This is a genomic window from Streptomyces sp. NPDC017676 (assembly GCF_044329325.1).
In the GTDB taxonomy this organism is placed as follows: domain Bacteria; phylum Actinomycetota; class Actinomycetes; order Streptomycetales; family Streptomycetaceae; genus Streptomyces.
The window spans coordinates 127,594-184,583 of record NZ_JBIRJA010000004.1; the positions used below are offsets into that span (position 1 = coordinate 127,594).

Genomic DNA, 56,990 nt, shown 5'->3' on the forward strand with positions numbered 1-56,990 from the left:
GGGCCGCCCGCCCACCCCCCCCCCGCCCGCCCCCGGGGCCCCCGGGCCCCCCCCCCCCCCCCCCCCCCCCCGGGGGGGGGCCCGCCCCCCCCCCCCCCCCCGCCCCCCCCCCCCCCCCCCGCTCCCCCGGTGCCGGACAGTGGCTCAGTGTCGTCCGTGTGCCGTCACCAGCACATCACCGCCGTCTCTCCCGAACCCCACGTGGAGTACAGGCGGACCCGGACGACATAGCGGCGGCCCTTGACGAGCCGGACCCGGACGGCGGCGTTGTCCGGCGTGCCGCCGTCGTCGTGACCCGCGAGGAAGCGCGGCACCCCGTCGCGCTCCTCGAAGACCACCAGCACGGTGTCGGCGTCGCCGAAGGTGCCCACGGTGTACTCGCGGGTCTCCGGCGGCTCGACGGCGAAGTCGGCCTGCTCTCCCGGCCCCAGTCCGAGCGGCGCGGACCGGAACGGCACCAGCGCGGCCGGACCGCCCGGAGCGGCGGGCGGGTACCAGCGCAGCACGAACTCCTTGTCGGCCGGGGAGGGAGCGCCGGGCGGACGCAGCCCCCCGCGGTACTGCTCCGGCTCCAGCACCAGCCCCGGCCCGAACGGCAGCGTCATCACCGACTGCGGATCCCACACCGAGCCGCCCGCCTCGCAGGCGTCCAGCGGGCGCAGCACGTTCGTGTACGTCGTCTCCCGGCTCCAGAAGTTCGGCGGCCCCGCCAGTTCGGCGTACACCGCCTCGTCGTCCCAGTGCAGCCCGGCGAACGGACTCTGGTGCTCGTGCACCATGCCGAGCGCGTGCCCGATCTGGTGCAGGACGGTCCCGCGCTCCCCGGGCGCGGTCACGTCCCAGCCGAGGTTCATGGTGCGCCCGCCCCGGCCCACCGACAACGCGTCCCGGCCGACCGCCGACCAGGACCCGGCACCGGCCTGGAACCCGATCCGCAGCTCCGCCTCGTGCCGGTCGCCGACCTCGGCGAACGTGACGCCGATGCCGAGGTCCTGCCACTCGGCGAAGCACCCGCGGACCACGTCCCGCTGCTCCTCGCCGCCCGCCCACGGCACCCGGCGCAGCTCCCCGGTCCCGGGGACCGGGACGACCGAGGCGTCCGTGCGGGCGTCCAGGAAGCAGTAGTGCAGGACGGTGCCGTTGACCCACATCCGCCGCCCGGCGAGCAGCGCGCCCAGCCGCTCGGCGGTCAGCCCCGGTGCGAACGACGGGGCCGGCTGCCGCGGAAGCGAGCAGAGGCGTCGGGTCATGCGGTCAGCGTGCCCGCCGCCCCGGCCGCACACCTGAGTCGGGGGCTACTCAAGTCGCCCTGTATCAAACCTGAGTACGCGCGCTCAGGATGATGTGAGGACTTACGAACAGGACGCGAAGACCCTGGAACTGCCCTGGCCGTTCACCGGACGGGCCGACGAACTGGAGCTGGTGCGCGGCGCGCTGACCGCCGGCCGGCCCGGCATCGTGGTCACGGGACCGGCGGGCCGCGGCAAGACCCGGCTGATCACGGAGGCGGTCCGGGGCACGGACCACGCCCGGGTGACCGGCACGCCCGAGGCCCGGGACCTGCCCCTCGCGGCGTTCGCGCACCTGCTCCCCGACACCGTCTCGCTGCACCGCGCGGTCCGCGCGCTGTCCGGCGTACGGCTCCTGGTCGTCGACGACGCCCAGCTGCTGGACGAGACCTCCGCCGCCCTGGTCCACCAGCTCGCCGTGCAGGGCCGCACCCGCCTGGTCGTGGCCGCGGCGGACAGCCCGCCCGCGCCCGGCGCCGTGTCCCGGCTGTGGACCGGGGAACTGCTGCCCCGGCTGGCCCTCGACCCGCTGTCCCCCGAGGACACCGCCCAACTGCTCGCGGGCGCCGGGCTGGAACCGCTCACCGTGCGCCGGCTGCACCAGGCGTGCCGGGGGGATCTGCGGCTGCTGCGGGACCTGGTGACCGCGCTCACCGGGTCCGGCCGGCTGACGCCCGTCCCGGACACCGGTGAGCGGGCCTGGCGCGGCCCGCTGCCGGTCACCCCGGCCGTCCGCGAGCGGCTCGCCCCCGCCCTTGAGCGGTCCGGTCCCGGCGAACGCGACGCCCTGGAACGCCTCGCGTTCGCCGAACCCCTGCCGCTGTCCGTGGACGAGCTGGACCTGGACGTCCTCGAACGCCTGGAGGCGGACGGCCTGATCGACGTCGACGACCAGGGTGCCGTCACCCTCGCCCACCCCCTGCACGGCACCGCGCTGCGCGCCACGGCCGGCCGGCTGCGGGCCCGCCGGCTGGCCCGCGCGCCCTACGCGCACGGTCCCGCGCTCGACGCCGAACAGCGCGCCCTGGTCCGGCGGATGGACCGGCTCGACGTCCGGCCGGTGCCGACGCCGGTGGGGGAGTGGCTGGTCGCACAGGGCGGTCCGCTGCCGGCCGGGTACGCCAGGGTCCGCGCCCGGTTCGCGCGCCTGCGGGGTGAGCTGCGGGAGGCGGCGGCGTGGGCCCGGGAGGGGCTGCGGGAGACCCCGTCGGACGGCGGATGCCTGACGGAACTCGCGCTGGCCGAGGGCGCCTTGGGTGAGGTGACCGACCCGGACGGCGTCCACGCGCGCTACGACGCCGTACGCCTCGGCGAGCCCGGGCGGGCGGTCGGACGGCTGCCGGCCGGCAGCGTGTTCGCCCGGCACGCGGACGCGCTGGCGCGCGGGGACGGGGCCGCGCTGGACCGGGCGGCGGAGGCGCTGGCCGAGCGCGGCTTCCTGCTGTACGCGGCGGAGGCGCACGCGCAGGCGGTACGGGTCCACCGGGACCCCCGGGCCGCCCGGCTGTCCCGCACCCGGGCCGTCGCGCTGGCCCGCCGCTGCCAGGGGGCGCGCACGCCCGCGCTGGCCGGGCTGGTCCTCGGTGAACTCACCGCCCGGCAGCGGCAGATCGTCACGCTGGCCGCGGCCGGGCTGAGCAACCGGGAGATCGCCGAACGGCTGACCCTGTCGGTGCGGACGGTCGGCAACCACCTGTACAGCGCGTACACGCGACTGGGCACCGGGGACCGGGGGGCCCTGCCCTGGCTGGTGGACGTGCCGGAGAGCGAGACGGCCTAGGTGTGCCGTCCGGACAGGTTGGTGACGCGGCCGGCTGCTACCTTCCGGAGCCATGACCGACAACGTGTACGTGGGCAATGCCGGCAGGGACGCGGCACTGGACCGGGGGTGGCTGCTGGGGCATTTCAAGGACGCCTCCGATCCTCGTCACAGCGAGGACGTCGAGATCAAATGGGGCGTCCATCCGCAGGGTGATGAGCGGGCTCAGTGGGTGACCGGCGAGGAGCGCACCGCCCTGTTGGTCCTCATCAGCGGGCGCTTCCGAGTACAGCTGCCCGGGCGCAGTGTTCTCCTGGCCGAGCAGGGGGACTACGTCGTGTGGGGCCAGGGCGTGGACCACTCCTGGGTCGCGGAGGAAGAGTCCGTGGTCCTGACGGTCCGCTGGCCCTCTGTACCGGGCTACAAGGTGACCGATGACGAGGACGGCGCCGCTGCCGGTCACAGCCCTTCGTGCAGGACCGCGACCCGCACGGTGGCCTTGTAGCCGACGGGCCACTCGTCATAGCGGGTCGTCCCCGCACGGTGACGCTTGAGGCGACGCGGCGTCCCGCTCACGCGGCGTCCCGCTCACGCGGCGTCCCGCTCACGCCGCGCCGCGCTCACGCCGCCCCGAACGCCGCGAACGCCCAGCCCGTCGCCTGGTGCAGCGCGTCGCCCGGCAGGGTCGTACGGGCGTCTCTCAGCGCTTCGGCCAGGGAGAGGCCCGCGCCGAGGCCCTTGTGCAGGGCCAGCATCAGCGGGACGACCGCCGCGTCGTTGACCGGGGCGCTGCTCGCCACCACCCCGGCCGTGCCAAGCGGCAGCAACGCCGTGACCAGGCCGAGGAGTTCGTCGGCGCCGACCGAGGCGAGGCGGGCGGTGTCGCAGCTCGACAGGATGATCCGGTAGGGACTGCGGGCCAGACGCTCGAAGTCGTGGACGATCAGCGGGCCGTCGGCCATGCGGAGGGCGGAGAACAAGGGGCTGTCGGCGCGGAACGTGCCGTGCGCGGCGAGATGGGCGAGGCCCGCGCCGTCGAGTTCCGCCAGCACCCGGGGCACCTGGGCGTCGTCACCCTCCAGGACCGTCGCCGTACCGTACCGGTCCGCCAGTTCGGGCACCTCCGCGCCGCCCGTCGCGAGGCCGGGGCCACGCACCAGCACGGGCCGCCCGTCCGGCGGCGGCGCCGTCTCCCGGGCGCGCAGCCAGCTGTTCGCCGACGGCGACACGCTGAGCACCCGCTCCCGCAGCGCGGGCAGCAGCGCCCAGGGCACCCGGTGCAGCGCGCCCGGCGGGACGATCACCACGGGGCCGGGGCCGAGGTGCCGTACCGCCCCGGCCAGCAAGAGTTCTTCCAGCCGCCGGCCGGCGGCCTCCACGACGGGGAGCCGGGCCTCGGCCCCCGGGTGCGCGAGCCGCCGCAGCCCGGCCTGCACGTGCTCGGCCTCGGCCACCGCCTCCGCCAGCGAGCCGCCGGCGAACCGCCGCACCTTTCCCTGCCCGCACAGCAGGACGTGCACCCGGCCGTCGACCACCGCCAGTTCGACCAGCCACCCGTCACCGAGCCGGTCCAGCAGCCGACCCACGTCGAGACGGTCGCCCGCGTCGGCGGCGGCCCCGCCCATGTGCCGGGTGCGCGAGCGGATCTCCCTCTCCAGGCGCCGCTGTTCGCGCTCCAGCGCCGGCACCGGGCGGCCCTCCATCCGGGCGGCCTCCGCGCGGGCCGCGATCTCCCGGTAGGCGGTCAGCCCGCTCAGCAGCGCCGGATCGTCGGGCGGCCGGGTCGGCGGCGCCGACAGCACGGTCGCCCGCCACCGCTCGCTCCACCCCAGCAGCCGCCGCGGACTGCCCTCCGCGAGGCTCACCTCCTGCGCCAGCGCGGCCAGTTCGGCACCCTGCGCGGTCGCGTGGGCGCGCAGTTCCGAGGCGCCCAGCGTCATCCGGTGGTCGTCCAGCACGTCCAGCCCGCGCCGGCACGCCTCCAGCACACCGCGCCGGGAACCGGCCGCCCGCGCCCGCAGTGCCTGTGCCGCCCAGCCCGTCATCCGGGCCGGCGGCGCCCCGCCGTGCCGGCTGCGGGCGGCCACCGCCAAGTGCCGTTCCGCGTCCGCCGTCCAGCCCAGCGCCAGCGCGATCCGGCCCGCGAGCAGGGAGGCCTCGGGCGCGGCCGGGGAGCCGAAGGCGGCCAGCCGCTCGGCGACCGCCGCCGCGTCCGCGACCATCCGCCCCGACCGGCGCCCGGCCGCCACCCGCGCCTCGATCAGCACCAGCCGGGCGTGCGTCTCCCACCACGTCCGGCGCTGCGCCGCGAACAGCCGTACGGCCACGGCCGCGCGGGCTATGGCGGTGTGCGCGTCCCCGGCCGAACGGGCGGCCCGCGCGGCGGCCAGCAGCAGTTCGGCCTTGCGGGTGGACTGCCCGCCGATCCGGTCCAGCAGCGCGATCGCCGCGTCCGCCTCGGCCAGCGCCTCCGGGGCGAGCCCCGCCGCCATCAGCACCTCGCAGCGCCGGATGGACAGGTTGTACGTGGGGGTGCCCAGCTTGGCGTAGCGCTCCTCGGCCTCGTCCAGCAGCCGCAGCGCCGCCGGGACGGCACCGGAGCGGAACGCGGCCAGGCCCCGGCTCTCCACCGCGTCCGCCTTGTCGTGCTCCTGGCCGGTGGTGTCCCACAGCCGCTCCGCCGCCGTGAAGTCGGCGACGGCCCGCTCCACCGAGCCGAGCGCGAGGTGCACGGTGGCCCGCAGGGTCAGCGCCCGCGCGGTCCAGATGTCGTCGGTGACCTGCCGCAGGACCGGAAGGGCCCGCCGTACGTCCTCCAGGGCCTCGCGATGATGCCCCAGCACCCACCACACGTAGGCCCGCCGGTACAGCACCCGGGCCCGGGTGTGCCCGCTGCCCCGGGCGACCCCCCGCTCGAAGGACGCGAGCCCCTGCCGAGTGCGCCCCGCGTGCACCAGTGCGACCCCCAGGGTCGCGAGCACATCGGCCTCCCGGTCGGCCGACTCGGCGCGCGCGGCCAGGTCCCGGGCCCGCCGCAGATGCCTCAGCGCGATCCGCAGATCGCCGAAGTCCCGCTGCCAGATGCCGAGCACCTGGTGGGCGACGCTCGCGTGGACCGGTGACGGAGCGGCACGCAGGACGTGTTCGGCACGCGCCCGGGCCTCGCCCGGATCGGCGAACACCATGGGCAGCAGTTCGAGAACCGGCTCGCTTCCCGCTGTCACGTCTCGCATGGTAGTGGCCTGTTGTATCAGACGGTGGTCCCGCGGCTCTCACTGTCGAACACCGTCTTGAGGGGGAGGACACCACATGGCACCACACCGATTCCACGAGCAGTTCCACCACATCCAGCGCTCCCTGCCGGACGTCCCCCTCACCATGGGGCCGGACGACTCCGCCGGGTACTTCTACGAGAAGGGCGTCGTCCTCGTCCGGGACGGCGAGGAGGCCCGGTTCGTCGAGGACACCGTGCGCACGCACTTCACCGAGACCCGGGGACTCGTCCCCGACCACGTGCGCCGCGTGGGCCCGCGGGCCGGCCGCACCGGCGTCACCCGCATCCGGGTCGGCGACCCGGCCGAGGGCGAGGACAGCGTGCCGCACGCCCTGCGCGCCGTGCGGGAGGCCGAGGACCGCCAGGGCCGGCGGCTGGCCGGCCGCAACCACGTGGTGCACATCGCGGGGAACGTCAACGCCTGCCCCGGCGACGAGCCGGTGCCCGTCCCGCGCACCGGGACCGCCAACCCGGCCCCGGCCGACGGCAGTTACGACCCGGCCACCGCGGTCGGCGTCCTCGTCATCGACACCGGGCTGGTGCACGACCACCGCTCCTACCCGCTGCTCGCCCACACCACGGGCGACGCCCAGCTCACCGAGACCGACGCCGACGGCGTGCTGCGCCAGTACGTCGGCCACGGCACGTTCATCGCCGGGATCCTCGCGGCCCTCGCCCCCAACACCGACATCACCGTGCGCGGCACGCTCAACGACGCCGGCGCCGTCCTGGAGTCGGAGTTCGGCGCCCTGCTCTTCGACGCGGTCGACCGCGGCGGCTGGCCGGACATCATCAGCCTCTCCGCCGGCACGCCCGGCGCGGACACCGACGGCCTGATCGGTCTGGACGCGTTCATGGCGGAACTGCGCGAGCAGCGGACCCTGCTGGTGGCCGCCGCCGGCAACAACGGCAGCGACATCCCGTTCTGGCCCGCCGCCTACGCCGGCCTGCCCGAGTTCGCCGACTGCGTGCTGTCGGTCGGCGCCCTCCGCTCGGACGGCGCGTCCGGGGCCTGCTTCACCAACCACGGGCCGTGGGTGCGCGTCCACGCCCCCGGCGAGCGCCTCACCAGCGCCCTGACCGGCTTCACCGCGCCCGTGCCGTACATCTACCAGCACTCCACCTACGACGCCTGCCGGTTCGGCGACGCCGACTACGCCTGCACCTGCCAGTTCCCGCGCCACACCGGTGTGCTGAGCGAGGGCCGGGAGAGCACCGGTGCCAAGCCGGACCAGGTGATGTTCGACGGCCTGGCGCAGTGGAGCGGCACCTCCTTCGCCACCCCGGTGGCCGCGGGACTGGTCGCCGCGCGGATGACGGCGTACCGGGAACGCGACCCGCGGGCGGCCGGCACCGGGCTGCTGGCCGCGGACGCGGAGCGGGCCGAGGTGCGCGGGGCGGATGTCGCGGCGCTCCGTCCGCCGACCTGGCGCCCCGTCCCCGCCGTGCTCCCGGCGCTGCCCGCATGACGGCCGGAACCCTCCGCTCCACGGCGTACGATGACAGGCCGTACACAAGGGGTGGAGCCGTGGACCGAACAGAGGTCGGCGCGTTGGTCCAGTCCGCCGTCGACGGGGACGCCGCGGCCTGGAAGGCGCTGGTGGAAGGGATGAGTCCGCTGGTGTGGTCGGTCGTGCGGGCACACCGGCTGTCGGACGCCGACGGGCACGAGGTCTTCCAGACCACCTGGTTCCGCTTCGCCCAGCACCTGGGCCGCATACGGGAACCCGACAAGGCCGGCGCCTGGCTGGCCAGTACCGCCCGGCACGAGTGCCTGAAGGTGCTCAAGGGCCTGGCGCGGCTGACCCTGACCGACGATCCACGGGTGCTGGACCGGGCCAGCGAGGACCGGACGCCGGAAGAGACGCTGATCGATTCCGAGGAGGCGGCGGACCGGGCCGAGCGGGTCCGTCGCCTGTGGCAGGAGCTGGACGGACTGGGCGAGCGCTGCCGGCAGTTGCTGCGCGTGCTGATGGCCTCGCCGCCACCCAGCTACGGGGAGATCTCGGCCGCCCTCGGCATCGCGGTCGGCAGCATCGGCCCGCTCCGCCAGCGCTGTCTGCGCCGGCTGCGGGCCCGGATGGACGCGCGGGGTGCGGTGTGAACGGCGACGAGAGGCCCGAGGGGTCGGAGGAGTTCGCGGACGGGCTGCTGGAGGAGGAGCTGCGCCAGGCGGCCGCCGTCCTGGACCCGGTCCCGGCCGAGCTGGTCCAGGCGGCCCTGGAGGCGTTCGCGCTGCACGACCTGGACGCCCGGCTCGCCGAGCTGACCTTCGACTCGCTCGTGGACGCGCTGCCCGTCAGGGGGGTCACGGACGCGCCGCGCATGCTGACGTTCCGCGCGGGCGAGGTGACCGTCGACGTGGAGGTCACCGAGGAGGGGCTGATCGGCCAGCTGCTGCCGCCGCAGTCCGCGCGGATCGAGGTGCTCGGCGGACCGCAGACCACCCACGGCCCGCTCACCGCGGACCCTCTCGGCCGGTTCACCAGCGCCACCCCGCCGTCCGGCCCCTTCGCCCTGCGCCTGCGCACCGGCGCGGAGGTGATCGTCACGGAGTGGCTGCGGGCCTGACCGGACCGCGCCAGGCGGGCCGACGCGCCGACGCCGGTCCCCCGCCGGTGGGCCAGAGCTGGGGAGCCGTGTGCCTGGGCAAGGGTGCCCGGGGGCCGGGTCGGGTGTCCGCCGGTGCCGGCTGAGGCGGGCCGGGGGCCGGGTGGCGTGCCTGGCTGAGGCTGGGGGTCTGGCGGCGAGTCGTGTCCTGGCCGGGCGCCGGGCGAGCCGTGTGCCTGGGCAAGGGTGCCCGGGGGCCGGGTCGGGGTGTCCGCCGGTGCTGGTCGAGGATGCCGGGGCCGGGCCGCGGGCCCGGGTTGGAGCCCGTAGCGCCGGTCGGGAATCGAGTCCGCCTGACTCAGGGCGTCCGCGTGGCCCCGGCAGGAAGGCGGACGGCCGCTCGGTGAGCGTTGCTGCCCCCGGTCCGCTACACCGCGTCGACGAGGGCCGCCAGCGCCGTGGCGAGGCGGTCCAGGTCCGGGCCGGCCGGGCCGCCCGGCTCCGTCATGTACGTGTCCCGCCGGATCTCCACCATCAGGGCGCCGACCCGGACGTCCGTGCCGTAGAACTCCAGCGGGACGTAGGTCCCGGCGAACGGGCTGTCCAGGCCCGTCTCGCCGCAGCCGGCGAACGCCTTGCGGGCGGCCTCGGTCAGCTCGGGCGGGGTGTGGAAGGCGTCCGTGCCCAGGCACACCGGCGGGCGCGGCCCGCTGCCGTGCAGCTCGTACGGGAGCGGCTGGGCCGGGTACGAGTGCACGTCGATGATCACCGCGCGCCCGGTCGCGGCCAGCCGGCCGGCCACCGCCTCCGTCATGGCCGCGGCGTACGGCCGGAAATAGCGGGCGAGCAGCGGCTCCGGGTCGGTGTCCGCGGGCCGCAGCTCACCCCTGTGGGTGGTCCGCGTGTACACGGCGCCCATGCCCACGGCGAGCATTTCCTCCCGCTCGTCCGGGAACCGCTCCGGGTCCACCACCAGCCGCGACAGCCGGTTCACGAACCGCCAGGGCCGGAGCCCTGCGAGCGCGGCGGCCCGCTCGGCGATCCGGGCGGTGTGCGCGTCCGTGATGTGGTCCAGCTCCCGCTCCAGCCCGGCGTCGTCCAGCACGATGCCGGCGCGCACGTCCTCCGGTATCGCCCGCGAGGAGTGCGGCACGTGCAGCAGCACCGGCGACTCGGCGGCACCGGGGAGGAGTTCGAACGAGGGCATGGTCTGGGACACCGGCTGCTCCTAGGCGTTGGGGACGTGCACGATCAAGGTGCCATACGGCACTGACAACGGCCCCCGCCCCACATGCCTCCGCCCCGGCCGGGGGTCCCGGCCGGGGCGGAGGAGGGCACGTCACCTCGACGGCTCAGGCGCCGCAGGCACCCGCTCAGGCGCCGCAGGCACTAGCTGAGGGACGCCAGCGCCTCGTTCCAGGTGGCCGACGGGCGCATGACCGCGTCCGCCTTGGCCTTGTCGACCTGGTAGTAGCCGCCGATGTCGGCCGGGGAGCCCTGGACCGCGTTCAGCTCCTCGACGATCTTCTGCTCGTTCGCGGCGAGGGTCTCGGCGAGCGGCGCGAAGGCCTTCGCGAGGTCGGCGTCCTCGGTCTGCTTCGCCAGCTCCTGCGCCCAGTACAGGGACAGGTAGAAGTGGCTGCCGCGGTTGTCGATGCCGCCGACGCGCCGGGTCGGGGACTTGTCCTCGTTGAGGAAGGTCGCCGTGGCGCGGTCGAGGGTGTCGGCGAGGACCTTGGCGCGGGTGTTGCCGGTGGCCGCCGCGTACTGCTCGAAGGACGGCACCAGGGCGAAGAACTCGCCGAGGGAGTCCCAGCGCAGGTAGTTCTCCTTGACGAGCTGCTGGACGTGCTTCGGCGCGGAGCCGCCGGCGCCCGTCTCGAACAGGCCGCCGCCCGCCATCAGCGGGACGACCGACAGCATCTTGGCGCTGGTGCCCAGCTCCAGGATGGGGAAGAGGTCGGTCAGGTAGTCACGCAGCACGTTGCCGGTCACCGAGATGGTGTTCTCGCCGCGGCGGATGCGCTCCACCGACAGCTTGGTGGCCTCGACCGGGGACAGGATGCGGATGTCCAGGCCCTCGGTGTCGTGCTCCGGCAGGTACTGCTTGACCTTGGCGATCAGCTGCGCGTCGTGGGCGCGCGTCTCGTCCAGCCAGAACACGGCCGGGTCGCCGGTGGCGCGGGCGCGGGTGACGGCCAGCTTGACCCAGTCGCGGATCGGGTCGTCCTTGGTCTGGCAGGCGCGGAAGATGTCGCCCTGCGCGACCGGCTGCTCGATCAGCACGTTGCCGGCCTGGTCGGTCAGGCGGACGGTGCCGGCGGCCGGGATCTCGAAGGTCTTGTCGTGGGAGCCGTACTCCTCGGCCTTCTGCGCCATCAGACCGACGTTCGGGACCGAGCCCATGGTCGACGGGTCGTAGGCGCCGTTGGCCCGGCAGTCCTCGATGACGGCCTGGTAGACGCCGGCGTAGGAGGAGTCCGGGATGACGGCGAGGGCGTCGCGCTCCTGGCCGTCCGGGCCCCACATGTGGCCGGAGGTGCGGATCATGGCCGGCATGGAGGCGTCGATGATGACGTCGGAGGGCACGTGCAGGTTGGTGATGCCCTTGTCCGAGTCGACCATGGCCAGGTCCGGGCCCTCGGCGATCTCGGCGTCGAAGGAGGCCTTGATCTCGGCGCCCTCGGGCAGGTTCTCCAGGCCCTTCAGGATGCCGCCGAGGCCGTCGTTCGGGGTGAGGCCGGCCGCCTTGAGGGTCTCGCCGTACTTCGCGAACGTCTTCGGGAAGAAGGCGCGCACCACGTGACCGAAGATGATCGGGTCGGAGACCTTCATCATCGTGGCCTTCAGGTGCACGGAGAACAGGACGCCCTCCTGCTTGGCGCGGGCGACCTGCGCGGCGAGGAACGCCTCCAGCTCGGCGACGTGCATGACGGAGGCGTCGACGACCTCGCCCGCGAGGACCGGTACGGACTCCTTCAGGACGGTGGTGGTGCCGTCCTCGCCGACCAGCTCGATCTTCAGGGCGCCGTCCTCGGAGACGACGACGGACTTCTCGGTGGAGCGGAAGTCGTTCTCGCCCATGGTCGCCACGTTGGTCCTGGACTCGGGGGACCAGGCGCCCATGCGGTGCGGGTGGGTCTTGGCGTAGTTCTTCACCGAGGCCGGGGCACGGCGGTCGGAGTTGCCCTCACGCAGCACCGGGTTGACGGCGGAGCCCTTGACCTTGTCGTAGCGGGCGCGGATCTCGCGCTCCTCGTCGGTCTTCGGGTCGTCCGGGTAGTCCGGCAGCGCGTAGCCCTTGCCCTGGAGCTCGGCGACGGCGGCCTTGAGCTGCGGGATGGACGCCGAGATGTTCGGCAGCTTGATGATGTTGGCCGCGGGGGTCTTGGCCAGCTCGCCCAGCTCGGTCAGCGCGTCGGGGATGCGCTGGTCCTCGTTCAGGTACTCCGGGAAGACGGCGATGATGCGCCCGGCCAGCGAGATGTCACGCGTCTCCACGGGCACACCGGCCTGCGAGGCGTACGCCTGGATCACCGGCAGGAACGAATGCGTCGCCAGGGCCGGGGCCTCGTCTGTGTAGGTGTAGATGATGGTCGAGTCAGTCACCGGGTGCTCCGCTCCACGTCTGCAACATTGCTCGACATCAAGATATCTCGTGCTCGGTGTCGGCTCGACAGGGGTCCTGGCCGGAAAACGCGTCGTCCGCCATCTCGCGCGTGATCCAGCGGCTGATCACCTCGACCACGTACGCGTGTTCGACGCGGGTCAGTGCGCGTCCCTTGGGGATGCCGTGCCAGCGCTCCAGGCAGCCCCGGCAGCAGGTGGCGGTCGCGTGCTGGGCCACGAACACCGGGTGACCGCGGTACGGCGTCTGCCGGCCGTCCTTGTACGGCTCGGCCGGCGCCAGCCGCTTCGCGATCAGGTCGTACGCGTGCCACCGCAGGGTCGCCGGCCCCTTGAGGGCGGCCGTCGCCCGGTCCCGCCCGCGCAGGTGGAACTTCGCCCGGAACGGCTGGCGCGCGAGGGCGTCCAGCCGCCGGTCGAGCGTGCGGGGGTCCGGGGCCGGCGTCGTCATGCTGCTTCGAGCATACGTGCCGGTCAGGACTTCAGGCCGGGCTAGTCCGTGGCCTGCGGCCCCGGCACCGCGCCCTCCCCGCTGCGCTGCTGCGGGATCACCGCCGTGCCCTGCTGGAGGGAGACCGTGCGCGTGGGGGCCGGGATGCGGATGCCCTCCTCGCGGTAGCGGCGGTGCAGACGCTTGATGAACTCGTGCTTGATCCGGTACTGGTCGCTGAACTCACCCACGCCGAGGATCACCGTGAAGCCGATCCGGGAGTCGCCGAAGGTGTGGAAGCGGATGGCGGGCTCGTGCTCCGGCACGGCTCCGGTGACCTCCGTCATGACCTCCGTGACCACCTCGGCGGTCACCCGCTCGACGTGCTCCAGGTCGGAGTCGTAGCTCACCCCGGCCTGCACCAGCACGGTCAGCTCCTGCTCGGGCCGCGTGAAGTTGGTCATGTTGGCCTTGGCGAGCTGGCCGTTGGGGATGACCACCAGGTTGTTGGAGAGCTGGCGGACCGTCGTCTGGCGCCAGTTGATGTCCACGACATAGCCCTCCTCGCCGCTGCTCAGCCGGATGTAGTCGCCCGGCTGGACGGTCTTGGAGGCGAGGATGTGGATGCCCGCGAAGAGGTTGGCGAGCGTGTCCTGGAGCGCCAGGGCGACCGCCAGACCGCCGACGCCCAGGGCGGTCAGCAGCGGCGCTATGGAGATGCCCAGGGTCTGCAGGACGACCAGGAAGCCGATCGCCAGCACCAGCACGCGGGTGATGTTGACGAAGATGGTCGCCGAGCCCGCGACCCCGGAGCGGGACTGGGTCACCGAACGGACCAGGCCGGCGATCACCCGGGCCGCGGAGAACGTCACCACGACGATCAGCCAGACCTCAAGCGCCTGGTTCACATGGTGCTGGACGGTCCGGGTGAGCGGCAGTACGGCCGCTGCCGCCGCCGCGCCGCCCGCGATCGCCGCCCAGGGCACGACCGAGCGCAGCGCGTCCACGATGACGTCGTCGCCGCTCCAGCGGGTCCGCTTGGCGTGCTTCGCGAGCCAGCGCAGCAGGGTGCGGGACATGAAGGCGAGCACCAGGCCCGCCGCCAGGGCGATGCCGGCGAGGACGAGGTCGTCCAGGGTCAGCGCGCGGTTCACCGGTCACCTCCGGGGCGTGCGGCCGCTGCGGAGAGCCGTTTGTGAAGTCTCGTCACGTTGTCACCTGCTCGATGTCCGGGATGTGCGACCGCGCCGGCCGAAGGAACTCCGGTGGCCGGCGCGCTCGTTCATCCTGCCGTATCCGGCACGCCCGTTCGTACCGGGACCGGCGCTCGTCGGGCAGCCGGCTCAGACGATGCCCTCCGCGAGTTCCGCCTGGTCGCGGTCGCTGCCGTACGCGGCGGTGGTGGGGGTGCCGTACGACCGGCGGGCGACGTACCACCAGACGCTGGCCAGCACCAGGACCACGGCGAGGGCGACGGAGGCGTAGTTCATCGTGTCGACCGTGACCGGCGACGACTGCGGCAGGCAGAACAGCACCGTCACGCACGCCACCCACACGACCGCGATCCAGCCGACCGGCTTGCTCCAGCGACCCAGTTGCCAGGGACCCGGCTGGAAACGGTCGCCCGCGCGCAGCCGCAGGAACACCGGGATGGCGTAGGCCGGGGTGATGCCGATGACGTTGATGGCGGTCACCGCGTTGTACGCCGTCGCCGAGTACAGCGACGGCAGGGCGAGGACACAGGCCACGACGACGGACAGCCAGACGGCCGCGACCGGCGTCTGGGTGCGGCCGCTGACCTTGCGCCACAGGTGCGAGCCGGGCAGCGCGCCGTCCCGGCTGAACGCGAACACCATCCGGCTGGCCGCGGCGACCTCGGCGTTGCCGCAGAAGAGCTGGGCGATGACGACCACGAGGAGCAGGGCGCTCGCGCCGTCGGTGCCGAGGCCGTCCAGCAGGATCTGGGCGGGCGGCACGCCGGTGCCGGTGGTGCGGGTGGCGTCGTAGTCCTGGATGGCGAAGGTGAGACCGGCGAGCAGTACGAAACCGGCCAGCCAGGACACCCAGATGGCGCGGACGATGCCGCGGGAGGCGGCCACCGAGGCGTGCGAGGTCTCTTCCGACAGGTGGGCGGAGGCGTCGTAGCCGGAGAAGGTGTACTGCGCGAGGAGCAGGCCGATCGCCGCCACGTACAGCGGATTCTCCCAGCCGGTCTCGTTGACGAACTCCGTGAACACGAAGGACGCCGACTGGTGGTGGTCGGGGACGATCACCAGCGCGCCGACGATGAGCGCCACGCCCGCCAGGTGCCACCACACGCTGACCGAGTTGAGCAGGCTGACCAGGCGCACGCCGAACAGGTTCAGCACCGCGTGCAGCAGCAGGATCGCGCAGAAGATCAGCATCGTTCTGCCGGGGGTCGGCTCGAAGCCCCACTGGAGGTTGGCGAACGCGCCGGTGAACAGGGCGGCGCCGTAGTCGATGCCGGCGATCGCGCCGAGCAAGCCGAGCAGGTTCAGCCAGCCGGTGTACCAGCCCCAGCGCCGGCCGCCGAGCCGGTCGGCCATGTAGTACAGGGCGCCGGAGGTCGGGTAGGCGCTGGTGACCTCGGCGAGCGCGAGCCCGACGCACAGCACGAACAGGCCGACGCCCGCCCAGCCCCAGAGCATCACGGCGGGGCCGCCGGTGTTCAGGCCGAAGCCGTACAGGGTCATGCAGCCGGACAGGATCGAGATCACCGAGAAGCTGATCGCGAAGTTGCCGAAGCCGCCCATGCGGCGGGCCAGCACCGGCCGGTAGCCGAGTTCCCGCAGCCGCTGCTCCTCGTCCTGCTGCGGCAGACCGGGGGAGGGGGTGGGCGAGGGGTCGGGGGTGGGGGACACGCAGGGACCTCCTGGATCAACGGTTGTCGGACGGGCACGTGCAACAGGGTCGTTCAGGGGGCGGTGCGGGCTGCCCCCGGTGGTGCGGGGGCAGGGGCGGGGCTGTTCCCGGTGGTGCGGGGGCTGTGCGGTTCCCGGTGGCGCTGAGGAGGGCTGGTCAGGCTGGGTGGTCTGGAGCGGTGTGCGGGCGGTCGGGTTCAGGGGCGGGAGTCCTCCGTGGCGGCCCGGCAGCGGTCCCGGGCCTGGACGAAGACCTCCACGGCGCGGTCCCGGTCCGGAGTGCGGTACATCCAGGGCGGCGGGGTGAAGTAGGGCCCGATCGCCTCGAACACCCTTGCCGCGTCGGTGAATCGCAGGGCGCCCCACAGCGCGTGGGCCAGATGGTTGAGGTCCGGCAGCGCGCGCTCGGCGGGCTCCGTCCGCTCGAACCAGGAGTGCAGCGCGCGCCGCGCCTCCCGGGCCGCCTCCTCCACCACCCAGTGCAGGTCCAGCGCCGCGTCGTGCCCGCTGTCCCGGCGGTAGCGCTCGACCCGGACGTACAGCGGCAGCAGGTGCAGCGCCGAGCCGGGCGGGGCCTGGCCGGCGGCCCACTGCGCGTAGCCGGCGGCCTCCGCGAGCCGGCCCGAACCACCGCGCGCGTACAGGAACTGGAGCATCCGGTGGTGGGCCTCGCGGTTGAACGGGTCGCGCTTGCCGGCCTCGGCCAGCAGCCCCCAGGGGCCCGGCGGCAGCATCGGCTCCGGGGCGGCGGCCCGGTGCTCCTCCCAGCGCTGCTCCGGATCGAGCTGGGCCAGCGCCAGCAGACACACCCAGGGCACCGGGTCCTGGGGTGCGGCCACGGTCGCCGACTGGGCGGCGTCCCACGCCTCGATCCACAACTCATGGGTGCGGCGGTGTCGTTCCCTCCGGGCCCGCAGCGCGCGCTCGACGCCGACGCGGGCGTGCATCACCCGCGCGTGCGCGCTGTCCGGCTCCTCGGTGAGCCAGGCCCGCACCACGTCGGTGCCGGCCGCGGCCGCCGCCAGCACCTGGGTGCGCTGGGTCCACTGCCACCACCGCGTGGTCTCCGCGAGCAGGGTGCGCATGGCCATCCAGCGGCCGGTGCGCAGGTCCTGGAGCGCGGCGCGCAGCGCCTGGTCGGGGCCGGCGGGGTCGTAGGAGGGGCGGGCTCCGTCTCTGGCCATCAGCCGCCGGCCCCCGGCCACGGGCGCACGGACGAGGTGGCGGGGTGACGTCGCAACAGCCCTCCCCTGGGCGGTGATGAAGATGTCCGGGTGGTCGGCGGTCACTATAGAGGCGCGGGTTCCGCCGTACCATTGTTGCCAAGTCAACTTCCTCCAGGGCGAGTTGAGCGATGTGGGCGAGACCTTGACTCCGGGGCCGCGGCGGCGGCAGGCTGGCGCGGTGATCTTCAGGGCCGGAGCGGAGGGCGCGGGACGGACGCGGGCGCGGGGCGCTCGACGCGCTCGCACGGAGCACGCGCGGTGACCGGGCCGGTGCTCGCCGTCGACCAGGGCACGTCCGGCACCAAGGCGCTCGTGCTCTGCCCCGAACGCGGGGTCCTCGGCACCGGTTTCGCCGAGGTGCGCCCCCGTCATCTGCCCGGCGGCCTGGTCGAGGTGGATCCGGCGCGGCTGTACGACTCGGTGGTGGAGGCCGGCCGGCGCGCGCTCGCCGAGGCCGGTGAGGACGTCGTCGCGCTCGGCCTCGCCAACCAGGGCGAGACCGTCCTCGCCTGGGACCCGGACACCGGCCGCCCGCTGACCGACGCCCTGGTGTGGCAGGACCGCCGGGCCGAAACCGTGTGCGCCGGACTGGCCGAGCACGCGGGGGAGTTGCGGGAGCTGACCGGCCTGCCCCTCGATCCGTACTTCGCCGCGCCGAAGATGGCCTGGATCCGTCGCCACCTCACCCGCGACGGCGTCGTCACCACCTCCGACGCCTGGCTGGTCCACCGCCTCACCGGCGCCTTCGCCACCGACGCCGCCACCGCCGGCCGTACCCAGCTGCTCGACCTGGACCGCGTCGAGTGGTCCCCGCGCGCCCTCGACCTCTACGGCCTGGCCGGCGAACGCCTCCCCGACGTCACCGACAGCGCGCGACCGGTCGGCACCACACGCGCGTTCGGCCGGGAGATCCCGCTCACCGGCCTGATCGTCGACCAGCAGGCCGCCCTCCTCGCCCAGCGCGTCACCGGACCCGGCGCCGCCAAGTGCACCTACGGCACCGGCGCGTTCCTGCTCGCCCACACCGGCGACCGCCCCCGGCGCGGGGACTCCGGCCTGGTCGGCTGCGTCGCCTGGCGGCTCGCCGGACACACCGGCTACTGCCTGGACGGGCAGGTCTACACCGCCGCCTCCGCCGTCCGCTGGCTCACCGACCTCGGTGTCCTCTCCGGTGCCGCCGACCTCGACCCGGTCGGCGGCACCGTCCCCGACAGCGGCGGAGTCACCTTCGTCCCAGCCCTCGCCGGACTCGCCGCCCCCTGGTGGCGCGGCGACCTGCGCGGCTCCCTCACCGGCCTCGGCCTCGACACCACCGCCGGCCACCTGGTGCGCGCCCTGTGCGAGGGGATCGCCGCCCAGGTCGCCGAACTCGCCGACGCCGCCGCCGGCGACCTGGGCGCCCCCCTGACCGCGCTCCGCGTCGACGGCGGCCTCACCCGTTCCGCGCTCCTCATGCAGACCCAAGCCGACCTGCTGCAACGCCCCGTCGAGGTGTCCGCGCTGGCCGACGCCACCGCGCTCGGCGCCGCCGCCCTCGCCCGACTCGGCGCGGACCCCGGGCTGAGCGTCGCGGACGTCCTGCCCGGCGGGAGACCCGCCGCCGTGTACGAGCCCCGCATCCCGGCCGACCAGGCCGCCGAACGCCGCGCCGGCTTCCGTGCCGCCGTCGCGGCCCTCCTCGGCGCGTGACCGTCACCGCGGCCGGGCCGCTGCCCACGACGCCGTACGACGTGGCGGTCGTCGGCGCCGGTGTCGTCGGCTGTGCCATAGCCCGCGAACTCGCCCGCCGGCCGCGGCTGCGCGTCGCCCTGGTCGAGGCCCAGGACGACGTGGGCCAGGGCACCTCCAAGGCCAACACCGCCATCCTGCACACCGGTTTCGACGCGACCCCCGGCACCCTGGAGGCCCGCCTGGTCCGTGAGGGGTACGCCCGCCTCGGCGCCTACGCCGCCGAGACCGGCATCCCCGTCGAGCGGGTCGGCGCGCTGCTGGTCGCCTGGGACGAGGAACAGCTCGCCGCGCTGCCCCGGCTGGCCGGGAAGGCCGAGCGCAACGCGTACCACGACACCACCCTGCTGGGCCCCGAGGAGCTGTACGCCCGCGAACCCCGCCTCGGCCCCGGCGCGCTCGGCGCCCTGCACGTCCCCGGCGAGAGCATCATCTGTCCCTGGACGACGACCCTGGCGTACGCCACCCAGGCGGTCCGCGCCGGCGTCGATCTGCACCTCAACACCGCCGTCCGCGACGTGAGTTCCCCGGACGGGCACCTGCTGACCACCAGCCGGGGCACCCTGCGCGCCCGCCACCTGGTGAACGCGGCCGGACTGCACGCCGACACCCTGGACCGCGCGCTCGGCCACGAGGACTTCACCGTCACCCCGCGCCGCGGCCAGCTCCTGGTGTACGACAAGCTCGCCCGCCCCCTCGTCCGGCACATCCTCCTCGCCGTGCCGACCGCCCTCGGCAAGGGCGTCCTCGTCGCCCCCACCGTCCACGGCAACGTCCTGCTCGGCCCCACCGCCGAGGACCTGCGCGACAAACGGGCCACCGGATCCACCGCCGACGGGCTGGCCGCGCTGCGGGACCAGGGCCGCCGCGTCCTGCCCGCCCTGCTGGAGGAGGAGGTCACCGCCGTCTACGCCGGGCTGCGCGCGGCCACCGGGCACGAGGACTACCGCATCACCGCGCACCCCGGGCAGGCGTACGTCACCGTCGGCGGCATCCGCTCCACGGGCCTGACCGCGTCCCTGGCCATCGCCGCCCACGTCGTGGGCCTGCTGGCCGACGGCGGCCTCGACCTCGGCCCGGTGCGGGAGCCGGAGCCGGTGACCATGCCCAACCTCGGCGAGGCCTTCCCCCGCCCCTACCAGCGGCCCGACCTCATCGCCGCCGACCCGGAGTACGGCACCCTCGTCTGCCACTGCGAGCGCGTCTCCCGCGGCGAGATCCGTGACGCCCTCGCCAGTACCGTCCCGCCCCGCAGCCTGGAGGGCCTGCGCCGCCGCACCCGCGCCCGGGCCGGGCGCTGCCAGGGGTTCTACTGCGGGGCGGCGGTACGGGAGCTGTTCGAGCGGGGAGCCGCACCATGACGGCCGTGCGTCAGGTGGACGTCCTCGTCGTCGGTGCCGGTCCCGCCGGGCTCGCCGCCGCCGCGCGGCTGGCCGCCGTCGGTGCCGGGCACGTAGAGGTGCTGGAGCGGGAGGCGCGGCCCGGCGGAGTGCCCCGGACGTGCGCGCACGGCGGCTTCGGCACCTGGACGCACCCGCTGACCGGCCCCGGGTACGCCGGCCTGCTCACGGAGGCGGCCGAGCGCGCCGGCGCCACCGTCCGGACCGGCGTGACGGCGCTGGACTGGGCGCCCACGGGACCCGTGCTCACCACCGTCGGCCCCGGCGGCCCGGAGACCGTCACGGCACGGGCGGTCGTCCTCGCCACCGGCGCCCGCGAACGCCCGCGCCCCGCCCGGCTGGTGCCCGGCACCCGTCCCGCCGGGGTGTACACCACCGGCGAACTCCAGCAGGCGGTCCACCTGTTCCGGCAGCACGTCGGCACCCGCGCGGTCGTCGTCGGCGCGACGGACGTCTCCTACGCGGCGGCGGACACCGTCCGCGCGGGCGGCGCCGAGGTCGTCGCCCTCGTCACGGAACACCCGTGCGCCCAGACCACCCGCGCCCGCGCCGGGGCGGCCCGGCTGCGCCACGGCGTCCCGCTGCTGACGGACACCACCGTCACCGAACTCCTCGGCCACGGACGGCTGTACGGCGTACGCGCCCGCCACCGGGACGGCCGTACGACCGTCCTCCCGTGTGACACCGTGGTCTTCACCGGCGATTTCGTCCCCGACCACGAACTGGCCCGGCGCGGCGGCCTCGCCCTGGACCCCGGTACCCGCGGCCCCGCCGTCGCCGGCTCCCTGCACACCTCGCGCCCCGGTGTCTTCGCGGCCGGCAACGTCCTGCACGCCGTGGAACCCGCCGGCACAGCGGCCCGCGAGGGCGCCCGGGCGGCCGGCGCGGTGCTGGACTTCCTCGCGGGCGCGCCCTGGCCGGCCCCCGGCGTACCCGTGACCGTCGAGCCGCCGCTGCGCTGGATCGCCCCGAACCGCGTCACCCCGGACGCCCCGCCCGTCCCCCACGTCCTGCGCACCGGCGTCCCGCTGCACCGCCCGGTCCTCTACGTCCGCCAGGACGGCCGTCTCCTGCACCACGAGCGCCTGCGCACCGCCCTGCCCGACCGCACCCTGACCCTCACCGCCCGCTGGCACGTCCGCGTCGACCCCGAGGGCGGGGAGGTACGGGTGAGCACCGGCTGAGCGCGGGGCCGCGGCGGGAGCGGCCGTTCAGGAGTCCGTGAACGACCCGTGCCGCCCGGCACCCGACGCGAACCGGGCGGCGCCCTCCACGCCCTCGGCCAACACCCCCATGCCCCACCGCAGTTCACCGCGCAGCGCCGTCTCCTCGTCCTGCCCCTCCTGGTCCAGAACCGACGCACGGTCACCGCGCAGGCACGCCTGCGGGAAGCGGGCGATGCGTGCCGCCAGCGCCTCCGCCTCGGCGCGCGCCCGCCCGGTGGGGACCAGCCGGTTCGCCAGGCCCATCTCGTACGCCTCGCGGGCCGGGACCGGGCGGCCGGTGAGGATCATGTCCAGGGCCCGGCCGGTGCCGATCAGCCGGGGCAGCCGTACCGTGCCGCCGTCGATCAGGGGCACGCCCCAGCGGCGGCAGAACACTCCGAACACCGCGTCCTCCTCGGCGACCCGCAGATCGCACCACAGGGCGAGTTCGAGACCGCCCGCGACCGCGTGCCCGGCCACCGCCGCGATCACCGGCTTGGACAGCCGCATCCGCGTCGGCCCCATCGGCCCGTCGCCGTCCTCCGCCACCCGGTTGCCGCGCTCCGTGCCGATCGCCTTCAGGTCCGCGCCCGCGCAGAAGGTGCCGCCCTCGCCCCACAGCACCGCCACCCGGGCACTGTCGTCCGCCTCGAACGCCCGGAAGGCGGCGGCCAGTTCGGCGGCCGTCGGGCCGTCCACCGCGTTGCGCGCCTCCGGCCGGGACAGCACGACCGTGGTGACGTGCTCCTCGCGTTCGACGCGGACCGGCACGGCGGTTCTCCTTCTCCGGGGACGGCTCGAAGGGCCACTGTGCCTCAGATGACCTTCAGCCGCACCAGCGCGCCCAGCGTCAGCGCCCCCGGCACCAGCGGCAGCCACACGGTGATGATCCGGTAGGCCAGTACCACCGCCGTGGCCACCGCGGCCGGGCCGCCCACCGCGACCAGGGCCACGACCAGCGCCGCCTCCACGGACCCCAGCCCGCCGGGCGTGGGCACCAGGGCCACCGCGACCGTCGCGGCGAGGTAGGCCAGCACCATGTGCGCGGGCGGCACCGGCAGCCGCAGCGCCTGCCCGACGGCCGCGAGTCCGGCCGCCTGGAGCGCGGGGAAGGCCAGCGAGCCGCCCCACAGCGCCAGGGCGCGGGCCGGCCGGGTGTGCACCGACCGGGCCTCGTCCAGGGCGTCCCGAGCGAACGCGGACACGCGCGTGCGCAGCGGCCGTACGAGCACCGCCCCGGCCCCCGCTGTGACCAGCAGGCCCACCACGCCCAGCAGCAGCGGCAGCGCCGAGCCGTCCGGCAGCAGGGGGCCGAGCCGCAGCGCGTCCGGGAACGCGATCAGCAGCGCGGCCAGCAGCCCGAGCCGGCCCACGCACTCCGCCAGCAGGTACAGGGCGAGCGCGGCGGAGGAACGCGCCGGAGGCACCCCGCACACGGTCATGAAGCGCAGGTTCACGGCGCCCGCGCCGAGCCCGGTAGGCAGCAGGTGGTTGGCCGCTGCCGCCGCGAACTGGGTGGCCAGCAGCCGCCCCTTCGGCAGCGGCTGGAGCACCGCGCCCTGCCGGGTGACGGCGGCGGCGACCCAGGTCAGACAGGTCGCCGTGACCGCCGCGAGCAGCCACGGCCAGGAGGCGGAGCGCAGGTGGCCGAAGCCCTCGGCGAGGACCGAGCGGTGCCGTACGGCGGCCACGGCGACGAGCACGAGCGGCACCAGGCACAGCACCCGGCGCACGGGGAGGCGTCGGGGCGGGCGCCGACGGGGGAGGGGGACGGCAGTCACGTCGGAACAGGTTCTCCGCGGCGTCCCAACAGCGGGTGAACCGTCGCGGACATTGACCTCAACGAACCTTGAGGTTCTACGGTCTCTTCCATGAGCATGGAGACCACAGCCTGGACGCAGCTGCACAGCGTGATGAACGCGCAGTCCGAGCGTCGCCCGTTCGCCCGCGCCACCCTGCGCCGCATCGCCGCCTTCGCCCGCCCGCACCGCGCCGGCATCGTCCGGTTCGTGCTGCTCGGGGTGGTGACCGCGCTGCTCGCCGTCGCGACCCCCGTGCTCGCCGGCCGCGTCGTCGACGCGATCGTGGCGGGGCACGACTCCGGCACGGTGGTCCGGCTCTCCCTGCTCATCGCGCTCGTGGCGCTCGCGGAGGCGGGGCTCGGCATCCTCGGCCGCCGCCTGTCGGCGACGCTCGGGGAGGGACTCATCCTCGACCTCAGAACGGCTGTGTTCGATCATGTGCAGCGCATGCCCGTCGCGTTCTTCACACGTACGCGTACGGGCGCGCTGGTCAGCCGTCTCAACAACGACGTGATCGGCGCCCAGCGGGCCTTCGCCAACACCCTCTCCGGTGTCGTCAGCAACCTGGTCACCCTGGTGCTGACGCTCGCCGTGATGCTCACCCTGTCCTGGCAGATCACCCTGCTCGCGCTGGTCCTGCTGCCGGTGTTCGTGCTGCCCGCCCGCCGCATGGGCAGCCGGATGGCCCGCATGCAGCGCGAGGCCGCGGCACTGAACGCGGCCATGGGCACCCGGATGACCGAGCGGTTCTCCGCCCCCGGCGCCACCCTGGTCAAGCTGTTCGGACGCCCGGAGGAGGAGTCGGCGGAGTTCTCGGCGCGGGCCGCCCAGGTCCGGGACATCGGCGTCCGCACGGCGACGGCCCAGTCCGTCTTCATCACCTCCCTCACCCTGGTCTCCGCCCTCGCCCTGGCCCTCGTCTACGGCCTCGGCGGCTGGTTCGCGCTGCGCGGCACCCTGGAGCCCGGCGCCGTCGTCTCCCTCGCCCTGCTGCTGACCCGCCTGTACGCCCCGCTGACCGCGCTCGCCGGGGCCCGGGTCGAGGTGATGAGCGCGATCGTCAGCTTCGAGCGCGTCTTCGAGGTGCTCGACCTCAAGCCGCTCATCACCGAGAAGCCGGACGCCCGCGCGGTCCCCGACGGCCCGGTCGCCGTCGAGTTCGACGACGTCCGCTTCTCCTACCCCGCCGCCGACCAGGTCTCCCTCGCCTCCCTGGAGGAGGTCGCCGCGCTCGACACCCGCGGCGGCACCGAGGTGCTGCGCGGCATCTCCTTCCGCGCCGAACCCGGCCGGACCGTCGCCCTCGTCGGCTCCTCCGGCGCCGGCAAGTCGACCATCGCCCAGCTCCTGCCGCGCCTGTACGACGTCGACGCGGGCGCGGTCCGCATCGGCGGGGTCGACGTCCGCGACCTCACCTTCGCCTCCCTGCGGGCCACGCTCGGCATGGTCACCCAGGACGGCCACCTCTTCCACGACACCGTCCGCGCCAACCTGCTGCTGGCCCGCCCCGACGCGGAGGACGACGAGCTGTGGGACGCCCTCGGCCGCGCCCGCCTCGCCGACGTCGTCCGGTCCCTGCCCGACGGTCTGGACACCGTCGTCGGTGAGCGCGGCTACCGGCTCTCCGGCGGCGAACGCCAGCGCATGACCATCGCCCGGCTGCTGCTCGCCCGCCAGCGCGTGGTCATCCTGGACGAGGCCACCGCCCACCTGGACAACACCTCCGAGGCGGCCGTCCAGGAGGCGCTCACCGAGGCCCTGGAGGGCCGCACCGCCGTGGTCATCGCCCACCGCCTCTCCACGGTCCGCGCCGCCGACCAGATCCTGGTCGTGGAGTCCGGCCGGATCGTCGAACGCGGCACGCACGAGGAACTGCTGGCGGCGCAGGGCCGCTACGCCGAGCTGTACCGCACGCAGTTCGCGGGGCGCGGCGAGCCGGCGGACGCGACGGCACCGGGGGCGGTCGCGCCGGGGGCCGTGGAGGCGGGGGCCGTCGAGGCGGGAGTGCCGACGGTGGGGTGAGATCCGCCGGTCACCGCCTTGGCGTCCTCGCCGCCGTGCTGTCACCCGTCCGTGGGGGGGGCGACTGTGCCGAGGCGTGCAGCAGCAGGTCGCGCTGTGCTATTGCGGTGTCCGACGCCTCGGTGGGGGTGAGGACGACCTGGTCGGCGGTGGTCGCACGGCTGACTCGGCGTTGGGTCAACGCCGTGCCGTACGAGACCTCGCGGATGACCGGACACGAGGCCCGCGCCCTGTCGGCCTCCCTCCGGGAGACGGACGACGCACCGGCGGCACTGACCGGCGCCTGACCGCGCGGACCGCCCGCACCGGCGCCGTCCCTCCTACTCCGCGCACCCCTCGGTGAGCAGCGCGTCGACGGCGTCCCGGATCTCCTCGTCCTGGACGAAGCCCCGCCAGCCGCCGGAGCCGCGCAGCCGCTCGTCGCGGTCCGGCACCCCGCGCAGCAGGTCGGCGGCCGGCCGGGCGGCGGGGCCGATCCGGGCCAGGTGCCGTACCGCGGGCAGCATGACCGGCAGATACGCGCCCTCGGCCAGGCCCCGCACGGCCGAGGTCAGTACCGGGACCGTGTGCGCGGTGTCGCCGGTCGCGGCCCACAGGGCGTGGGCCGCCTCGACGCGGACCCAGGGGTCGCGGTCGGCGGTCAGCGCGCGGAGCCGGTCCGCCCAGGGGGCCGCGTGCGGGCCGAGGCCGGCCAGTCGGCGCAGGGCGGGGTGCGGGAGGTGCCCTGTGGCGGTGGGGCCGAGCCGTTCCAGGAACGGGCCGGGCTCGCCGGTGACCTTCCAGTACGCCCAGGCCGCGAGGTCCGCGTCCGCGCCGTCGCCGGCCGACCGGGCCGCCAGCGGTTCCCTCGCCGGGGAGCCCGCCCTGCCGATACCCGCCAGGGCCGTCGCGGCCGCCGTCCAGGTCCGGTCGTCCGCCAGGAGGCCGAGCAGGTGCGGCACCGCCGCCTCCGCCACCGGACCCCACGCGGCGACGACCTGGCAGAGCCGGCGCAGCAGTCGGGGGTCCCTCGCGGTGTCCAGCCTCTCGCGGAGCGCCGGCAGCACCTCCTCGGCGTGGTCCGCCACCAGCACCAGGACCTCGTCCGGCGCAGGCAGCACCACGGTGTGCCAGTCCTCGGCGGGGAAGTGCGCGGAGGCCGACGCGAAGCCGGACCCTCGGCCGGCCAGGAGCCCGGTCAGGCCCGGCACGCAGCGCGGGTCGTTCATCCGGGCCAGAGCCCACACGGCGGCCTCGGCGACGGTCTCGCGCCCCCGGGTGGACCGGGTGCCGGTGTCGCCGAGCAGCGCGGCCACCTCGTCCGCGTAGGCGGTGGCGGCCGGGCCGAGGCAGGCGAGCAGTTCGACCGCCCGGTAGCGGACCTCCGGAGAGGGGTCGTCCAGCCGCGCGGCGACGGCCGGCAGCAGCACGGCGGCCGGGGAGCGCCGCCGGGCCAGGTGCGCGCCGGCCTGGGCCAGGGCGCCGATCCGCTGTTCGTCGTCGGGATGGTCCGCGAGCAGTCCGAGGGTGAAGTCGCAGGACGGTCCGGTGAAGAGCTCGGCCGTCCAGTGGTGGACGCCCTGCACCCCGGCCTCCACCGTGCTGCTGTGGCGCCAGAGCGCGACACCGGGATCGCGTACCGCGCGCAGCAGCAGGTCCAGCCGGCGCGCGGGCAGCCCGGGATCGGCCGGCGCGAGGGCGTGCACCGCGGCCAGCCGGAGCTGGGCCTCGGGGGCGTCGAGCAGGTCGCGCAGGAGGCGGCGGGCCTCGTCGGCGTGGGCCCCGGCCGGTTCGCGCAGGGCCGCACGGCCGAGGGCGAGGACGAGGTCCAGGCGGGTCACCGGATCGTCCTCCGCCCGCCAGCGGCGCAGCAGCGCGGGCAGGGTCAGTTCACCGGGGCTGGTGCAGGCCCCCACCACGTCGGCGGCGGCGCGTCGGATCACGGGGTCGGGATCGTCCAGCAGGGCGAGTACGCCGGGGAGCGCCGCCTCCCACGCCGGCGGCCAGCCGGGGTCCAGGAACCGGTCGGCGACCCGCCCGGCCTCGTGCGCCAGCATGGCCATCAGTTCCAGCAGGCCGCGCCGGCTCGGCACGTCCGGCCGGGCGGCCAGGCCGAGCAGGAACGGCAGCGCGGCCGGGCAGATCCAGCCGCCCTGGTGGAAGAGCAGGTTCAGCAGGTCGGACGCAGCGACCTCGGCGTCGTCCGGGTCCGGCCCGGCACACCGCCGCAACAGATCCGGCACGTCGAGGGCGGACCCGTAGTTGTGCTCCAACGCGGCCCAGTCCACGGCCTCCAGCGCGGCGCGGTCCAGGGCGTCTGGCGCCGCCCGGTCCACGGCCTCCAACGCGGCCCGGTCCATGGCGTCCGGCGTGGTGCGGTGTGTGGTGTCTGGCGTGGTGCGGTGCGGGGTCTTTGGCGTGGTGCGGTCTGCGGTCCCTGGTGCGGCGCGGTCCGGGGCGTGTGGCCCTGCCCGGTCCACGGCCTGTGGCGCCGCATGGTCCACGGCGTCCGACGCGGTGCGGTCGGTGGTCCCTGGTGCGGCGCGGTCCGGGGCGTGTGGCCCTGCCCGGTCCACGGCCTGTGGCGCCGCATGGTCCACGGCGTCCGACGCGGTGCGGTCGGTGTCCCTGGTGCGGCGCGGTCCGGCGCGTGTGGCCCCGCCCGGTCCACGGCCCCCAGCACCGCTCGGTCCACGGCCTGCGGCCGCGCCCGGTCCACGGCCTCCGACGCCGCCCGGTCCAAGCCATCCCCGGCCTGCGGTTCCTCCCCCACGCGCCTGACCCTACCGGCACCGGGCGGCGCCCCCGGTGTCCGGCCGGGGTTTCCCGTTCCGCCTCTTGACGCCAGTGGTCCGGACCTTTAGTTTCACGCCTTAAACAAAGCCCCGCAGGTCCCAACGGCCGAATGTCCCCCGGCTGTTGGGTCTGCGGTCCCCCCACCCGAAAGGCCACCCGCCCATATGGCCAGACCCCTCCCGGCGGCCGGATCGCTCGCCGCTCTGTCCCTAGCCGCCACCCTGCTCACGGCGGTGCCCGCGCCCGCCGCCACCGCCGGGGCCGCCGCGCTGCCCACGGGCTTCGCCACGGTCGTGAACGCCGCGAGCGGCAGGTGTCTGGACGCCAAGGCCGCCGCCACCGCCAACGGCACCGCCGTGCAGCAGTACGCCTGCAACGGCACCACGGCCCAGCAGTGGAGCTTCACCGACGCCGGCGACGGCTACGTCCGCATCAACAACCGCAACGACACCAACCAGGTGGCCGACGTCGCGGACGTCTCCACGGCCGACAACGCGCCCGTCCACCTGTGGAGTTACGGCGGCGGCGCCAACCAGCAGTGGCTGCCCGTGGACGACGGCGGCGGCGCCTTCCACTTCGTGAACCGAAACAGCGGCAAGTGCCTGGACGACCCCGGCGCCTCGCTCGCCGACAGCGTGCAGTTCGTGCAGTACACCTGCAACGGCACCGCCGCCCAGCGGTTCCAGGTGGTCCCCGTGACCCAGTCGGCGAGCAACCCGGACCTCGGCCCGAACGTCGTCGTCTTCGACCCGTCGATGTCCGCCTCGACCATCCAGGGCAAGCTGGACACGATCTTCAAGCAGCAGGAGACCAACCAGTTCGGCTCCCAGCGCTACGCCGTCCTCTTCAAGCCCGGCGCCTACAACGCGAACGTCAACGTCGGCTTCTACACCCAGGTGCTCGGCCTCGGCCTGACCCCGGACGCGGTGACGGTCAACGGCGCGGTGCACGCCGAGGCCGACTGGTTCCAGGGCAACGCCACCCAGAACTTCTGGCGCGGCGCCGAGAACCTGTCCGTCAACCCCACCGGCGGCGGCGACCGCTGGGCGGTCTCGCAGGCGGCGGCCTACCGCCGGATGCACCTGCGCGGCAACCTCGCCCTGGACGACGGCGGCTGGTCCTCCGGCGGCTACCTCGCCGACAGCAAGGTCGACGGACAGGTCAACTCCGGTTCGCAGCAGCAGTGGCTGACCCGCAACTCCCAGCTCGGCAGCTGGACCGGGTCCAACTGGAACATGGTGTTCGTCGGCAGCCAGGGCGTCCCGGCCACCAGCTTCCCGAACCCGCCGTACACCACCGTCGCGCAGAGCCCGGTCACCCGGGAGAAGCCGTTCCTGTACGTCGACGGCTCCGGGAACTACCAGGTGTTCGTGCCGTCCGTGCGCACCAACTCCACCGCGACGAGCTGGGCGGGCGGCAGCCCGGCCGGCAGCTCGCTGCCGCTGAGCCAGTTCTACGTCGTCAAGCCCGGCGCCACCGCCGCACAGATCAACGCGGCCCTGGCGGCCGGCCAGAACCTGCTGGTCACACCCGGCGTCTACCACCTCGACCAGACCCTGAAGGTGACCCGCCCGGACACGGTCGTCCTCGGCCTCGGACTCGCCACCTTCGTCCCGGACAACGGCGTCACCGCGATGTCCGTCGCCGACGTCGACGGCGTGAAGATCGCGGGCCTGCTCTTCGACGCCGGCACCACCAGCTCGAAGACCCTGGTCGAGGTCGGGCCGGCCGGCTCCACCGCCTCCCACGCGGACGACCCGACCTCCCTGCACGACGTGTACTTCCGCGTCGGCGGCGCCGGCGTCGGCAAGGCCGCCACCAGCCTCGTCGTCAACAGCGACAACGTCATCGGCGACCACATGTGGATCTGGCGCGCCGACCACGGCAGCGGCGTCGGCTGGACCAGCAACACCGCCGACACCGGTCTGGTGGTCAACGGCGACGACGTGACGATGTACGGGCTGTTCGTGGAGCACTTCCAGAAGTACCAGACCGTCTGGAACGGCAACGGCGGCCGTACCTACTTCTTCCAGAACGAGATGCCGTACGACCCGCCGAACCAGGCCGCCTGGATGAACGGCTCCACGCAGGGCTACGCCGCCTACAAGGTCGCCGACTCGGTCACCAGCCACCAGGCGTACGGCCTCGGCAGCTACTGCTACTTCAACGTCAACCCGAGCGTGACGGCCGCCCGCGCCATCGAGGCACCGGACAACCCGAACGTCCGCTTCACCAGCATGGTGACCGTCTCGCTCGGCGGCACCGGCACCATCAGTCACGTCATCAACAACACCGGAGGACCGTCCAACGCGACGACCAACGTCGCGAACCTCGTCCGCTACCCGTGAGCGAAGGAGATGACCTTCCGGACGTGTGACCCGGCGTGACCTGGATACGCGGTCTGCACGGCTCCACCGTCCGTCCGGAAGGTCATCCCCGCCATGACCAGCGCATCCCACCACTCCGAGGTCACCCTCCGGGTCAACGGCAAACCCCACACCCTGCGCGTCGACCACCGGCGCGTCCTGCTGGACCTGCTGCGTGAGGACCTGGACCTCACCGGCTCCAAGAAGGGCTGCGACCACGGACAGTGCGGCGCCTGCACCGTCCTGGTCGACGGGCGCCGCCTCAACAGCTGTCTGCTGCTCGCCGTCACCCTCGACGGCAGTGAGATCACCACCGTCGAGGGCCTCGGCGGCGACCGCGAGGAACCGCACCCGCTCCAGCGGGCCTTCCTGGACCGCGACGCCTTCCAGTGCGGCTACTGCACCCCCGGCCAGCTCTGCTCCGCGGTGGGCATGCTCGCCGAGGCCGCCGCCGGCCACCCCTCCCACGTCACCGACCCGGCGGCCCCCGCCGAGGGCCCCGTACGGCTGGACCGGCCCGAGATCCGCGAACGGATGAGCGGCAACCTGTGCCGCTGCGGCGCCTATCCGCGCATCGTCGAGGCGATCGAGGACGTGATCTGAGTGAACGGCTTCGGATACCTCAGGCCCGGCAGCGTCCAGGAGGCCGTCGAGGCCCATGCCGCCCAGCCCGGCGCCCGCTATCTGGCCGGCGGCACCAACCTGGTCGACCTGCTGAAACTCGGCGTGGAGCGGCCCACCCTCCTCATCGACATCGGCCGGCTGCCGCTGGACGGCATCCAGGAGCTGCCCGACGGCTCCTTGCGAGTAGGCGCCACCGTCCGCAACAGCGACCTCGCCGCCGACCCGCGCGTCCGGACCCGCTGGCCGGCCCTGTCCCAGGCGCTCCTCGCCGGCGCCTCCGCACAGCTGCGCAACGCCGCCACCACCGGCGGCAACCTCCTCCAGCGCACCCGCTGCCCCTACTTCCAGGACCTGGACAAACCCTGCAACAAACGGGAGCCGGGCAGCGGCTGCGGCGCCCGGGACGGCGTCCACCGCGACCACGCCGTCCTCGGCCACTCCCCGCAGTGCGTCGCCACCCACCCCTCCGACATGGCCGTCGCCCTCGCCGCCCTCGACGCCCAGGTCGAGCTGTACGGCCCCGAGGGCACCCGGCGCCTGCCGGTGGCCGACTTCCACCGGCTGCCCGGCGAGCACCCCGAGCGGGACACCTGGATCCGCCCCGGCGAACTGATCACCGGCGTGCTGCTCCCGGCCGCCACCGCCGGCGCCCCGTCCGCCTACCGCAAGGCCCGGGACCGGGCGTCGTACGCCTTCGCGCTCGCCTCCGTGGCCGTCCTGCTGCGGGTCGCGGACGGCGTCGTCGACCAGGTGGGCGTCGCCTTCGGCGGGCTCGCCCACCGGCCCTGGCGGGCCCGGCACACCGAGCTGGCCCTGCTGGGTGCCCACGCCACCCCGCCCGCCTTCGAAGGGGCCGTGGCCCTCGAACTCGCGCACGCCGAGCCGCTGCGGGACAACGCCTACAAGGTGTCCCTCGCCCGCAACCTCGCCCTGGACGTCCTGAACCGTCTCGCCCCGGCCCCGGCAGTGGCCTGACCCTCACCAGACCGGAGGACCCATGACCGGCACGACCGGCACCGCCCTGGGCGCCCCCGCCGAGCGCCGGGAAGGACGCCAGAAGGTCACCGGCGCCGCCCGCTACGCCGCCGAGTACACCCTGCCCGGCCGCGTCCACGCCTGGCCGGTGCCCGCCGCGGTCGCCCGGGGCCGGGTCACCGCCGTCGACACCTCGGCCGCCCTCGCCCTGCCCGGCGTCCTCGCCGTCCTCACCCCCTTCGACGCGCCCCGGCTCGCCGAACCCGAGGACGCAACGCTCGCCGTGCTCCAGCACCCGGACGTGCCGCACCGGGGCTGGTGCGTGGCCCTGGCCGTCGCCGAGACCCTGGAGACAGCCCGCGCCGCGGCCCGTGCCGTCCGGGTCACGTACGCCGGCGCGCCCCACGACACCGGACCCGTCGAGGGCCACCCGGGCGGCTACGAGCCGGAGGACGCGGGCGGCCAGCCCGGCCGGGTCGAGCACGGCGACCCCGAGGCCGCGTACGCCGCGGCCGAGGTCCGCGTCGACGTCACCTACCGGGTGCCACCGCTGCACAACCACCCGATGGAGCCGCACACCAGCACGGCCCACTGGGACGGCGACCGGCTCACCGCGTACACCTCCAGTCAGGGCGGTACGACCGTGCGGTCCGTGCTCGCCCAGCTGTTCCGGCAGCCGGAGGAGCGGATCACCGTCGTCGCCGAGCACGTCGGCGGCGGCTTCGGCTCCAAGGGGACCCCGCGCCCGGACGTCGTCCTCGCCGCGCTCGCCGCCCGGCACACCGGCCGGCCCGTCACCGTGGCCTACCCCCGCCGGTACCTGCCCACCACCGTCGGCCACCGCGCCCCGACCGTGCAGCGGCTGCGCCTCGGCGCGCACCCGGACGGCCGGCTCACCGCCGTGCTGCACGACGTCACCACCCACACCTCCCGGGTGAAGGAGTTCGTGGAGTACGCCGGGGTGGTCTCCCGCGTCATGTACGCCACTCCCCACCTGCGCAGCGCCCACCACGTGGTGCCGCTGGACGTGCCCAGCCCGTCCTGGATGCGGGCCCCCGGCGAGTCACCCGGCATGTACGCCCTGGAGTCCGCCATGGACGAACTCGCCGACGCGCTCGGCGTGGACCCGGTGGAGCTGCGCGCGCGCAACGAACCGGACCGGGAACCGGGCAGCGGCAAGCCGTTCAGCAGCCGGCACCTCGTGGAGTGCCTGCGCGAGGGCGCCCGCCGCTTCGGCTGGGCCGGCCGCGACCCGCGCCCCGGCGTCCGCCGTGAGGGCCCGCTGCTCATCGGCACCGGCGTGGCCGCCGCCACCTACCCCGTGCAGATCGCCCCGTCCACCGCCACCGCCGAGGCCCGGCCCGACGGCACCTTCGTCATCCGGGTCAACGCGGCCGACATCGGCACCGGAGCCCGTACCGTCCTCGCCCAGATCGCCGCCGACGCCCTCGGTGTCCCCCTGGAGCGGGTACGCACCGAGGTCGGCCACACCGATCTGCCCCCGGCCCCGCTGGCCGGGGGCTCCATGGGCACCGCCTCCTGGGGCTGGGCCGTGCACGAGGCGTGCACCCGGCTCGCCGCCCATCCCGAGGAGGGGCCGACGGTCCGCGCCGACACCACCGGGACGGCCGACGCCGAAAGCCCCTACGCGCGGCACGCGTTCGGCGCCCACTTCGCCGAGGTCGCCGTCGACACCGTCACCGGCGAGATCCGGGTGCGCCGGCTGCTCGGCGTCTTCGCCGCCGGGCGGATCCTCAACGCCCGCACCGCACGCTCCCAGTTCACCGGCGCCATGGTCATGGGCCTCGGCATGGCCCTCACCGAGCACAGCACCATCGACCCGGCGTTCGGCGACTTCCCCGAGGCCGACCTCGCCTCCTACCACGTGCCCGTCCACGCCGACGTCCCCTCCATCGAGGCCGACTGGATCGACGAACACGACCCCCACCTCAACCCCATGGGCAGCAAGGGCATCGGCGAGATCGGCATCGTCGGCACCGCCGCCGCCCTCGGCAACGCCGTCCACCACGCCACCGGCATCCGCTTCCGCACCCTCCCCCTCACCCCCGACCGGATCCTCGCCGGCCTGCTGTCCGAGGGGTGACGGTGACGGGACCCGCGTGGGAGCACCCCCGGGAGTACCCCTGGGAGTACGTCTGGGAGTACGAGGGCTACCGGCCGGCGGAGGAGCGCCTGCGGGAGTCCCTGTGCACCCTCGGCAACGGCTACTTCGCCACCCGCGGGGCGCTGCCCGAGTGCGCCGCGGACGACGTGCACTACCCGGGCACCTACGCGGCCGGCTGCTACAACCGGCTCACCTCCGAGGTCGCCGGGCGCCGCGTCGAGAACGAGGACATGGTCAACCTGCCCAACTGGCTGCCGCTGCGCTTCCGGCCCGCGGGCGGGGACTGGCTCACCCCGGACACCGTGCCCGTCACCGAACACCACCAGGTGCTCCACCTCGATCCCGGCCTGCTGGAACGCCGTACCCGCTACCCGATCGGCCCCGACGCCACCCTCCTCGTCCGGCAGGTGCGCCTGGTCCACCTGGCCGACCCCCACCTCGCCGCGCTGCGCACCGAGTTCACCGCCGAGGGCCACACCGTGGAGCTGGACGTCGAGGCCGCGCTCGACGGGCGCGTCACCAACTCCGGCGTCGCCCGCTACCGGGACCTGGACGGCCGGCATCTCAGCCACATCGAGGTCGGCACCAGCGCACCCGGCACCGTCTGGCTGCACTGCCGCACCCGGACCTCCGACATCAGCGTCGGACTGGCCGCCCGGCTGACCGCCGGGGTGCCGGTCACCCACGCCAACGAGGCCCACCGCGCCGTCCAGCGACTCCGGCTGTCCCTGCCGCCCGGCCGGACCGCCACCGTCGACAAGACCGTCGCCCTGCACACCTCCCGCGACCCGGCCATCAGCGACCCGCTGCGCGCGGCCGTGGACCGGGCCGGCGCCGCCCCCGGCTTCGACGAACTGCGCGAGACCCACCACGCGACCTGGGAGCAGCTGTGGCGGCGCACCGCGCTCGACGTGCCGGGCGAGGCGGGCAGCATCCTGCGCCTGCACGTCTTCCACGTCCTGCAGACCCTCTCGCCGCACACCGCCGACCTGGACGTCGGCGTGCCCGCCCGCGGCCTGCACGGCGAGGCGTACCGGGGTCATGTCTTCTGGGACGAACTCTTCGTCCTGCCCTACCTGAACCTCCACCTCCCCGAGGTCTCACGCGCCCTGCTCCGCTACCGGCACCGCCGCCTGGACGCCGCCTGCCACGCGGCCCGCGACCTGGGCCGGGGCGGCGCGCTCTACCCGTGGCAGAGCGGCAGCGACGGCCGCGAGGAGACCCAGCAGCTCCATCTCAACCCGCGCTCCGGCCGCTGGCTGCCGGACCACTCCCGGCTCCAGCACCACGTCGGCTCGGCCGTGGCCTACAACGTCTGGCAGTACTGCGAGGCGACCGGCGACATCGAGTTCCTGCACGGCGAGGGCGCCGAGGTGCTCCTCCAGATCGCCCGCTTCTGGGGACAGTCGGCGACCTGGGACGACCACCTCGGCCGGTACCGCATCCGGGGTGTGGTCGGCCCCGACGAGTACCACGACGCCTACCCCGGCGCCGCGCGCCCCGGCCTGGACGACAACGCGTACACCAACGTCACCGCCGCCTGGGTGCTCACCCGCGCCCTGGAACTGCTGCACGGCCTGCCCGAGCCGCGCCGCCGGGAACTCACCGAGCTGACCGGTCTCGGCGAGGACGAACCCGACCGCTGGACGGAGGTCTCCCGCCGCCTGCACATCCCCTTCCACGACGGGGTGATCAGCCAGTTCGACGGCTACGGCGACCTGGCCGAACTGGACTGGGCGGACTACCGCGGGCGGTACGACGACATCCGGCGCCTGGACCGCATCCTGGAGGCGGAGGGCGACACCGTCAACCGCTACAAGGCGTCCAAACAGGCCGACGTGCTGATGCTCGGCTACCTCTTCGCCCCGCTCCAACTCCGCTCCCTGTTCCAGCAGTTGGGGTACCACCTGGACGAGCACATCTGGCTCGCGACGGTGGACCACTACCTGCACCGCACCAGTCACGGCTCCACCCTCAGCGGCCTGGTCCACGGCTGGATCCTGGCCCGCGCCCGCCGCTCCGACGCCTGGAGCTTCGTCCAGGAGGCGCTGCGCGGCGACATCGCCGACCTCCAGGGCGGCACCACCGGCGAGGGCATCCACCTCGGCGCGATGGCCGGCACGCTCGACCTCGTCCAGCGCGGACTGACCGGGCTGGAGGCCCGCGCCGGCGGCCTGTGCCTCGACCCGGTCCCGCTGCCCGAGCTGTCCTCCTACGGCTTCGGCATCCGCTACCGCGGCCACTGGGGCGTCCGGCTGCGCCTGCGCAGCGGTCTGCTGGAGATCGCCGTACCGGACTCCGGCCGCTCACCCATCGACATCCGCCTGCGCGACCGCGTGGTACCGGTGGGGCCGGGGGAGACGGCCCGACTGGTGCTGCCGGACTGACCCCGGGCCTGCGGCGCCTGAGCCGTACGACGTCGGGGTCATGCGCGCCGGTCGTGGGCCCGGCTCTCGGTGACCGGATACCGGTGCACCGGCGGCAGACCGGGCAGCAGTCCGGGCCAGACCGTGTCCAGGACATGCGCGCTCGGTGTGAACAGTGGCCGGGTGAGGCCGGGCAGGTCGGCGGGTTCGTGCCACTCCCAGCGGCGGACCAGCCGTGGCTCGGTGACGACCGGCTCGCCGGTGAACGCCGTGACCTGGACGGCGGCCGTCACCCGGGGCATGCCGTCCACGGAGTCCATCAGGACCGCCCGCACCCGCGCGTCGGCGGGATCGGCCGTCAGGGACGTCTCCTCCTCCAGCTCCCGCACGGCCGCCGCGGCGAAGTCCTCGCCCGGCTCGTTCTTGCCGCCGGGCAGCTCCCACACACCCCGCACCGACCAGCCCAGCAGCACCCGCCCCGCCGCATCCGTGACGACGACACCCGCCCCGGTCAGGGCGTGCGGAGCGGGCCGGCCCTTGCCGGCGCAGACCAGAGCGGCGGGGGCGGGGCCGCGCAGGACGAGCAGGGCCAGACCGTCGGCGTCGTACCGCCCGGCGGACTCCCAGCCCGCGCGGAGCAGCCCGATCTCCTCCTCGTCCAGCGCCACGCCCCGCTCACGCTCCGGTACGGCGCCCACCACCGGGGTGATCACGCAGAGCGCGCCGCCGGGACGCAGCCGCTCCCGCAGCCGGCCGAGCACCCGGGTGCGGTCGCGGACGAACGCCCAGCCGAGCCGGACGGTGATCAAGTCGTAACCGGCGCAGGGGAGTTCGTCCAGGCTGTCGCGTTCGATGTCCAGCCGCCGGTACGTCACCCCGGCCGCGCCCGCACCCCGGGCCTCCGTGAGCGCGACGGCGGACCAGTCCACGGCGTCCACCAGGTACCCGGACGCGGCCAGGTGGCGGGCGAGTTCACCGAGCCCGCAGCCGACGTCGAGGCACCGCCCGCCCGGCGGTGCCGGTACGTGCTCGGCGAGCAGCCGGCGCTCGGCGGGGCCCAGCGGCCGGAACACGCCGCCGCGCGCGTAGTGCGCGTCCCACTCCTCGGGTTTCAGCTGTGCCACCGGGCCTCCTCATGACGGTCGATACGCGGACAAGGGGATCATGGCCTGGTCACGGCCGGGACACACCGCCGTCCGCGATCTCGACGGCGCCCCCCGGCGGGACCACCATGGGAGGGCGGTCGAGGACGAGAGGAGCCGCCGCACATGAGGGTGACCGACGCGCCCTTGCGCGTCCTGGCCGTGGACGACGAGGAACCAGCGCTCGAAGAACTGCTCTACCTGCTGGGGGAGGACCCGCGGGTCGGCACCGCCGTGCCCGCCCTGGAGGCCACCGAGGCGCTGCGCCGGCTGAGCCGGGCCATGGCGCAGGACCCGGGCGGCACCGAGGGCTTCGACGTCGTCTTCCTCGACATCGACATGCCCGGCCTCAGCGGTCTCGAACTCGCCCGGCTGCTGGGCGGGTTCGCCGCTCCGCCGCTCGTCGTCTTCGTCACCGCCCACGAGGACTTCGCCGTACGCGCCTTCGACCTCAAGGCGGTGGACTACCTGCTCAAGCCGCTCCGCAAGGAACGCTTCGCCGAGGCGGTACGGCGGGTCGCCGAGCTCGTCCGGGCCGGACAGGGCCCCCGCCCGGCCGCCCCCGTGCCACCCGCGCCCGCGGCACCCGCCCTCGGCGACCAGGTGCCCGTGGAACTGGGCGGGGTGACCCGGTTCGTGCCCCTCGCCGACATCACCCATGTCGAGGCGCAGGGCGACTACGCGCGGCTGCACACCGGTCAGGGCAGCCATCTGGTGCGGATACCGCTGTCCACCCTGGAGGAGCAGTGGCGCTCGCGCGGCTTCGTCCGGATCCACCGCAGCCGGCTCGTCGCCCTCGGCCGGATCGAGGAACTCCGCCTGGACGGGGGCAACGTGAGCGTCCGGATCGGCGACCGGGTACTCGCCGTCAGCCGCCGCAACGCCCGTGAGCTCCGCGACCTGCTGGCGGGCCGTGCGACCGGCAGGATGCGCTGAGGGGGACCGGGAGGCGCCGTCGCCCGTCCCGGCCGCCGCGCGTGTTAGGTTCGTCGAATGAGTGCCCAACACGGCTCGTTCACCTTGGACTTGGACTTCACGGTGCCTCGGCCCGAGGTCTTCCGCGGCTTCGCCGACGCGTCCCTGCGGCGCCGCTGGTTCCGCCTCCCCGGCGGCTCCGCCACCGCCCGGCACGAACTGGACTTCCGGGTCGGCGCCGGCGAGACCGCCCGCAACGTCTTCGTCTCCGGAGACACCGAGGAACACCTCGCCTACCGCTCCCGGTTCCTGGACATCGTGCCGGACACCCGGATCGTCCACGTCTACGAGGCCGAGGTCGACGGCAGCCGCCGCTGGATCTCCCTCGTCACCGTCGAACTCGCCGACGAGCCCGCCGGCTCCCGCCTGACCTGGACCGAGCAGTACACCTGGCTCGTGCCGACCGGAGACGGCAGCCAGGACGTCGCCCACCTCCGCGGCGGCACGCGCCTCCTGCTCAACGGCCTGTCCACGGTCGTGAACCCCGACCGCCACCACGGCCTGCGCGTACGGTCCTGAGACCCGGTGCCGGGATCATCCGGCCGGCGCCACGACCACGTCCCGCCCGGCGGCGCCGGGGTCGGTGAACTCCAGGACCCGCTCGGCCTCGGCACGCAGCTCCTCCACGCCCCGCGCGGGCAGCCGCTCGAACGGGGTGAGGGTCAGGGTCACCGCCGTCCTGCGCCGGGTCGTGGCCCAGGTACCCGCGACGAACCCGTCCCACAGGAAGGACGCCGGCACCCGCAGGTTCCTGGTGATCAACCGGGACCGGTACTCGGTGGGGACGATCCGGCTGCGGTCCTTGTGGGCGAGGACCAGACTGTCGAACTCCGGCAGCAGCCGGACCGGCGCCGGCGTGTCCGGGCCGGGGCGCGGGGCGTCGGGGAGGTCGTGGACCACCTGACCGTCCTCGGTGGTGAACGCGCGCAGCTCCGGGGCGAGCCGCTCGAACACGTCCGCCGCCCTCAGCCAGCCGAACTCGCGCAGGTCGGCGGGGCCCGCCGGGCCGTAGGCGGCCAGGTAGCGGCGGACGAAGTCCTCCGCCGAGCTCTCCCCGGCCGGCTCGGCGCCGAGCCAGGACCCGGCCGTGGTCACCTCGCTGGAGGCGGGGAACGCCCACCGGTCCGCCGTCGGCACCATGACCAGGGGCAGGTTCATGCGCACGCAGTACCCGAGTGCCCGGTCATCGGCGTCGGGGAACTCCCTCCGCATCTGCTCCCGGATCGCCGCGAAGTCCAGCGGCCCGGCGTCGAGGACGCGACGGGCGACGGCCACCAGGCGTTCCTGGTCGATCTCCGGGCCGGCGATCCGCTTGGTGACGCCGGCCGCCGCGGCCGCCAGGGAGGGCTCCACCAGCGCGCGGAAGGCCAGGTAGTCGCGGGCGGTGAGCAGGTGCAGGGTGGCCCGGACGTAGGTGGCCCGGACCACCTCCCGCTTCTCCAGGGCCGTGCGCAGGTCGTCGGCGTCGAAGCCGGCCAGCCGGTTCCAGAGGGCGAGGAACGGTGAGCCCGGCTGTTGGGCCTGCAGGGCGAGCAGGCGTTCCACGGCGTCGGTCACGGACGTCCGCGCCCGCTCCAACAGCAACTGCCGGGCCAGGGTGGCCCGGTTCAGTGCGCGACGGCTCAGGACGTCGGTCATGTCGCTCCTCGGCTCGGGTGAAACTCCCAGCGCCAAGCTAGGGCACGAGGGCGTCACCGCGGGAGCCGCTGCCGGGGACCCGGAGTGCCCGGACGGCTCCCCGCGGCCGACCACCCTCCGCAGCCGGCGTCCCCCGCCCGTCGGCGCGGATGCCGTTCGGCGGGACGAGTGACAGACTGAAGCTTCCGAGCCGCAGGCCGCGGCAGCCGGCTCGGTGGGCCTGCTCGTGCGCCGGCCGGATGGGATCCGTCCATGACTTCTCAGACCTCCGAAGCGCTGTACTCCCCGGACCGAACCGCCCTCCTGATCGTCGACCCGTACAACGACTTCCTGTCCGAGGGCGGCAAGCTGTGGCCGCGCGGGAAGGAAGTGGCGGAAGGCGTCGGCCTGCTCGACCACATGCGCACCATGCTCGCCACGGCCCGCGACCAGGGTTTCCGCGTCCTCATCGTGCCCCATCACCAGACGACGCCGGACGACTACGTCACATGGGACCACCTCTCCCCGACACAGCAGCGCATCGTGCGGCAGCAGACCTTCGCCGCGGGCAGCTGGGGAGCCGAGTGGCACCCCGACTTCCGGCCTCGTGAGGGCGAGCTCGTCGCGCGCCAGCACTGGGCGTCGAGCGGTTTCGCGAACACGGACCTGGACTTCCTGCTCAAGCAGCACCACATCAGGAATGTTCTGCTCATCGGCATGCGTGCCAACACATGCGTGGACACCACCGCACGCTTCGGTCAGGAGCTGGGTTACCACGTGACCCTCGTCCGTGACGCCATCGCCGCCTTCAGCTGGGAGGAGATGACAGCGACGTTCGACATCAACGCGCCTCTGTACGCCCACGCCGTCCTCACCACCGACGAGTTCGTCGGCATCGTCAAGGGCGGCGCCGGCGAGGGCTGCGGGCGCGCGGGCGTGAGGGAAGCGGGCGGAACCGGCGGTGACGCCCTGTGAGCCCGGCCGCGGAAGGAACCGGCGGACCGCACGGCGCACTGGCCGGGCAGACGGTCGTGGTGGTGGGGGGCAGCGCGGGCATCGGCCTGGAGACCGCGCGCCAGGTGCGCGCGGCCGGCGGCGAGCTGGTCCTCGTGGCGCGCGACGCCGAACGTCTGCGGCGGGCGGCGGACGAACTTCATCCCCGGAGCACCGCCGCGTTCGACGCCCAGGACACCGAGCGCCTGGAGGGGTTCCTCGGCGAGTTGCCCGGGCGGGTCGACCATGTGCTGGTCACGGCGGGCAGCCCGGCGTACACCCCCCTCGCCGAACTCGACCTGACCGACGCGGGGCGGGACTTCGGCGGGCGCGTCGCGATGGTGCTCGCGGTGGCACGGGCCGGCCGGGAGAAGGTCAGGGCCGGGGGGACGCTGTTGTTCATCGGCGGCACCGGTGGTCGCCGGCCCGCCGCCGGGATGGCCGTCACGGGCGCCCTCACCGCCGCGCTGCCGGCGCTGACCGCCAACCTGGCACTGGAGGTGGCCCCCGTCCGGGTCAACCTGATCGCGGCCGGCTTCGTGGACACCCCACTGTCGGCCGCCCTCCTCGGTGACCGACTGGAGGCCCGCCGCGAGGAGTTGAGAAGGACACTGCCCATCGGCCGGGTGGTCGGACCGGCGGACGTCGCCGCCCTCGCACTGCACATCATGACCAACGGCGCCCTCACCGGCGCCACGTACGACATCGACGGCGGCCAGCAGCTCGTGACCCACTGACAACCGAGACGGGAAACGCACGTCATGGACATGAAACTGGAGATCGTCGTGGTGCCGGTGGCCGACGTCGACCGTGCCAAGGACTTCTACACCGCACTCGGCTGGAGGCTCGACGCGGACTTCGCCCCCGAGGAAAACTTCCGGGTGGTGCAGGTGACCCCTCCTGGTTCCCCGGCGTCGGTCATCTTCGGTTCATCGGTCACCGACCGGCCCCCGGGCTCGGCCCAGGGCCTGTACCTGATCGTCGACGACATCGAGGCCGCCCATGAGGAGCTGACCCGGTGCGGCGCCGACCCGAGCGAGGTGTTCCACGACGCCGGCGGGATCTTCCACCACGCCGGCACCGAGGCCCGGGTGCCCGGCCCCGATCCGAAACGCGGCAGTTACGGCTCCTACCTGTCCTTCAGCGACCCGGACGGCAACGGCTGGTTCCTGCAGGAGGTCACCACCCGTCTTCCCGGGCGGCTGGATCCCGCGGCCACCTCGTTCTCCTCGGCCGACGACCTGGCGAGCGCCCTGCGGCGGGCCGCGGCGGCACATGGCGAGCAGGAGGAGCGCACCGGCTCGCAGGACCCGGACTGGCCGGACTGGTACGCGCGGTACCTGGTCAGCGAGCAGGCCGGTACGGAACCGCCCTCCTGAACCCGGCTGCCGATGCACCACCTCACCCGGCCCTGGCAGGATGCACGGTGACAGGGAGCGTGTGGAGGTGGCGGCTTCGATGGACCCGAGTGCGATCACCGTGCTGGTGACCTTCGTCGGTGGGCCGGCCGACGGCCGGACCGGGCATGTGCCGCTGTTGGAGGCGACGAGCGGGGTCACCGTCGACGGTGTGGCCTACGGCTGCGACCCGGGCCCGCCCCCAGAGCTCAGGGACACTCCGGAGGGACTGGCCCAGGTGATGCGCCCCGACACCCGTCAGCCCAGGTAGAAGTCCCTGCGGGCGGCCACGAACTCCTCGATCGTCTGCGCGGGGGCACCGGTCAGACGCTCGACGTCGCCGGAAGCCCGGTCGTAGCGGTTCTCCTGGTGCAGGCGGCACATCGTGACGATGTGCTGCTCCACGTGCGGCGGCAGACCGAGCACGGAGAGCACCTCCTCGCGCCACCGGTCGAGCGGCACGTCCACGTACGACACCGGCCGCCCCAGCGCCTTCGAGAAGGCCCCGGCCACCTCCGTCATGTCGACGGCGCGCGGCCCGGTCAACTCGTAGACGTGCCCCACGTGCGGCAGGGGATCACGCAGCACGGTCGCGACCGTCCGGGCGACGTCGTCCACGGCGATCGGCGAGGTGCGCCCCGCTCCGAACGGCAGCACGATCGTGCCGTTCTCCCGGATGGTCCGCGCCGGCAGCGTGGTGAACAGCGGGTTGTCCAGGAACGCCGTGGGCCGGATGTGCACGACGGGCAGGCCGGACCAGTTCAGCACCTGCTCGGCCAGCCAGTGCAGCCGCTGCTGGTGGGACTCGGCCGTGCTGGTGGCGGTCATCTGCGACACCGTCATCTGTGACATGCCGACGAGAGCGCCCAGCCCGCCGTACTCCCGCGCGACGCTCGCCACTACGGTCGCCGCGAGAAGGTGGTCGGGGGACACGGGCATGGCGAAGTACAGGGTGTCCACGCCCTCCAGGGCGGCCGCGACGGTCTCGGGGCGCGTGAGGTCACCGAGGACGACGTCCGCGCCGAGGGCGCGCAGGCGCGCGGCACGGTCGTCGTCCCGGCGCACCATGACCCGCACGGGGACGTCCTGCGTCCGCAGCCTCTCGACGACACCGCGGCCCACGTCGCCCGCGCCGGTGATCATGACGAGTTCGCTACCGGTCATCGGTCGGACTCCTTGCGTGTGAGGGAGCGGAGAGGCCGGGAAGCGGACACCGCGCGCCCGCGGCCGGTCGACTCCAGGTCGGGCACCCCGACGGTTAGGAGCATATACTCACAGTCGGGTCCAGGTATCCGGAGGAGATCATGACGCGCCCCGAGACAGACACCGTCGAGCTGTGCAACAACCTGGCCCTGCGCAAGGCGGCCCGGTACCTCGGTGCCACCTACGACAAGGCGCTCGCCCCGACGGGTCTGCGAGCGACGCAGTTCAGCATCCTGCAGAAGCTGAGCACCCAGGAGAAGGTCACCATCACGAGCCTCGCCGAGATGATCGCCATGGACCGCACCACCTTGGCCACCAACCTCAAACCACTCGCACGCGAGGGCCTGGTCACGGTCGAACCCTCGCCGACGGACCGCCGGGCTCGCATCGTCACCCTCACCCAGGAGGGCCTCACCCGGATGAAGGCCGCCCTTCCGTACTGGCGAACCGTGCAGTCCCAGTTCGAGGAGAGCTTCGGACAGGCCGAGGCGGCCCGGCTCCGCGCCGCTCTCGAAGGCGTCCTGGACACCGGATTCCAGCCCTGGGCCGAGTGACGGCGGAGAACCACCATGCGCGTCGCTGTCGCCGGGGCGACCGGGAACATCGGAGCCCGCACCGTCACCGCGCTGGAGCGGGCCGGACACGAAGCCGTACGCATCAGCCGCTCACTGGGCGTGGACCTGATGACCGGGGAGGGCCTGGACGCCGCGCTGACCGGCGTGGAGGCCGTCGTGGACGCCACGAGTTCCGAGGCCGCCGACCGGGAGCGGGCGGTGACGTACTTCGGCACCACGACCCGGAACCTGCTGGCCGCCGAGGCACGCGCCGGCGTCCGTCACCACGTGCTGCTCACGATCGTCGGCGCCGGTCGCGTCGAAGGCAACGCCCACTACGCCGGCAAGCGTGAGCAGGAGCGCCTGGTCGCCGAGGGCCCGGTGCCGTGGACGATCGTTCCCGCCACCCAGTTCCACGACTTCGCCGCGACCGTGACGGGCTGGACCGAGCGGGACGGCGTCGCCGCGATCCCACCGCTCCTCGTCCAGCCGGTCGCACCGGCGGACGTCGCCGACATCCTCGCCGAGATCGCCACCGGTCCACCCCAGGGGCGCCACCGCGATGTCGCCGGCCCGGAGACACAGGACCTGGTGGACATGGCCCGGCGCACCCACGACGCGCGCGGCCACGCGGTCAGGCTCGTGCCGACGTGGTCGTCGGTGCTGGGCCCGGAGATGGCCGGCGACGTACTCCTGCCCGGTGACGACGCCCGCATCGCGCCCACGACCTTCGACGAGTGGCTGGCCGAGCGCGGCCCGGAACCGTGACCTCCCGCCGGACGTCCCAGTGATCATGATCGCTGACGCGCACGAGTTGATCGACGACTGGGAGTCGATATGGCAGGGCTACTTCCTCGGGGAGCACGACGAGACGGTGCTGGAGTGCGTGGAGCGGCTCGACAGGGCGCGGGCCGCCCGGCCGTACGACCCGGACGTGACGGCCTTCTACACGCTGGGCCTCGTGTGGACCCATGGCCATGCGATGTACGACGCGGAACCCGGGGTGGCCCGACGGGTCGTGGCAGCGCTGTCGGCCGTCGCCTCGGACTCCGCCGCCGCGCGGGCCGCGTGTGACCACGCGCGTCATCCGTGCGACGGCGACCTGTACACGCTCCTGGAGTCCTTCGAGACGCTGTTGTCGCTGCTGGCCGGGGACTCCGACTACACGTGGGAGGACATGGACACGACGGGCGGCGATCCCGCCCCGGGGTCCGGCTGGCGCTGCCCGCGCAACGTGGCGGGTCTCGCCCGGACGGCCGCCGGCGAGATCGAGCGGTACGGGAAGTAGCGATCGGGTGAGCGTGGGGAAGGGCTTCCAGCAGTGATCTCGTCAACGCGTACGGCGTCCGACTTCCGCCGCAGCGGGGGCGGTGCCGCCGTCACGGTGGCCGCGCTCTGCGCTCTCGCCACGGCCTGTGGCCCGGGCACCGACGAACCGGCCGGCGGCTCCACGAGCACCGCGGGCCGTCCGGCCGGCCACCCGGTGAAGGACACCAGCATCACGGCCGAGCCGGGTGAGCGCTTCACGATCACCGTCGCCCAGAACGCCTCCACCCGTGAGTACTGGTACCTGGTCGACCCCGCACCCGACAGCTCGGTGCTCGTCAGCCGCGGCCAGGACTACGCGTCGGACTCCGGCGACGAGCCGGTGCCCGGTGCCGGCGGCCGGCTCACCTTCACCTTCCAGGCGAAGGGCAAGGGGACCACGCGGTTCACGCTGCTGCACTGCACGTTCACCACCTGCCAGGGCAACACCTCCACCCGGCCCCCCGAGACGACCGGCCCCTCCACCGCCCCCTCCCAGGCCCCCGAGCGCGTCACCTACACCGTCACCGTCCGCTGAGCGACCGACCCGGCCGCCGGGCCGCGGTACAGCCGAGGTGTCGGGCCCGCCCCGTGCTACGGCGAGGTGGGCCGGTGCGGGCTGCGGAGCACGAGCAGGGTGATCTCGCTGGGGGCGAAGACGCGGAACGGCGGGCCCCAGAAGCCGGTGCCGCGGCTGGTGTAGAGGAGGGTGCGGGGGCCGTGGTGGCTGAGGCCGGCGAGGGCGGGCTGGTCGAGGCGGACGAGGTGGTGGAATGGCCAGATCTGGCCGCCGTGGGTGTGGCCGGAGAGTTGGAGGTCGACGCCGGCTGCTGCCGCCCGGTCGACGAACTTCGGCTGGTGGGCCAGGAGCAGGACGGGCAGGTCGGGGTCGGCGCCGGTCAGGGCTCCGGCGAGGTGGGCCCGGTGGCCCGCCAGGCCGGAGGACTCGGCGGTGACGTCGTCCACGCCGGCGACCACGAGGGTGTCGCCCCCGCGTTCGAGCAGCAGATGGCGGTTGCGCAGCGGCTCCCAGCCCAGCTCGTCCATGAGGTCGACCCAGCCCTGGGCCTCGCTGTAGTACTCGTGGTTGCCGGTGACGTACACCCGGGCACGGGTGGCCCGCACGGTGCCCAGCGGGGCGGCCTGGGCGCGGCGGCGTTCGGCCGTGCCGTCCGCGATGTCGCCGGTGTGGCAGACCAGGTCGGCATCCAGGGTGTTGACCGTCTCGCACACCCGTGCCGACCAGCGGGCGCGATCGAGCGGGCCGTAGTGGGTGTCGGTGATGAGGACGACGCGGGTGCCGTCCAGCCCGGCACCGAGTCGCGGGAGTCGCACGTCCAGCCGGCGCACCCGCGGCACCCGGCGGGCCTCGGCGTAACCCCAGCCGAGCAGTGCGGCGGTGGTGCCGAGGACGGCCCACGTGACGATGCGGGCCCGGTCCTGACTCTCGCCGACGCCGGCCACGGTCAGGGCGAGCCGCAGGAGGACGCCGAGCAGAACGGACCAGGTGAACAGGACCCAGCTCGTGCCCAGCAGGGTGTCACCGACGATCGCCGCCCGGTCCCGCTGACGCCGGCCGTGGCCGCGCACCATCGCGAGCGGCATACCGGCGAGGCCGAGGACGAACAGGGCGGTGCCGGCCGGCGTGACGGGCGACGGCCAGTGCTGGCCGGTGTACAGCAGTACCCAGCAGGGCACGGCCCACAGGAGTACGGGGGCGATCAGGGGGATGAGGCGCATCAGGCGGAGCAGTCGGCTCCGTCGCGGAGCTCGCGCCTCGCTGTCGGCGGGTCGGGTGTCGCTGGTGTCGGTCACGCTTCCCCTCTCTGAGTACCGCACCAAGGTAACCAAGGCGGCAGGCACCATCACCGACGCGGGCGGACCCGACAACACAGCGGCCGACCCGTCTTCCGCGCCGCGCACGAACGCGAGCGGCGGCCGGTCAGCGCGGAGAGGGGGCGGTGAGGGTACGTGCCCTGCCCGCGGGGAGCGCGACGAGGATCTGTACGGCGCACGCGGTCAGCAGGACGGCGAGGGGCCACCCCCAGGTCCCGGTGACGTCGTGCAGCGCTCCCGCTCCCAGGGGGCCCAGGACACCGATCAGGTAGCCGATGCCCTGGCCCATGGCGGACAGGGCCGCGGTGGTCGGCGCGTCGGGCGAGCGCAGCGCGAACAGGCTGAGGGCGAGGGCGAATCCGGCTCCGAGCCCGAGGCCGAGGACGACCACCGCGGGCCAGGCCAGGCTCCGGGGCCCGGCCACGACTCCCACGAGGCCGAGCGCGCTCAGGCAGGCGACCGCCACCCCGGCCGGCCGCTGATCGGCGAGGTGCCGCCCGGACACGGCCAGCAGCCAGGCGCCCAGCACGCCCACCGCGCTGCACAGGGACAGTGCGAGCCCCGCGGACGCCGCGCTCGCGCCACGGTCCTGCCACATGGTCGGCAGCCACCCGAAGACGGTGTACGACAGCAGGGCCTGGGCGCCGAAGAACACGGTCACCTGCCAGGCCAGCCGGTTGCGCCACAGGCCGGGCGGCCACCCGCCGGGGCCCGGCGCCGGTGCGCCGGCCTCGTCGCGGGGCCGGCGGCCGAGGGCTGCCAGGACCACCATGACCGTCACCAGGGCCACGGGCACGACGAGGAGCAGCAGCGGGGTCCGCCAGGCCGACCCGGTGGCGTCGGCGAGGGGGACGGCCACCGCGGGACCACCCGCGGCGCCGAACGTGAGCGCCCCCGAGTAGAACGCGGACACGCGCGGTACGGACTGCGGGAACCGGCGCTTGATGAGCCCGGGTATGAGCACGTTGGCGACCCCGATCGGCGCCGCGACGAGCACGGTTCCCGCGAACAGCGCGGCAGGGGAAGGGGCGGTCCGCAGCAGGCCGCCCGCGGCGAGGACGAGGAGGGAGGCGGCGAGGAGGGTGCGGGTGGGGTGGCGGCGGCCGAGCCGGGGGGCGACGAACGCGAACAGTCCGAGGCACAGCACGGGCAGGGAGGTGAGCACGCCGACCGCCGTGTCACTGAGGTGCAGGTCCGTGCGCAGTGGCTTGAGCAGGGGGGCGACGGAGGTCAGCGGGGCGCGCAGATTGAGCGCGAGCAGGGCGAGCGCCACCAGAAGCAGGGGCGTGCCGCGGGAGGGCGCCTCCGGTGCCGGCACGCGGTCCGCCGCGCGCCGGGAGGCGGGGGAGCTGAGGGGCATGACAGTGTCCGATCTGCTAAGGGGGCATGCGGGGCCCGCGCGTGCGGGGCGGCGGTCCAGGGGGGTGGGGCGGCGGTACAGGGGACTTCTTCCGGTGCGGGCCGGTCTCGGGGACGGCGGCTGCCGGCCGGGGCCTGCGATCCCGGCGGTCTCCCCGGAAGAGGGCACCCGGCCCGTGCCCGGGGTCAGGAGGCCGGGCGGAGTGTCACCGAGCGGGTGGGGCGGTCCGGCGGGTTCACCGCCGCGTCGACGCGGCGCAGGGTCCGCCGGGCGGGTTCGGGGAGCAGGTCGGCGACCGCGGCGGGCAGGTCGCTGCGGCCGGTGACGGAGAGTTTGCGGTAGACGCGGCTGAGGTGGAGTTCGACGGTGCGCCGGGTGACGTAGAGCCGGTCGGCTATCTCCTTGTTCGTGAGGCCCTTGGCGGCCAGCAGGGCGGTGCGGTGCTCGGCCGGGGTGAGGGCGTGCAGGCCGGTCTCGGCGCTGCGCCGGGGCCGGGCGCCCGTCGAGGCGAGGTCGTCGCGCAAGGCGTTGGCGAGGGTGTCGGCACCGCACTTCTCTGCCAGTGCGAGCGCCGCGCGCAGCTGTTCCCTGGCCTGGCGGACCTTGCGCAGCCGCCGTAGCTCGTGGCCCAGGGAGCGCAGCACACGGGCCTGTTCCAGCCATGCCCCGGAGTCCTGGAGCAGGCCGGCCGCCTCGTGGAGCAGTGCGGCGCGCTGCCCGCCGCGGGCGACGAGGGCGAGCGTGTGCAGGGCGGTGGCGACGGCGTGCGGAGCGCCCCAGGCGCGGGCGAGTTCCAGTTCCTCCCGGGCCAGCCGCTCGGCGGTGGCGGTGTCGCCCGCCTGGGCGTGCAGGGCGGCGGCGGCCGTGCGCCACGGCAGGGGGTCGAGGAGGTGGGCGCCGCGCGCCAGTTGCCGGCCGCACTCCTCCAGGTCGGCGAGCCCGGCCTGGGTGTGGCCCAGCGTCGCGTGCAGCCGGCCCCGGTGGAACAGCAGGCCGGGCAGGGCGGGTTCGGGCAGGCCGGTCAGCGCCAGGTCGTCCAGGAGCAGTCGGCGTGCCCCGTCCAGGTCGCCGGTCTCCAGCAGGACGCCGCCGAGCCAGCAGCGGGCCAGGGCGCCGCCCAGCCAGGTCCCGGCGGGCCCGTCGACGACGGCCGCGCGGGCCGCCTCGGCCGCCTCGCCCAGCCGCCCGGCCCGGTGGGCGCACACGGCCAGGGCGGTGTCGGCGAGGGCCGCCATGGTACGGGCGCCCTCCTCGCGGGCCGCTGCGGCCAGCGCACGGCAGACCTCCAGCGCCTCGTCGTGCTCTCCCGCGTCCCACAACAGGTGGGCGAGCAGCAACCGCAGCGGGGTGGTGGGCACATCGGCCGGGCCGAGGGGTTCGCCCAGTCCGGTGCGGGCGTGGCGGACGGCCTCCTCGCGCCGCCCGCCGCGCCCTCGGGCGGCGAGCGCGGCCAGGGTCGCCTGGGCGCAGCGCACCCAGGGGGTGCGGGCGGCGGTGGCGGCCGGGACGGGCAGCGGCGTGTCGTCGCCGCCGGTGAGCAGGGTGAGCACACCGAGGACGGCGAAGGCGCCGGCGGCCGGTTCCTCGGCGGGGTCGAGGGGCCCGAGGTCCGTGAGCGCGCCCCGCAGGGTGCGCCGGGCGCCGTCCAGGTCGCCGTCGAGGGCGAGGGCCTGGGCCAGGTTGACGAGGGAGGCGAGGGCGGCGGTGTCGCCCGCGTGGCGTGGCCGGTCCAGGCCGTGCAGCCGGCTGACGGCGGTGGCGGGCGCGTCGGCGGCGAGGGCGACGCGGCTGAGCCGGCGCAGCAGTTCGGGCTGGTCGCCGGGTTCGCCTTCCTGGACGCACCGTTCCAGCAGGACGCGGGCCTGTGCCAGGTCGTTGCGGGACAGGGCGGCGCCGGCGGAGTCGAACAGCAGCCGGTAGGCCCAGCGGGCGCCGATGCGCGGGGCGTGGCGCAGGTGATGGACGACCTCGGGTGCGGGGGCGCCGCAGGCGTGCAGGGCGTGGGCCGCCGCCGCGTGCAGCCGGGTGTGTTCGCTGGGCGGCAGCGCGGCGCGGAAGGAGGCGGGCATCATCGGCTGGGCGAAGGCGACGGCCCCGCCCGGCCCGCCGGTCTCCTGGAGGACACCGCAGCGTACGAGGGTGTGGAGCATGTCGGCGGCCTCGCCGCGGGGGAGGCCGGCGAGTTCGGCGACCAGGGCGGCGGTGCCGGCCCGGCCGGCGACGGCGACGGCGTCCAGGGCCCGGCCGACGCCGGGGAAACGTTCCTCGAAACGGGCCACGACGGTCTCCGCGACCTCGACGGATCCTAGGGAGGTGATCTGTTCGCAGGCCGGCTCCGTGGCGGTGCCGACACGTCTGAGTTCGCGCAGCAGCGCGTGCACCAGCAGCGGGTTGCCGCCGGTGTGGCGGTGGCAGGCGTGTACCAGGGCCTCGGCGACGGGGCGGCCGAAGAAGGAGGCCAGCAGATAGCCGACGGCGTCCGGGTCGAGGCCGGGCAGCACGGTGCGCTGGTGGAAGTCGGACAGGACGCGGGCGAGGACGGCGGTGGTCTCACCCCGCCCGCCCTCACTCCGCAGGCCGTCACGGGGCACGCCGTCCGCCCGTACGCCGTCTCCCCGCGCGCCGCCGCATGCGCCGGTGCCGTGGGCGCCGGCCCCGGGGCCGCCGCCGGACCCGGCCGTACAGGCGCGCGCCAGGTCGTCGCGAGGCGGGGCCAGACCCGGGGTGAGGGAGGCCAGCAGCGCCACCGGCAGCGCCTCCAGCCTGGCCGTCAGGCGTTCCAGCCAGCGCAGCGAGGCCTGGTCGGCCCAGTGCAGGTCGTCCACCGCGATCAGCAGGGGCGTACGGGGGCCGAGTGCCCCGATGAGCTGTTGGAGCCGGTCGGCGGCGGCCTCGGGGGTGTCCGCCCGCTCGGTGGACGCGCCGGACGGGGCCGGCGGGCCGGGGTGCAACTGGCGCAGCACGTCACAGGTGAGAGCGGTGCCGGAGAGGCGGGCACGCAGGGAGACCGTCTCGAATCCGTGCGCCCGGGCGGTTCTGACCGCGGTCCGCAGCAGATACGACTTGCCGGCCCCGATGCCCCCCTCCAGCAGGAGGCTGGCCCCGGCCCCCGATGCCGCGGAGGCCAGGACCTTCTGTAAATCGGACACTTCACAGTCTCGGCTGAGCACACGAATCCCTTTCTCGTCCCATGGGCCCCGGAATGCTGTCGCTCGGAGTCAGACGCTGTCCACGGCTCCGTGCTGGCTGCGCCACTGCGGCGTGGCGACACCGGCGAGGACGACCTCCACGACGTCCTCGGCGAGGGTGGGCGTGAGCGGCAGGTGACCGAACAGCACCCGGTAGTAGGCGGTGGCGCCGAGCATGTCGAGCAGCAGGTCGATGTCGGCGTCCGGGCGGATGTCACCGCGCTGGATGCCCCGGTGCAGGGCGGCCCTGGTGGCGGCGCGGCGCGGGTGGAACAGCTCGTTCAGGAACTCCGACTCCAGTTCGGGGTCGTCGGCCAGGTCCGCGATCAGCGCGGGCAGGGCGCGCCGGCCGACGCTGGTGGTGAAGGCGTGGCTCAGGGTGCGGATGCCGGCGATGAGGTCGCAGTGGGTGCAGCCGGTGTCGGGGGTGGGTGAGGCCCCCATCGTCTGCACGAGCGCCGCGACCACCAGGTGCTGGCGCGAGCGCCAGCGGCGGCGCAGCGTCGGCTTGCTGGTGCCGGCCCGGGCGGCGACCGCCTCCAGGGTCAGCCGGCCGTACCCGACCTCGTTGAGGATCTCCATCACCGCGTGCCGTACCGCCGCGTCGATGCGTTCGTCGCGCGGTCGGCCGCGCGAGCGCTGCGTCGTCAGTGGGGCGGGGTCCGCGGTGTCCTGTGGCGTCTTCACCATGCCTACAGTATATTAAATTCCGTTTCGGATCGGAACGTAATTCTCTCACACGAGGTGAACGTCATGTCTCAGCACGTCGGCGAGTTACCGGACGACATGGGGCGGCCCGCGACCGGCGCCGAGTCCGCCCGGCCCGAGCGGGCGGAGAGCGTCTTCTCCGGCCCGTACCGGGCGCTCAGCCTCGGCGTGATCCTGTCGGTGAGCATGGTCGCGTTCGAATCCCTGGGCGTGGCCACGGTGCTGCCCGACATCGCCCGGAGCCTGGACGGCCTGGGCGCGTACGGATGGGGCCTGTCGGCGCTGATGCTCGCGAACATCATCGGCACCGTGCTCGCCGGGCGGGCCGCCGACCGCCGGGGTCCCTGGGCACCGGTGACGGCGGGCATGGCCGTCTTCGCGGTGGGCTGCGCGGTGGCCGGGGCGGCCGGCTCCTGGCCGCTGTTCCTGGTGGGCCGCTTCCTCCAGGGCCTGGGCGTGGGCGCGGTGATGGCCATGGCCTACACGGTGATCGGGCTGGCCTATCCCGAGCGGCTGCGGGCCCGGATGTTCGCACTGCTCTCCTCGGCCTGGACGATCCCGTCGCTGATCGGCCCGGTCGTCGCCGGCACGCTGGCGGACAGCACCACCTGGCGCGCGGTCTTCCTGCTGATGCTGCCGATCGTGGCGATCGCCGCGCTGCTCACCCTCCCCGCTCTGCGCCGCCTGGAGCGTCCGCGGGAGGAGCGGCGCACGGCCCCGGCCGAGCCCTGGTGGAAGGGCCCGCTCGCCAACGCCGTGCTGCTGACCGTGGGCACCGGTGTGCTGCTCCAGGCGCTGCTGCTGAAGAACATGGTGCTGCTGGTGGTCTTCGCGGTGGCGGGTGCCGCCGTCGCCCTCCCGGCGCTGCGCCGGGTCACCCCGGAGGGCACGCTGACGGCGCGCGCGGGACTGGGGGCCGGTGTGGTCATCCGGGGCCTGCTGTGCGGGGCGTACTTCGGCAGTGAGGCCTATCTGCCGCTGGGGCTCCAGGAGCTGCGGGGCCAGAGCGCGTGGGCGGCCGGTCTCGGCCTGTCGGCGGGCGCCATCGCCTGGGTGCTCGGCTCGGCCTGGCAGGCCAAGCGGGACGCCGAGGCGAGCGGCCGGACCGGCAGCGTGGCCCTCGGCTTCCTCGTGCTGCTGGGGGGCGTCGGCGTGATCGCGCTGTCGATCCTGTCCGACTCGGTCCCGGCGTGGCTCGCGGTGGTGGGCTGGGCCGTCGGCGGCATCGGCATGGGGGTGGCGTTCAACGCCGCCACGACCGACACGCTGGAGCAGGCACCGGCGGAGCGGCAGGGCGAGATGAGCGGCGCGCTGCAGCTCGCGCAGACCCTCGCCACCGGTGTGGTCGCCGGCCTCGGCGGCGCGGCGCTGGCCATCGCCGAGCACTACGACTCCTCCACGCGTACGGCGCTCGGCGGGCTGTTCGCCTTCACGGCGCTGCTCGCCCTGATCGGCGTCCTGCTTTCCCGGCGGCTGCGGCCGGCCGCGTCGGCCGGATGACACGGCTCCCGGCCCGGCCCCGAGGGTCCGGCCGGGAGCGGCCGGTGCCGGTCACTGGGGACCAGGCACCGTGTCGCGGCAGTGCTCCCCCGGCCGGGACCGCGTGGAGGCACTGCCGCGAGGAGGCGTCCGGCACGGACCACGGCTCACCGTGCCGGACGCCGGGCGGCCCGCCGTACGGGCCGCTTTCCCTCCCGGGCTGCCGCCGGGGCGGTCCTCCGGGCGGACGGTGGACGTGTTCATTCCCCCGTCGCGCGACACCGGACCGTGCCGGAAACCCCCCGGCGGCACAAGGAAGTCCTCGCCCGGCCGTACCGCACGGCCGGGCGAGGACTTCCGTCTCTCCCGCGCTTGCCCCCGCCCGGTCAGGCCCGGCAGTGGAGCATGGTCAGCGGCGGGTTAGCGAGGAAATCCGCCCAGTAGTCGGCGCCCAGGTCGCGCAGGCCGTCCTCCGGCACGTGCAGCGGCACCCAGGTCACGTCGTGGAAGCCCGCCCGGTGCAGGCTCTGCTCGTACACCTCGCGCCGGGGATACGACGTCACGAACTCCACCGGCGGTTCGAGCAGCGCGGTGATCCGCACCCGGGGGCCGATCGGCCCTTCCCCCACGGGCTCGTAGGTGAAGCCGTACTTGGCCATGGACGGGCCGTCGAAGCGGTACCCGGGCGCCTGGGTCAGCACGCAGAAGCGGGCACCGGGCCGCAGGCTGCGGTGCACCGACCGGCACATCCGTTCCATCGCGGCGGCGTCCTCGGCGTAGTTGAGCAGGTACACGGCGCTCGCCAGGTCGAACGGGCGCCGCGGCACCGGCAGTTCCGCGACGTCGGCGACCGTGTAGCGCACCCCGAGCGGAGCCCTCTCCTCGATCGCGCGGGCAGCGGCGACCATCTCGGTGGAGATGTCGGCGCCGAGCACGTCTGCGGCGCCCAGGCGCTTGATCTGCCGGGTGTAGAAGCCGGTGCCGCAGGCCAGGTCGAGCACCGAGGCGCCCCGTACGTCACCGAGCAGCGCCAGGAAGCTGGCGCGCTCGGCGTAGCGGGCCATCGGCAGCGACTTGAAGCCCTCGTAGGTCTCGCCGATCTCGTCGTACTGCTGCACGCTCATGCCGTGCTCCTTCCTGGGGTCGGTGGTGCGAGCGGCGCGGGTCCGGGGCCGGTGCGTACGGCGTCCTGCCGTGCCGCGCGGTGCGGGCGCGGGACGCGGCGCAGCAGGTCACCCGCGCGGGCGGTGCGCCGCGCCTGGTGGGCCACCGCGGCCAGGAGCCGCGGGGTGGGCAGGTCGCCCGCGGTACGGGGGTGGCAGGTGCCGTAGGGGTTGCCGCCGGCCGCCTCGACGGCCGGGTCGGTATAGCCGGGGGGCACCAGGACGGCCCCGGCGTGCAGCAGCACATGGCCGAGGTCGAGGAGGGCCGTCTCCGTGCCCGCGTGCGGTGCCGGGGCGGTGGCGAAGCCGCTCGCCGGTTTGCCCCACAGCGGGCTGCGGCGGTCCCCGGCGGGTTCCATCGCCTGGACGAAGTCCAGCAGCGGCGCGGCCAGGGCGCCCAGCCGGACGGGCGCCCCGAACAGCACCGCGTCGGCCCAGACGATGTCCTCGGGTGCGGCGGGCGCGGCCCAGGGCCCCAGCCACTTGGCGGGCCGCGCCCCGGCCCCGCCCGGCACCCGTCGCAGCCGCACCCGCGCCCCGACGGCCCGGCCCGCCGCGGCGGCCTCCTGCGCGAGGACGCGGAGCGCGGCGTCCTCACCGTGGTAGACGACGGCGAGCCGGGCGGGGCGGGGACCGGCCGCGAGAGGACTCCCGCCGGCCGTCGTCCCGCCGGCGGCACGCGCGGCGTCCCCGGTGAGGGAGGCGGCGGACGCGGCCCGGGTCCGGGCGGTGAGGGCGGCCAGGCGGTGGCCCAGGGCGCGGGCGGCCACGCGCTCGGACGGGGCCGGTTCGCCCTGGCTGCTGTCCGCGGCCAGGCCGTACGCGGTGCCGCCCGCGGCGCGGGTGACCGGGTCGGCCGGATCGGCCCCGGCCACCCAGCAGCCCCAGTGGTACAGGGTGTGGTGCAGGGCCGTCAGCGTCGCCTCCCGGCCGCCGTGGCGCTGGGTGGAGACGGTGATGCCGGTCGCCACCCGGTCGGCGAGCAGCCCCTGCCGCCACAGCGGCGAGGTCGACTCCAGGAACCGTTTGAAGGCAGAGGACACATTGCCGTAGTAGGTGGGGCAGGCCAGTACCAGCCCGTCCGCCCACAGCACGTCCTCCGGTCCGGCCGGCCGGTCCGGCCGGACCCGGTCGGCGGGCCCGTCGTCCGGGACGCTCAGCAGCCGCACCTCGGCGCCGGTCTCCCGCGCCCCCTCGGCGGCCAGCGCGGCCAGGGCCCGGACGGTGCCGCGCCGGCTGTGGTACACCACGGCGATCCGGTGGCTCATGCGGCGCTCCCTCCCTCCGCACACCCCGGCAGGTCCTGTGTGCGCAGCAGCAGCCGTACGTCGTCGCCGAGGCGGGTCACCTCGCCCAGCCGCAGCCGGAGGCCCGCCATGAGGGTCGGGGCGCCGAAGTCGCCCAGGACGGGACGGGCGGCGGCGCCCAGCACCAGTGGCGCCATGTACGCCACCACCCGGTCCAGCAGCCCCTGGGCGACGCAGGACGCGGCCAGGCGGGCGCCGCCCTCCAGCAGCACCGAGCGCACGCCCCGGGCCCACAACCCGTCGAGCAGGACGGCGAGGTCGAGCGCGCCGTCCGTCACGGGCACCCGCAGCACCTCGTGCCCCTCGGGCAGCTTCGGTGCGGGGGTGTCCGGTCCCGT

General features: G+C 74.7%; 47 protein-coding genes (1 of these 47 running past the window's edge). 26 read left to right on the plus strand and 21 right to left on the minus strand.

What is annotated here, in order from left to right; genetic code table 11:
* Positions 1–164: 164 nt before the first annotated feature.
* Positions 165–1,250, minus strand: coding sequence for a M12 family metallopeptidase (locus ACH4LD_RS10690; RefSeq protein ID WP_398053865.1), 1,086 nt, complete (start codon positions 1,248–1,250; stop codon positions 165–167).
* 94 nt (positions 1,251–1,344) lie between these two features.
* On the opposite strand from ACH4LD_RS10690, the gene ACH4LD_RS10695 reads away from it, so the two are divergent.
* Together ACH4LD_RS10695 and ACH4LD_RS10700 are read left to right on the plus strand one after the other, a co-directional pair.
* A complete protein-coding gene (locus ACH4LD_RS10695; RefSeq protein ID WP_398053866.1) occupies positions 1,345–3,069 on the plus strand; it encodes a LuxR C-terminal-related transcriptional regulator in 1,725 nt (574 codons plus the stop codon).
* A 52-nt stretch (positions 3,070–3,121) separates the two neighbouring features.
* Positions 3,122–3,553, plus strand: coding sequence for a signal peptidase I (locus ACH4LD_RS10700; protein ID WP_398053867.1), 432 nt, complete (start codon positions 3,122–3,124; stop codon positions 3,551–3,553).
* 115 nt (positions 3,554–3,668) lie between these two features.
* On the opposite strand, the gene ACH4LD_RS10705 is transcribed toward ACH4LD_RS10700, so the two are convergent.
* Positions 3,669–6,281, minus strand: coding sequence for a CHAT domain-containing protein (locus ACH4LD_RS10705; RefSeq protein WP_398053868.1), 2,613 nt, complete (start codon positions 6,279–6,281; stop codon positions 3,669–3,671).
* A 76-nt stretch (positions 6,282–6,357) separates the two neighbouring features.
* Here ACH4LD_RS10705 and ACH4LD_RS10710 point away from each other — a divergent pair, with 76 nt between their 5' ends.
* Genes ACH4LD_RS10710 through ACH4LD_RS10720 form a run of 3 tightly spaced genes read left to right on the plus strand, consistent with a single transcriptional unit; the run spans position 6,358 to position 8,893 of the window.
* Entirely contained in the window at positions 6,358–7,791 is a 1,434-nt protein-coding gene (locus ACH4LD_RS10710; protein ID WP_398053869.1) for a S8/S53 family peptidase, read from the plus strand.
* Positions 7,788–8,426: a sigma-70 family RNA polymerase sigma factor gene (locus tag ACH4LD_RS10715; protein ID WP_207928545.1), complete on the plus strand. Its 639-nt coding sequence runs from the start codon at positions 7,788–7,790 to the stop codon at positions 8,424–8,426. Before ACH4LD_RS10710 ends, ACH4LD_RS10715 begins: the two co-directional genes overlap by 4 nt.
* Entirely contained in the window at positions 8,423–8,893 is a 471-nt protein-coding gene (locus tag ACH4LD_RS10720; RefSeq protein ID WP_398053870.1) for a hypothetical protein, read from the plus strand. The genes ACH4LD_RS10715 and ACH4LD_RS10720 overlap by 4 nt, the downstream gene beginning before the upstream one ends.
* A 406-nt stretch (positions 8,894–9,299) precedes the next feature.
* Here the strand turns inward: ACH4LD_RS10720 and ACH4LD_RS10725 are convergent, their stop codons facing one another.
* The 6 genes from ACH4LD_RS10725 to ACH4LD_RS10750 all read right to left on the minus strand — a co-directional run bounded on the left by ACH4LD_RS10725 (position 9,300) and on the right by ACH4LD_RS10750 (position 16,995).
* Complete coding sequence (locus tag ACH4LD_RS10725; protein WP_132789112.1) at positions 9,300–10,079, minus strand: N-formylglutamate amidohydrolase; 780 nt, start codon at positions 10,077–10,079, stop codon at positions 9,300–9,302.
* Between the two features lie 182 nt (positions 10,080–10,261).
* Positions 10,262–12,481 (minus strand): NADP-dependent isocitrate dehydrogenase, encoded by a 2,220-nt coding sequence (locus ACH4LD_RS10730; RefSeq protein ID WP_398053871.1) that lies wholly within the window; start codon positions 12,479–12,481, stop codon positions 10,262–10,264.
* A 37-nt stretch (positions 12,482–12,518) separates the two neighbouring features.
* Complete coding sequence (locus ACH4LD_RS10735; protein ID WP_398053872.1) at positions 12,519–12,950, minus strand: DUF4186 domain-containing protein; 432 nt, start codon at positions 12,948–12,950, stop codon at positions 12,519–12,521.
* A gap of 41 nt (positions 12,951–12,991) precedes the next feature.
* The gene (locus tag ACH4LD_RS10740; protein ID WP_398053873.1) at positions 12,992–14,083 is read right to left on the minus strand and encodes a mechanosensitive ion channel family protein; all 1,092 of its coding nucleotides are present in this window, start codon (positions 14,081–14,083) and stop codon (positions 12,992–12,994) included.
* 189 nt (positions 14,084–14,272) lie between these two features.
* Positions 14,273–15,811 carry an amino acid permease gene (locus ACH4LD_RS10745; RefSeq protein WP_103814213.1) on the minus strand — a complete coding sequence of 513 codons (1,539 nt, stop codon included), beginning with the start codon at positions 15,809–15,811 and terminating at the stop codon, positions 14,273–14,275.
* A 197-nt stretch (positions 15,812–16,008) separates the two neighbouring features.
* Positions 16,009–16,995: a hypothetical protein gene (locus ACH4LD_RS10750; RefSeq protein ID WP_398053874.1), complete on the minus strand. Its 987-nt coding sequence runs from the start codon at positions 16,993–16,995 to the stop codon at positions 16,009–16,011.
* 300 nt (positions 16,996–17,295) lie between these two features.
* Between ACH4LD_RS10750 and ACH4LD_RS10755 the strand changes: the two genes are divergently transcribed.
* Genes ACH4LD_RS10755 through ACH4LD_RS10765 form a run of 3 tightly spaced genes read left to right on the plus strand, consistent with a single transcriptional unit; the run spans position 17,296 to position 21,349 of the window.
* Complete coding sequence (locus ACH4LD_RS10755) at positions 17,296–18,726, plus strand: FGGY family carbohydrate kinase (RefSeq protein ID WP_398053875.1); 1,431 nt, start codon at positions 17,296–17,298, stop codon at positions 18,724–18,726.
* Positions 18,723–20,126 carry an FAD-dependent oxidoreductase gene (locus tag ACH4LD_RS10760; protein WP_398053876.1) on the plus strand — a complete coding sequence of 468 codons (1,404 nt, stop codon included), beginning with the start codon at positions 18,723–18,725 and terminating at the stop codon, positions 20,124–20,126. The genes ACH4LD_RS10755 and ACH4LD_RS10760 overlap by 4 nt, the downstream gene beginning before the upstream one ends.
* On the plus strand, positions 20,123–21,349 hold the full coding sequence (locus ACH4LD_RS10765; protein WP_398053877.1) for an NAD(P)/FAD-dependent oxidoreductase: 1,227 nt from the start codon (positions 20,123–20,125) through the stop codon (positions 21,347–21,349). Before ACH4LD_RS10760 ends, ACH4LD_RS10765 begins: the two co-directional genes overlap by 4 nt.
* A gap of 27 nt (positions 21,350–21,376) precedes the next feature.
* Here ACH4LD_RS10765 and ACH4LD_RS10770 read toward each other — a convergent pair whose 3' ends face one another.
* The gene (locus ACH4LD_RS10770; protein ID WP_398053878.1) at positions 21,377–22,141 is read right to left on the minus strand and encodes a crotonase/enoyl-CoA hydratase family protein; all 765 of its coding nucleotides are present in this window, start codon (positions 22,139–22,141) and stop codon (positions 21,377–21,379) included.
* 44 nt (positions 22,142–22,185) lie between these two features.
* The gene (locus tag ACH4LD_RS10775; RefSeq protein WP_207928543.1) at positions 22,186–23,151 is read right to left on the minus strand and encodes a lysylphosphatidylglycerol synthase domain-containing protein; all 966 of its coding nucleotides are present in this window, start codon (positions 23,149–23,151) and stop codon (positions 22,186–22,188) included.
* A gap of 90 nt (positions 23,152–23,241) precedes the next feature.
* Between ACH4LD_RS10775 and ACH4LD_RS10780 the strand changes: the two genes are divergently transcribed.
* Positions 23,242–25,194: an ABC transporter ATP-binding protein gene (locus ACH4LD_RS10780; RefSeq protein WP_398053879.1), complete on the plus strand. Its 1,953-nt coding sequence runs from the start codon at positions 23,242–23,244 to the stop codon at positions 25,192–25,194.
* A gap of 107 nt (positions 25,195–25,301) precedes the next feature.
* Entirely contained in the window at positions 25,302–25,481 is a 180-nt protein-coding gene (locus tag ACH4LD_RS10785) for a hypothetical protein (protein WP_398053880.1), read from the plus strand.
* Positions 25,482–25,514: 33 nt separating this feature from the next.
* Here the strand turns inward: ACH4LD_RS10785 and ACH4LD_RS10790 are convergent, their stop codons facing one another.
* The gene (locus ACH4LD_RS10790) at positions 25,515–27,533 is read right to left on the minus strand and encodes a hypothetical protein (RefSeq protein WP_398053881.1); all 2,019 of its coding nucleotides are present in this window, start codon (positions 27,531–27,533) and stop codon (positions 25,515–25,517) included.
* Positions 27,534–28,133: 600 nt separating this feature from the next.
* On the opposite strand from ACH4LD_RS10790, the gene ACH4LD_RS10795 reads away from it, so the two are divergent.
* The 5 genes from ACH4LD_RS10795 (at position 28,134) to ACH4LD_RS10815 (ending at position 36,446) form a co-directional block, all read left to right on the plus strand.
* Entirely contained in the window at positions 28,134–30,317 is a 2,184-nt protein-coding gene (locus ACH4LD_RS10795; RefSeq protein ID WP_398053882.1) for an RICIN domain-containing protein, read from the plus strand.
* A gap of 93 nt (positions 30,318–30,410) precedes the next feature.
* Positions 30,411–30,938 (plus strand): 2Fe-2S iron-sulfur cluster-binding protein, encoded by a 528-nt coding sequence (locus ACH4LD_RS10800; protein ID WP_132788987.1) that lies wholly within the window; start codon positions 30,411–30,413, stop codon positions 30,936–30,938.
* Complete coding sequence (locus ACH4LD_RS10805) at positions 30,939–31,934, plus strand: FAD binding domain-containing protein (protein WP_398053883.1); 996 nt, start codon at positions 30,939–30,941, stop codon at positions 31,932–31,934.
* A gap of 22 nt (positions 31,935–31,956) precedes the next feature.
* Positions 31,957–34,038 (plus strand): xanthine dehydrogenase family protein molybdopterin-binding subunit, encoded by a 2,082-nt coding sequence (locus ACH4LD_RS10810; protein ID WP_398053884.1) that lies wholly within the window; start codon positions 31,957–31,959, stop codon positions 34,036–34,038.
* On the plus strand, positions 34,035–36,446 hold the full coding sequence (locus ACH4LD_RS10815; RefSeq protein WP_132788984.1) for a glycosyl hydrolase family 65 protein: 2,412 nt from the start codon (positions 34,035–34,037) through the stop codon (positions 36,444–36,446). The genes ACH4LD_RS10810 and ACH4LD_RS10815 overlap by 4 nt, the downstream gene beginning before the upstream one ends.
* Positions 36,447–36,484: 38 nt before the next feature.
* Here ACH4LD_RS10815 and ACH4LD_RS10820 read toward each other — a convergent pair whose 3' ends face one another.
* Positions 36,485–37,549 carry a bifunctional class I SAM-dependent methyltransferase/NUDIX hydrolase gene (locus ACH4LD_RS10820; protein ID WP_398053885.1) on the minus strand — a complete coding sequence of 355 codons (1,065 nt, stop codon included), beginning with the start codon at positions 37,547–37,549 and terminating at the stop codon, positions 36,485–36,487.
* Positions 37,550–37,693: 144 nt separating this feature from the next.
* Between ACH4LD_RS10820 and ACH4LD_RS10825 the strand changes: the two genes are divergently transcribed.
* Complete coding sequence (locus ACH4LD_RS10825; RefSeq protein ID WP_398053886.1) at positions 37,694–38,503, plus strand: LytR/AlgR family response regulator transcription factor; 810 nt, start codon at positions 37,694–37,696, stop codon at positions 38,501–38,503.
* Positions 38,504–38,560: 57 nt separating this feature from the next.
* Positions 38,561–39,061, plus strand: a complete 501-nt coding sequence (locus tag ACH4LD_RS10830; protein WP_398053887.1) for an SRPBCC domain-containing protein — start codon at positions 38,561–38,563, stop codon at positions 39,059–39,061.
* Positions 39,062–39,076: 15 nt separating this feature from the next.
* On the opposite strand, the gene ACH4LD_RS10835 is transcribed toward ACH4LD_RS10830, so the two are convergent.
* On the minus strand, positions 39,077–40,180 hold the full coding sequence (locus ACH4LD_RS10835; RefSeq protein ID WP_398053888.1) for a winged helix DNA-binding domain-containing protein: 1,104 nt from the start codon (positions 40,178–40,180) through the stop codon (positions 39,077–39,079).
* A gap of 252 nt (positions 40,181–40,432) precedes the next feature.
* On the opposite strand from ACH4LD_RS10835, the gene ACH4LD_RS10840 reads away from it, so the two are divergent.
* From ACH4LD_RS10840 to ACH4LD_RS10855, 4 genes are all read left to right on the plus strand, one after another.
* On the plus strand, positions 40,433–41,134 hold the full coding sequence (locus ACH4LD_RS10840) for an isochorismatase family cysteine hydrolase (protein ID WP_398053889.1): 702 nt from the start codon (positions 40,433–40,435) through the stop codon (positions 41,132–41,134).
* Positions 41,131–41,889: an SDR family oxidoreductase gene (locus ACH4LD_RS10845; protein WP_398053890.1), complete on the plus strand. Its 759-nt coding sequence runs from the start codon at positions 41,131–41,133 to the stop codon at positions 41,887–41,889. The genes ACH4LD_RS10840 and ACH4LD_RS10845 overlap by 4 nt, the downstream gene beginning before the upstream one ends.
* Positions 41,890–41,913: 24 nt before the next feature.
* Positions 41,914–42,531: a VOC family protein gene (locus tag ACH4LD_RS10850; protein ID WP_398053891.1), complete on the plus strand. Its 618-nt coding sequence runs from the start codon at positions 41,914–41,916 to the stop codon at positions 42,529–42,531.
* A gap of 79 nt (positions 42,532–42,610) precedes the next feature.
* Entirely contained in the window at positions 42,611–42,820 is a 210-nt protein-coding gene (locus ACH4LD_RS10855) for a hypothetical protein (protein WP_398053892.1), read from the plus strand.
* Here the strand turns inward: ACH4LD_RS10855 and ACH4LD_RS10860 are convergent.
* A complete protein-coding gene (locus ACH4LD_RS10860) occupies positions 42,808–43,713 on the minus strand; it encodes an NmrA family NAD(P)-binding protein (RefSeq protein WP_398053893.1) in 906 nt (301 codons plus the stop codon). The genes ACH4LD_RS10855 and ACH4LD_RS10860 overlap by 13 nt on opposite strands.
* 140 nt (positions 43,714–43,853) lie before the next feature.
* On the opposite strand from ACH4LD_RS10860, the gene ACH4LD_RS10865 reads away from it, so the two are divergent.
* Genes ACH4LD_RS10865 through ACH4LD_RS10880 form a run of 4 tightly spaced genes read left to right on the plus strand, consistent with a single transcriptional unit; the run spans position 43,854 to position 46,149 of the window.
* On the plus strand, positions 43,854–44,306 hold the full coding sequence (locus ACH4LD_RS10865) for a MarR family winged helix-turn-helix transcriptional regulator (RefSeq protein WP_132788975.1): 453 nt from the start codon (positions 43,854–43,856) through the stop codon (positions 44,304–44,306).
* A 15-nt stretch (positions 44,307–44,321) separates the two neighbouring features.
* Positions 44,322–45,074: an SDR family oxidoreductase gene (locus tag ACH4LD_RS10870; protein WP_398053894.1), complete on the plus strand. Its 753-nt coding sequence runs from the start codon at positions 44,322–44,324 to the stop codon at positions 45,072–45,074.
* Between the two features lie 25 nt (positions 45,075–45,099).
* The gene (locus tag ACH4LD_RS10875; protein ID WP_398053895.1) at positions 45,100–45,594 is read left to right on the plus strand and encodes a hypothetical protein; all 495 of its coding nucleotides are present in this window, start codon (positions 45,100–45,102) and stop codon (positions 45,592–45,594) included.
* A 33-nt stretch (positions 45,595–45,627) separates the two neighbouring features.
* Positions 45,628–46,149 (plus strand): protease inhibitor I42 family protein, encoded by a 522-nt coding sequence (locus tag ACH4LD_RS10880; RefSeq protein WP_398053896.1) that lies wholly within the window; start codon positions 45,628–45,630, stop codon positions 46,147–46,149.
* A gap of 56 nt (positions 46,150–46,205) precedes the next feature.
* Here ACH4LD_RS10880 and ACH4LD_RS10885 read toward each other — a convergent pair whose 3' ends face one another.
* The 4 genes from ACH4LD_RS10885 to ACH4LD_RS10900 all read right to left on the minus strand — a co-directional run bounded on the left by ACH4LD_RS10885 (position 46,206) and on the right by ACH4LD_RS10900 (position 52,685).
* Complete coding sequence (locus tag ACH4LD_RS10885) at positions 46,206–47,426, minus strand: metallophosphoesterase (RefSeq protein WP_398053897.1); 1,221 nt, start codon at positions 47,424–47,426, stop codon at positions 46,206–46,208.
* A 127-nt stretch (positions 47,427–47,553) separates the two neighbouring features.
* Positions 47,554–48,807, minus strand: a complete 1,254-nt coding sequence (locus ACH4LD_RS10890; protein ID WP_398053898.1) for an MFS transporter — start codon at positions 48,805–48,807, stop codon at positions 47,554–47,556.
* Between the two features lie 185 nt (positions 48,808–48,992).
* Positions 48,993–51,977, minus strand: coding sequence for an AAA family ATPase (locus tag ACH4LD_RS10895; RefSeq protein WP_398053899.1), 2,985 nt, complete (start codon positions 51,975–51,977; stop codon positions 48,993–48,995).
* A 48-nt stretch (positions 51,978–52,025) separates the two neighbouring features.
* The gene (locus ACH4LD_RS10900) at positions 52,026–52,685 is read right to left on the minus strand and encodes a TetR/AcrR family transcriptional regulator (RefSeq protein WP_398053900.1); all 660 of its coding nucleotides are present in this window, start codon (positions 52,683–52,685) and stop codon (positions 52,026–52,028) included.
* 63 nt (positions 52,686–52,748) lie between these two features.
* Between ACH4LD_RS10900 and ACH4LD_RS10905 the strand changes: the two genes are divergently transcribed.
* Positions 52,749–54,203, plus strand: a complete 1,455-nt coding sequence (locus ACH4LD_RS10905) for an MFS transporter (RefSeq protein ID WP_398053901.1) — start codon at positions 52,749–52,751, stop codon at positions 54,201–54,203.
* Between the two features lie 365 nt (positions 54,204–54,568).
* Here ACH4LD_RS10905 and ACH4LD_RS10910 read toward each other — a convergent pair whose 3' ends face one another.
* The 3 genes in view from ACH4LD_RS10910 to ribD are tightly spaced (each overlapping or abutting the next) and all read right to left on the minus strand, a layout consistent with a single transcriptional unit that may run on beyond the window.
* The gene (locus ACH4LD_RS10910; RefSeq protein WP_132788967.1) at positions 54,569–55,306 is read right to left on the minus strand and encodes a class I SAM-dependent methyltransferase; all 738 of its coding nucleotides are present in this window, start codon (positions 55,304–55,306) and stop codon (positions 54,569–54,571) included.
* Positions 55,303–56,613: a flavodoxin family protein gene (locus ACH4LD_RS10915; protein ID WP_398053902.1), complete on the minus strand. Its 1,311-nt coding sequence runs from the start codon at positions 56,611–56,613 to the stop codon at positions 55,303–55,305. Before ACH4LD_RS10915 ends, ACH4LD_RS10910 begins: the two co-directional genes overlap by 4 nt.
* On the minus strand, positions 56,610–56,990 hold the 3' end of the coding sequence (gene ribD, locus ACH4LD_RS10920; protein WP_398054128.1) for a bifunctional diaminohydroxyphosphoribosylaminopyrimidine deaminase/5-amino-6-(5-phosphoribosylamino)uracil reductase RibD. 708 nt of this gene lie beyond the right edge of the window; 381 of the gene's 1,089 nt are visible here — the last part of the coding sequence; the start codon falls outside the window, past its right edge; it ends in the stop codon at positions 56,610–56,612. The genes ACH4LD_RS10915 and ribD overlap by 4 nt, the downstream gene beginning before the upstream one ends.

Excerpts from the sequence above, each read along its gene's own strand:
- ACH4LD_RS10715 (WP_207928545.1), top strand. The coding sequence starts at position 7,788 with ATGACGGCCGGAACCCTCCGCTCCACGGCGTACGATGACAGGCCGTAC.
- ACH4LD_RS10810 (WP_398053884.1), top strand. The coding sequence starts at position 31,957 with ATGACCGGCACGACCGGCACCGCCCTGGGCGCCCCCGCCGAGCGCCGG.
- ACH4LD_RS10840 (WP_398053889.1), top strand. The coding sequence starts at position 40,433 with ATGACTTCTCAGACCTCCGAAGCGCTGTACTCCCCGGACCGAACCGCC.
- ACH4LD_RS10835 (WP_398053888.1), bottom strand. The coding sequence starts at position 40,180 with ATGACCGACGTCCTGAGCCGTCGCGCACTGAACCGGGCCACCCTGGCC.
- ACH4LD_RS10780 (WP_398053879.1), top strand. The coding sequence starts at position 23,242 with ATGAGCATGGAGACCACAGCCTGGACGCAGCTGCACAGCGTGATGAAC.
- ACH4LD_RS10710 (WP_398053869.1), top strand. The coding sequence starts at position 6,358 with ATGGCACCACACCGATTCCACGAGCAGTTCCACCACATCCAGCGCTCC.
- ACH4LD_RS10910 (WP_132788967.1), bottom strand. The coding sequence starts at position 55,306 with ATGAGCGTGCAGCAGTACGACGAGATCGGCGAGACCTACGAGGGCTTC.
- ACH4LD_RS10700 (WP_398053867.1), top strand. The coding sequence starts at position 3,122 with ATGACCGACAACGTGTACGTGGGCAATGCCGGCAGGGACGCGGCACTG.
- ACH4LD_RS10790 (WP_398053881.1), bottom strand. The coding sequence starts at position 27,533 with ATGGACCGGGCCGCGTTGGAGGCCGTGGACCGGGCGGCGCCAGACGCC.
- ACH4LD_RS10795 (WP_398053882.1), top strand. The coding sequence starts at position 28,134 with ATGGCCAGACCCCTCCCGGCGGCCGGATCGCTCGCCGCTCTGTCCCTA.
- ACH4LD_RS10870 (WP_398053894.1), top strand. The coding sequence starts at position 44,322 with ATGCGCGTCGCTGTCGCCGGGGCGACCGGGAACATCGGAGCCCGCACC.
- ACH4LD_RS10865 (WP_132788975.1), top strand. The coding sequence starts at position 43,854 with ATGACGCGCCCCGAGACAGACACCGTCGAGCTGTGCAACAACCTGGCC.
- ACH4LD_RS10855 (WP_398053892.1), top strand. The coding sequence starts at position 42,611 with ATGGACCCGAGTGCGATCACCGTGCTGGTGACCTTCGTCGGTGGGCCG.
- ACH4LD_RS10915 (WP_398053902.1), bottom strand. The coding sequence starts at position 56,613 with ATGAGCCACCGGATCGCCGTGGTGTACCACAGCCGGCGCGGCACCGTC.
- ACH4LD_RS10860 (WP_398053893.1), bottom strand. The coding sequence starts at position 43,713 with ATGACCGGTAGCGAACTCGTCATGATCACCGGCGCGGGCGACGTGGGC.
- ACH4LD_RS10830 (WP_398053887.1), top strand. The coding sequence starts at position 38,561 with ATGAGTGCCCAACACGGCTCGTTCACCTTGGACTTGGACTTCACGGTG.
- ACH4LD_RS10735 (WP_398053872.1), bottom strand. The coding sequence starts at position 12,950 with ATGACGACGCCGGCCCCGGACCCCCGCACGCTCGACCGGCGGCTGGAC.
- ACH4LD_RS10690 (WP_398053865.1), bottom strand. The coding sequence starts at position 1,250 with ATGACCCGACGCCTCTGCTCGCTTCCGCGGCAGCCGGCCCCGTCGTTC.
- ACH4LD_RS10750 (WP_398053874.1), bottom strand. The coding sequence starts at position 16,995 with ATGGCCAGAGACGGAGCCCGCCCCTCCTACGACCCCGCCGGCCCCGAC.
- ACH4LD_RS10825 (WP_398053886.1), top strand. The coding sequence starts at position 37,694 with ATGAGGGTGACCGACGCGCCCTTGCGCGTCCTGGCCGTGGACGACGAG.
- ACH4LD_RS10725 (WP_132789112.1), bottom strand. The coding sequence starts at position 10,079 with ATGCCCTCGTTCGAACTCCTCCCCGGTGCCGCCGAGTCGCCGGTGCTG.
- ACH4LD_RS10765 (WP_398053877.1), top strand. The coding sequence starts at position 20,123 with ATGACGGCCGTGCGTCAGGTGGACGTCCTCGTCGTCGGTGCCGGTCCC.
- ACH4LD_RS10890 (WP_398053898.1), bottom strand. The coding sequence starts at position 48,807 with ATGCCCCTCAGCTCCCCCGCCTCCCGGCGCGCGGCGGACCGCGTGCCG.
- ACH4LD_RS10705 (WP_398053868.1), bottom strand. The coding sequence starts at position 6,281 with ATGCGAGACGTGACAGCGGGAAGCGAGCCGGTTCTCGAACTGCTGCCC.
- ACH4LD_RS10905 (WP_398053901.1), top strand. The coding sequence starts at position 52,749 with ATGTCTCAGCACGTCGGCGAGTTACCGGACGACATGGGGCGGCCCGCG.
- ACH4LD_RS10850 (WP_398053891.1), top strand. The coding sequence starts at position 41,914 with ATGGACATGAAACTGGAGATCGTCGTGGTGCCGGTGGCCGACGTCGAC.
- ACH4LD_RS10900 (WP_398053900.1), bottom strand. The coding sequence starts at position 52,685 with ATGGTGAAGACGCCACAGGACACCGCGGACCCCGCCCCACTGACGACG.
- ACH4LD_RS10875 (WP_398053895.1), top strand. The coding sequence starts at position 45,100 with ATGATCGCTGACGCGCACGAGTTGATCGACGACTGGGAGTCGATATGG.
- ACH4LD_RS10800 (WP_132788987.1), top strand. The coding sequence starts at position 30,411 with ATGACCAGCGCATCCCACCACTCCGAGGTCACCCTCCGGGTCAACGGC.